Origin of the sequence: Roseiconus nitratireducens, from assembly GCF_008629675.1 — a bacterium.
Classification (GTDB): Bacteria; Planctomycetota; Planctomycetia; order Pirellulales; family Pirellulaceae; genus Stieleria; species Stieleria nitratireducens.
This window is the reverse complement of the sequence record NZ_VWOX01000026.1, coordinates 1-57,671: the sequence shown is the minus strand read 5'-3', so window position 1 is coordinate 57,671 and position 57,671 is coordinate 1. Positions and strand designations below refer to the sequence as shown.

34 protein-coding genes (1 of these 34 running past the window's edge) are annotated in these 57,671 nt (G+C 61.6%); 9 read left to right on the top strand and 25 right to left on the bottom strand.

The annotated features are described in order from the left end of the window. On the top strand, window positions 1–1,318 hold the 3' portion of the coding sequence (locus FYK55_RS26630) for a cation:proton antiporter (protein WP_150079679.1). The gene continues 410 nt to the left of window position 1, outside the view; only the last 1,318 of its 1,728 coding nucleotides appear in the window; the start codon falls outside the window, past its left edge; its stop codon occupies window positions 1,316–1,318. A gap of 2 nt (window positions 1,319–1,320) precedes the next feature. On the opposite strand, the gene FYK55_RS26625 is transcribed toward FYK55_RS26630, so the two are convergent. The 6 genes from FYK55_RS26625 to FYK55_RS26600 form a co-directional block, all read right to left on the bottom strand. Continuing rightward, window positions 1,321–3,330 carry a hypothetical protein gene (locus FYK55_RS26625; RefSeq protein ID WP_150079678.1) on the bottom strand — a complete coding sequence of 670 codons (2,010 nt, stop codon included), beginning with the start codon at window positions 3,328–3,330 and terminating at the stop codon, window positions 1,321–1,323. A 349-nt stretch (window positions 3,331–3,679) separates the two neighbouring features. Then, a complete protein-coding gene (gene tal / locus FYK55_RS26620) occupies window positions 3,680–4,672 on the bottom strand; it encodes a transaldolase (protein ID WP_150079677.1) in 993 nt (330 codons plus the stop codon). Between the two features lie 135 nt (window positions 4,673–4,807). Beyond that, on the bottom strand, window positions 4,808–5,926 hold the full coding sequence (dnaN, locus tag FYK55_RS26615; RefSeq protein ID WP_150079676.1) for a DNA polymerase III subunit beta: 1,119 nt from the start codon (window positions 5,924–5,926) through the stop codon (window positions 4,808–4,810). A 628-nt stretch (window positions 5,927–6,554) separates the two neighbouring features. Beyond that, entirely contained in the window at window positions 6,555–7,646 is a 1,092-nt protein-coding gene (locus FYK55_RS26610; protein WP_150079675.1) for a DnaA/Hda family protein, read from the bottom strand. Window positions 7,647–7,761: 115 nt separating this feature from the next. After that, a complete protein-coding gene (locus FYK55_RS26605) occupies window positions 7,762–8,940 on the bottom strand; it encodes a cysteine desulfurase family protein (protein WP_235909008.1) in 1,179 nt (392 codons plus the stop codon). Between the two features lie 5 nt (window positions 8,941–8,945). After that, a complete protein-coding gene (locus tag FYK55_RS26600) occupies window positions 8,946–9,644 on the bottom strand; it encodes a hypothetical protein (protein ID WP_150079674.1) in 699 nt (232 codons plus the stop codon). A gap of 66 nt (window positions 9,645–9,710) precedes the next feature. On the opposite strand from FYK55_RS26600, the gene scpB reads away from it, so the two are divergent. Together scpB and FYK55_RS29290 are read left to right on the top strand one after the other, a co-directional pair. Then, the gene (gene scpB, locus FYK55_RS26595) at window positions 9,711–10,523 is read left to right on the top strand and encodes an SMC-Scp complex subunit ScpB (RefSeq protein WP_235909007.1); all 813 of its coding nucleotides are present in this window, start codon (window positions 9,711–9,713) and stop codon (window positions 10,521–10,523) included. Window positions 10,524–10,553: 30 nt separating this feature from the next. After that, window positions 10,554–10,958, top strand: a complete 405-nt coding sequence (locus FYK55_RS29290; protein ID WP_161604771.1) for a hypothetical protein — start codon at window positions 10,554–10,556, stop codon at window positions 10,956–10,958. 61 nt (window positions 10,959–11,019) lie between these two features. Here FYK55_RS29290 and hemA read toward each other — a convergent pair whose 3' ends face one another. The 3 genes from hemA to FYK55_RS26575 form a co-directional block, all read right to left on the bottom strand. Beyond that, window positions 11,020–12,285 carry a glutamyl-tRNA reductase gene (hemA, locus tag FYK55_RS26585; protein WP_315854092.1) on the bottom strand — a complete coding sequence of 422 codons (1,266 nt, stop codon included), beginning with the start codon at window positions 12,283–12,285 and terminating at the stop codon, window positions 11,020–11,022. A gap of 11 nt (window positions 12,286–12,296) precedes the next feature. Then, window positions 12,297–13,130 carry a cytochrome c biogenesis protein CcsA gene (locus FYK55_RS26580; RefSeq protein WP_150079672.1) on the bottom strand — a complete coding sequence of 278 codons (834 nt, stop codon included), beginning with the start codon at window positions 13,128–13,130 and terminating at the stop codon, window positions 12,297–12,299. 152 nt (window positions 13,131–13,282) lie between these two features. After that, window positions 13,283–15,880: a ComEC/Rec2 family competence protein gene (locus tag FYK55_RS26575; protein ID WP_150079671.1), complete on the bottom strand. Its 2,598-nt coding sequence runs from the start codon at window positions 15,878–15,880 to the stop codon at window positions 13,283–13,285. Between the two features lie 254 nt (window positions 15,881–16,134). On the opposite strand from FYK55_RS26575, the gene FYK55_RS26570 reads away from it, so the two are divergent. The 4 genes from FYK55_RS26570 to FYK55_RS26555 all read left to right on the top strand — a co-directional run bounded on the left by FYK55_RS26570 (window position 16,135) and on the right by FYK55_RS26555 (window position 23,163). Next, window positions 16,135–18,282 (top strand): prolyl oligopeptidase family serine peptidase, encoded by a 2,148-nt coding sequence (locus tag FYK55_RS26570; protein WP_150079670.1) that lies wholly within the window; start codon window positions 16,135–16,137, stop codon window positions 18,280–18,282. Between the two features lie 676 nt (window positions 18,283–18,958). After that, entirely contained in the window at window positions 18,959–20,401 is a 1,443-nt protein-coding gene (locus FYK55_RS26565) for a nitroreductase family protein (RefSeq protein ID WP_150079669.1), read from the top strand. After that, the gene (locus FYK55_RS26560; RefSeq protein ID WP_150079668.1) at window positions 20,398–21,654 is read left to right on the top strand and encodes a polysaccharide pyruvyl transferase family protein; all 1,257 of its coding nucleotides are present in this window, start codon (window positions 20,398–20,400) and stop codon (window positions 21,652–21,654) included. Before FYK55_RS26565 ends, FYK55_RS26560 begins: the two co-directional genes overlap by 4 nt. Window positions 21,655–21,873: 219 nt before the next feature. Beyond that, on the top strand, window positions 21,874–23,163 hold the full coding sequence (locus tag FYK55_RS26555) for a glycosyltransferase (RefSeq protein WP_150079667.1): 1,290 nt from the start codon (window positions 21,874–21,876) through the stop codon (window positions 23,161–23,163). A 109-nt stretch (window positions 23,164–23,272) separates the two neighbouring features. Here the strand turns inward: FYK55_RS26555 and FYK55_RS26550 are convergent, their stop codons facing one another. Continuing rightward, complete coding sequence (locus tag FYK55_RS26550; protein WP_235909006.1) at window positions 23,273–25,576, bottom strand: FAD-dependent oxidoreductase; 2,304 nt, start codon at window positions 25,574–25,576, stop codon at window positions 23,273–23,275. A 361-nt stretch (window positions 25,577–25,937) separates the two neighbouring features. Between FYK55_RS26550 and accD the strand changes: the two genes are divergently transcribed. Next, window positions 25,938–26,840 carry an acetyl-CoA carboxylase, carboxyltransferase subunit beta gene (gene accD, locus FYK55_RS26545; protein WP_150079665.1) on the top strand — a complete coding sequence of 301 codons (903 nt, stop codon included), beginning with the start codon at window positions 25,938–25,940 and terminating at the stop codon, window positions 26,838–26,840. 9 nt (window positions 26,841–26,849) lie between these two features. Further along, the gene (locus FYK55_RS26540; RefSeq protein WP_150079664.1) at window positions 26,850–27,812 is read left to right on the top strand and encodes a serine/threonine protein kinase; all 963 of its coding nucleotides are present in this window, start codon (window positions 26,850–26,852) and stop codon (window positions 27,810–27,812) included. Window positions 27,813–27,848: 36 nt separating this feature from the next. On the opposite strand, the gene FYK55_RS26535 is transcribed toward FYK55_RS26540, so the two are convergent. The 15 genes from FYK55_RS26535 to FYK55_RS26465 all read right to left on the bottom strand — a co-directional run bounded on the left by FYK55_RS26535 (window position 27,849) and on the right by FYK55_RS26465 (window position 57,382). Then, a complete protein-coding gene (locus tag FYK55_RS26535; RefSeq protein WP_150079663.1) occupies window positions 27,849–28,445 on the bottom strand; it encodes a sigma-70 family RNA polymerase sigma factor in 597 nt (198 codons plus the stop codon). After that, window positions 28,442–33,748, bottom strand: coding sequence for a serine/threonine-protein kinase (locus FYK55_RS26530; RefSeq protein WP_150079662.1), 5,307 nt, complete (start codon window positions 33,746–33,748; stop codon window positions 28,442–28,444). Before FYK55_RS26530 ends, FYK55_RS26535 begins: the two co-directional genes overlap by 4 nt. A gap of 240 nt (window positions 33,749–33,988) precedes the next feature. Continuing rightward, window positions 33,989–35,353: a hypothetical protein gene (locus FYK55_RS26525; RefSeq protein WP_150079661.1), complete on the bottom strand. Its 1,365-nt coding sequence runs from the start codon at window positions 35,351–35,353 to the stop codon at window positions 33,989–33,991. Then, a complete protein-coding gene (locus tag FYK55_RS26520; protein WP_150079660.1) occupies window positions 35,350–38,004 on the bottom strand; it encodes an acyltransferase in 2,655 nt (884 codons plus the stop codon). The genes FYK55_RS26525 and FYK55_RS26520 overlap by 4 nt, the downstream gene beginning before the upstream one ends. Before the next feature lie 35 nt (window positions 38,005–38,039). Next, window positions 38,040–38,939 (bottom strand): ABC transporter ATP-binding protein, encoded by a 900-nt coding sequence (locus tag FYK55_RS26515; protein ID WP_150079659.1) that lies wholly within the window; start codon window positions 38,937–38,939, stop codon window positions 38,040–38,042. Window positions 38,940–39,003: 64 nt separating this feature from the next. Then, window positions 39,004–39,441, bottom strand: a complete 438-nt coding sequence (locus FYK55_RS26510; protein WP_150079658.1) for a GntR family transcriptional regulator — start codon at window positions 39,439–39,441, stop codon at window positions 39,004–39,006. Window positions 39,442–39,744: 303 nt separating this feature from the next. Further along, the gene (locus FYK55_RS26505) at window positions 39,745–43,836 is read right to left on the bottom strand and encodes a DUF4011 domain-containing protein (RefSeq protein WP_161604770.1); all 4,092 of its coding nucleotides are present in this window, start codon (window positions 43,834–43,836) and stop codon (window positions 39,745–39,747) included. 284 nt (window positions 43,837–44,120) lie between these two features. Further along, window positions 44,121–45,533, bottom strand: coding sequence for an aminotransferase class III-fold pyridoxal phosphate-dependent enzyme (locus FYK55_RS26500; protein ID WP_201743819.1), 1,413 nt, complete (start codon window positions 45,531–45,533; stop codon window positions 44,121–44,123). A 146-nt stretch (window positions 45,534–45,679) separates the two neighbouring features. Beyond that, window positions 45,680–47,587: an AAA domain-containing protein gene (locus tag FYK55_RS26495; protein ID WP_235909005.1), complete on the bottom strand. Its 1,908-nt coding sequence runs from the start codon at window positions 47,585–47,587 to the stop codon at window positions 45,680–45,682. A gap of 55 nt (window positions 47,588–47,642) precedes the next feature. Then, window positions 47,643–48,419 (bottom strand): 3-keto-disaccharide hydrolase, encoded by a 777-nt coding sequence (locus FYK55_RS26490; RefSeq protein WP_150079656.1) that lies wholly within the window; start codon window positions 48,417–48,419, stop codon window positions 47,643–47,645. Between the two features lie 386 nt (window positions 48,420–48,805). Next, window positions 48,806–50,137: an ABC transporter permease gene (locus FYK55_RS26485; protein WP_150079655.1), complete on the bottom strand. Its 1,332-nt coding sequence runs from the start codon at window positions 50,135–50,137 to the stop codon at window positions 48,806–48,808. A gap of 1 nt (window position 50,138) precedes the next feature. Further along, entirely contained in the window at window positions 50,139–50,963 is an 825-nt protein-coding gene (locus tag FYK55_RS26480; RefSeq protein ID WP_150079654.1) for an ABC transporter ATP-binding protein, read from the bottom strand. A gap of 7 nt (window positions 50,964–50,970) precedes the next feature. After that, complete coding sequence (locus FYK55_RS26475; protein WP_235909004.1) at window positions 50,971–52,764, bottom strand: efflux RND transporter periplasmic adaptor subunit; 1,794 nt, start codon at window positions 52,762–52,764, stop codon at window positions 50,971–50,973. 194 nt (window positions 52,765–52,958) lie between these two features. Beyond that, the gene (locus tag FYK55_RS26470) at window positions 52,959–53,678 is read right to left on the bottom strand and encodes a lipoate--protein ligase family protein (protein WP_150079652.1); all 720 of its coding nucleotides are present in this window, start codon (window positions 53,676–53,678) and stop codon (window positions 52,959–52,961) included. Then, window positions 53,675–57,382, bottom strand: coding sequence for an FtsX-like permease family protein (locus FYK55_RS26465; protein ID WP_235909003.1), 3,708 nt, complete (start codon window positions 57,380–57,382; stop codon window positions 53,675–53,677). Before FYK55_RS26465 ends, FYK55_RS26470 begins: the two co-directional genes overlap by 4 nt. Between the last annotated feature and the right edge of the window lie 289 nt (window positions 57,383–57,671).

Genomic DNA, 57,671 nt, shown 5'->3' with positions numbered 1-57,671 from the left:
GCTTTCCAGCACCGCCTGCGTGCTGCGAATCCTTTCCGACCGCGCGGAGATCGATAGCCCCTACGGCCGAATCTCCCTGGGCATCCTGCTGGTCCAGGACATTGCCGTGGTCCCCCTGATGTTGTTGGTGACGATCCTGAGCGATGGGGGCAGCCCCTGGATGATTGTCCGTCAGATGGCGGTCGCATTGGTCTCCGCGGCGTTGCTGATCATCGCGTTTTACGGCCTGTTCAATCATGTCGCCCCGCGGCTGCTGAGTCTGAAGTCGTGGCAACGAAACCGTGACCTGCCGATTTTGCTGGCAGTCGTCATGGCCATGGGATCCGCCTGGGTCGCCCATTGGCTGGGGTTGAGTCCCGCGCTGGGGGCGTTCGTCGCCGGCGTGCTGCTTGCCGTCTCGCCGTTCGCGGTACAAATCCGGGCCGACATCGAACCGGTCAAAACCATTTTGGTCACGCTGTTCTTTGCCGCGGTCGGCATGTTCGGTGACGTGGCGTGGTTGCTGCAGAACCTGGGACTGGTTTGCGGCGTGGTGTTGGCGATTGTCATCGGTAAAGGATCGGTCACCGCGCTCGCCACGCGACTCAGTGGGGGGCAGCCGCAGTTCGCGATCGCATCGGCCTTCTGTCTTGCCCAGGTAGGTGAATTCTCGTTTGTGCTGGCCACCATCGCTCGCGGTCTGGGCGACGAAGCGGGGCTGCTCTCCGACACCGCGTTTCGGGCGATCATCTCTGCCACGATCATCAGCCTGCTGATCACACCCTATCTGATCTCAATGGCACCTCATGCGGGCGCTCGTCTGGCACAGCTGGGCCGCAAGTCCGCGACGCCCAACCCGTTGGCGATCGCGACGGATGTCGACGATACCGACACCCACGCGTCGATCGGTCGCGAAGCGATCTTTGTCGTCGGCTTTGGACCGGCCGGTCAACGTGCCAGCGAGGACCTGATCGAATCGATGAAAGACCGTCTGGTCGTCGTCGATATCAATTCCGACAACGTCGCGATCGCTCGACGCTATGGCCTGGAAGCTCACATCGGCGATGCCACCCAAACCGAAATCCTGGAACATGCCCGAATCAGCCGTGCGGCGATCGTGATCATCACCGTGCCCAGTCCCCTGACCGGCCGCAAGCTGGTGCACCTGATCCGCTACCACGCTCCGGATGCGATGATCTTTGCGCGAGCGCGTTACCACATTCATCGTTGGCAACTCGTTCAAGCGGGTGCGCACGTCGTGGTCGACGAAGAAGATCGCGTCGGACATCAACTTGCCGAAGATGTCCAAGCCGCACTCCGGCAGCAAGGCGGCGAATGAGCCTAACCGGCCCTTCGCTCAACGTTCGAATGATCCAACGCGAATTGCACCACCGGATAACTTGTCGTTGTCGGTCCGACACTTTTGGCTTCTTCCGCGATCAATACTCCGGTCCAGCGATCGATCAACGATCCACCCCGATTCCGCGTCGCCTGACGCACGCTCAGCCGGTTTTCCGCTTTCTCTGGTTGATTGGTCACCGGAATCACCGCTGCCATCAGACGATGCCAGGGACCGACCATCCGCCGAGCCGCTGCCAGCAACGTGATGAAACGATCGGCTTGCCGCAACATCCAGTGTTCCGTTCGGGAATCCGCTCCCCCGTACACCGGCAGGTGTCGACCGACTCGGGCAGCCATGTCCCGGATCAAGAATGACGATGCCGCTCGGTTCGAGCTCCACATTTGCACGGCAAAGGCCGACGAGCCCAACGTGGGAATCAGTCCGACCAACAAGGCCTCGCCGTGCGGAACCCGTTGCCTTCGATGAATCCACAGACTGCTTAGGGTGATAAGGGTCCGCAACGCCGGAAGGATCGCGAAGGGGATCAACGCGTATCCGATCCAGCTGCCTGTCGCCGCCATCGTGACACCGCCAATCTTTAACGGCGCCAGAAATGGCGAAATCCCTTTGGCGGCCAAATGCATTGCCATCCCACGGGCGTAGATGCCGACTTCCGCTTCGTGAAAACCTTCCGCAAGCCGAGTTGCTTCGTTAACGGTCATCCATTCCCTGGATACCCAACGATCAATCCACCGCCCAACCAGTCTGCGACCCACCCAATCCTGGTAAGTGCGACTGCCGATCAGGCAACTCACCTGCCAAATCCGACGACGTCGCTGGTCACGATCGACAACAAATCGATGCAGCGCTGCTGGACTGATCCAAGACATCAGCGTGTGCATCAAGAACCAGGGTTGCGACACCGAATTGGACGACCCGATCCGCCCGGTATTGATCCAACTTTTCTTCCGCGACTGACGGTACAGGTGGTCGACACGTCGACGGTATTCCCCGCATCCGGCCCAACGGACCAGCCGACGTCGTGACTTTGTGTTTCCCGCCAATCGTTGCAACCAGCGGCCGCTCGAAAACGGGATCAATCCCATGCACCAGATCAACGCGAACCATGCGAGGTGGCTTCGGACCTTTCGTTCGGCCTGTCGATCGAGAACCTGCTGACGCTTCCACCGCGAGATCAGTTCGCGACGATAGAGTGTTCGGCGGCGGGCCCGCATCCACGACCACGGTTGCCGGAACCACGCGACTTCCGTCGCCTTCCAGCGACGGGTATGGAAGATCAGGGATTGCACATCGGACCGTAGCGCGAACGCCTGCTTGTCACAGCCGTTCGCCAGCCAATGGGCAGTCAAACGTTCGCTTTGTGCCCGCAATCGCGGAACATCCAAATCATCAAACGGAAATGCCGAACCGCGCAGCCAAGCATCCTTGAGGTATCGCGGCAGCAGCACGGCCGGGATCCCCGATTCCAAATCGATGATCTGGTAGCTGGCGTTGTGCACCAACTCGGGTGAGTCATTTGACTCGTCTCGCAAAACACGAAGACCACGACGGGGAATCAACAGGTTCGCCGTCGAGACGAGAGCCGCGGGCGCCACTTGCCAACCCGATCCGGTCAGACCGAACCGGACGAGTTCTTGCTCCACGTCGCTCATCTGGCGGATCAGCGCCGGCAGTTCACCCTCGGCCTGGTCGTCATCCCGCTGAGCGTCAAACCACCCCGCACCGCTGACGGCGTCCGGTTTTGGCCCCCGACCATCTACCCAGCGGGCGGCCAACACCCAAGCGCCATCGCCCCGGTCGTAGCGTACATACAACGGCGCGGCGACTCCGACCGCTGAATCGATCGACCGCAACAATGCCGCGGCGACCCGCCGTCGATAGAAACACGCGACTGCCGCGTGACGGTTATTTTGGTACGCAAACGGTGCCGCGAATGCGATTCGATAGATTGCCCGGGTCAAACGACCGGGCGAGAAAACCTTTTCCACGCAGCGACAGCGTCGTCCATCGGACCAAACGGCATCAACCAATTGTGCCGTCGCCGCCCGTCCCCGGCCCAGTACACGAACGACACTGATCCGCTCCGGGACGTCGTCGTGGCCTGTCGATCGGGACCCGCTGGGTACGCCGTCAGTGGTTGGAAGAGGTTGCAAGGATCTGGAGCCCGTGTCGATCGGCATGCATCAAGAACAAGAACATGAAGAAATGGTTCAGGTTCTAACTAGATGCATCGACTGCTGGCCGTCAATTGCAATGCAAAGCTTTGCACACGATCGTTTGATGAGACCACCGCCACCCGCTTCTGGCTCAAGCGGGCGATCCTTGCTATCAAAGCTTTCAAGCGACCAGCGCGTCGATCTTCTCGCGGACCAAGTCTTCCAGCTTCCGCATGTCCGCGGCGAATCGCCGGATGCCCTCGGCGGTCTTCTCGGTAGCCATCGCATCCTCATTCAGAGCGAACCGGAAAGATTTCTCGTCCAGATGAATGCGTTCCAGGTCGACGTCTTTGGCGGCTTGTTCGTCCAGCCTTTTCTCGATCGGTTCGGTCGCCGACTGGAGTTCACCCAGCAGCGAAGGACTGATCGTCAGCAAATCGCAACCGGCCAGTTCGATGATCTGACCGACGTTCCGGAAGCTGGCCCCCATGACTTCGGTCGGATAGCCGAACTTCTTGTAGTACTGATAGATCTCCTGGACCGATCGGACACCCGGATCTTCGGCACCGCTGTATTCCTTGCCCGTTGATTTCTTGTACCAGTCGTAGATCCTACCAACGAACGGCGAGATCAATTGCACCTTGGCATCGGCACAAGCGATCGCCTGGGGCAGCGAAAACAGCAGGGTCAAATTGCAATGAATCCCCTCTTTCTGAAGCTGTTCGGCCGCCTGGATGCCCTCCCAGGTGGAAGCGATTTTGATTAGCACGCGGTCACGGTCGACGCCGCCGGATTCATACAGATCGATCAGACGCTTGGCCAACTCGATCGTCCCGGAGACGTCAAAGGACAGCCGGGCGTCGACTTCGGTAGAGACCCGGCCGGGCACGATATCCAGAATCTCTTTGCCGAACGCGATCAGGATGTGATTGATCACGCTGTCGACGCGTTCTTGGCCGGACAGGCTCCCGCTGGCGTGATCTTCGACCGCTTTCTCGATCAGGTAGCTGTACTGTTCTTGCCCCGAGGCTGCCAGAATCAGCGAGGGGTTGGTCGTCGCGTCCTGCGGCTGATACTCGCGCATCGATTCAAAGTCGCCGGTATCGCAGACCACCGTGGTGAATTGCTTGAGTTGTTCGAGCTGATTCGATTTGGATCCGGATGCGTTATTCACGGTTTTGGGTCTCTGGCGAGGAAAGCTCAGCGAAAGGTTGGTTCAACGACTCTTGTTCACCGGCGACGGCATCGGTCGTGCCATCAGGCGTCCACCGCTTGATGGTACTCTTCGGGTGTGCAAATCCGAAGCCAATCAGCGATCGCGCGCCATCGGCATGATCACGTAGGCGTAACCGTCTTGGGTGGTCATCAACGCCGGAGACGATGACGATTCGATTTCCATTTCGAACGGCATCTCCCGATCCAACACCTTGCAAAAGTCCGCAAAGTATCGGTGATCCATCGTCAGCGTGATCGTCTCTCCATCATACGCGATGGGCAGCTCGATTTGGGATTGTCCGATGTCTTTGGTGCTGGCTTCCAACTTCATCGTGCCATCGCCGAAGGTGAAATCGATGCCACGGCTGTCCTGATCGGTGACGATCGCCGCTTGTCGGAGGGCGGCAAAAACCGGTCCGACGGTCAGTTCCAGCCGCACCGCGTCCTCTCGCTGTGGCAACACCTGGCGCCAATTCGGATACCGGCCTTCGACCAGTCGGGAATAGATGACCGCCGATTTGGTCCTCAGCAACAGATCACTGGAGCGTGCCGCGACGTCGACGGTTTCGTCATTCTCATCGACCGCTCGCTCCATCAGCTGGATCGCTCGCGTCGGCACGATCGTATTCGTTCCGCTCGTCTCGTGGCCGCCGACAGATTCGGCTTCGCCTTCCATCTTGGCCAGACGCCGTCCGTCGGTACCGACGGCGGTGACAGTCCCATCGGTCATCTCCAACAAGACACCGCCAAGCGCGAAGCGGCTGTTCTCGGTGTCCGTCGCGAACACCGTGCGGCGGACCATGGAACGGAACAGCCGTGTCGAGATGACGTGGTACTTGTCCTCGTCAAAGGAAACGACTGGCGGAAATTCGTCCGGGTTGCTGCCGGGCAAGCGAAATCGACTGCGGCTTCCGCTGAGCTGAATCCCCGACTCATCGGTCTCCAGCGTCAAAGTCTCGTCGGTGCTCTCACGCAGGATCGCCATCGTGCGACTCACCGGCAGCAGTGCCGTGCCCTCGGTCTCGACTTCGACCCCTTCTTCCACTTCCAGACGGATCCCCACCTCCATGTCGGTGGCGGTCAACGTCAGCTTGCCACCGGAGGCGGTGACCTTCACATTCTGCAAGATCTCTTTCGGCGATCGGGCCGGTGCGATGCTGGCCGCGAGGGAGAAGGCGGCCGTCAACGGTTCTCGAGAGCACGTGATTTTCATGGAAGCTACGCAATCGACTTAGATGGAGCATGGTGGACGAGCATGTTGTAACGGAATCAGACGGTTTCGGTAGCGGACCTGAAGGACCGAGGCTGTCAGCCTGCGGATGCCTTCATTCTGATTAGTAATTTCTATTGATCGTCATCGTAATAACCTTCGCCCGGTGACGGTCAGTCGCGTTCATTTTCAAATCAAAACTCGTTTCCAGCAGGGCAGTTGCGACAACAGCGTGGCCGTGGAAAACAGGTCAGGCAGCGGTTCGTGCCCAGTCGACCAACGGGGTGGCGGCCGACAGTCGCCGACGAACCGTCGCGGCGGCACACGACGGTGGCCACTCGACGCACACGACCCGCTGACGACAGCCGGACGGGTTTTCCACGGGATGAAAACCCGGAAAAAACCAGGTGGATGACCAGTCTCGGCGGGCAGATCGCTGCTTCATGCCCTCGGGGAGGTCAGAAACGGACGCGAATGCCAAGCACGGGTGACTCCGTGGGAGCCCCCTCGTGTCGTCGCAAAGCTGCTCTGTGACGTTCCCGTAGTGACCTTCCCGCAGAGCGGATGAGAGAAAGAACCGGCAAGTGGAGGCACCGATGTGCCCGCGGGAACCCCATGCACCCTCGGGATCTCAGACCGCCAGTTTTTCCGTCGCTTCTTGCATCATCCGGCTCAGATCACCGTCGTGTTCCAGCAAGCTTTGCGTCTTGCGGATCGCGTGCAAGACGGTGGAATGATCGCGGCCGCCAAAGTACTCCCCGATCGTATCCAGGCTGTGCGAAGTCAATTGCCGGGCCAGCATCATCGCCAGTGATCGGGCGCGAACGACCGACTGCTTCCGGGAACCGCTCCGCAGATCTTTGGTGCGATGGCCCCAAATCTTGGCCACGGTCCGGGTGATTTTGCCCAGGTCGACGTCATCATTGCGGCCCGCGGTATCGATGGCCGATTGCACGGCGGCGACGTTCGGCGTGGTCTCATTCATTCGGCCGAACAAGTCGACTTGTTTGATCGCGGCGTCCAGGGCGAGCGCGGGAAGCTCGGTGCGCAGTCCCGCATCAAGCAGTCCGATCAGGTCCTCGGAGAGTTCCACGCCCCGGAGCAAGGCGTATTCACGCAGCAGGGTTCGACGACTTTCTGGACCGGGGAATTGGATCGGAATCGTCAAACCGATGACGGACCGACTGGCCAATTGGGGGCGGATGCCGCGTGTTTCCGACGGCAGGCGTTGAGAGGTCAGAATCGTCGGTCGTCCGGCATCGACACGCCGTTCCAGCCGCATCGAAAGCTCGTCCTGGGCGGCACGCTTGCCGGCCATGGCGTGCAATCCATCCAAAACCAACACCGGAACTTCGTCGATCATCTCGCGGAGCGGCGGCAGGTCGTCCGCTGCAACGGCTTCGGCGTAATCCCGCGCATAGTCCGAACCGACCAGGTATTTGACCGCTCCGCTTTGTCCGCCCAATGACATGCTGGCGGCGCAGCGGGCGGCAAGATGCAACGCCAAAGCGGTTTTGCCGCAGCCGCTGGGACCGATCATTAGCACCGGTTGAGCCAGCGAGAAGGCCGCATCGCTCTGGCAGACAAACGCTGCCAGCCGGTTCTCGGGGCCGGCAATGAAGAGCGGCAGCGATGCCGAGGCGCGTTGCCGAGCCAGCTTCGCATCACGCATCCGCTGCCGCAGAAGCGGGCGCTCCAGCGGAAACGTGGTGAGATTCGGCAAGCTAGGCGAAACGTTCAAACGGGCACCTGCGCGTCGAGCGATCAGTCAAACTCCACCATTCTACCCGCTGGTTTTATTTTTCAAGCCAGTTTTCCACTTAGTTTTCCACAAAGAATCAGGTTCTTAACCTATTGTAAATCTTGCAGATACGGTCTGCTGCGGTGTCGATTTCGTCCTTAGTGGAAAAGCGGCTGACGCCGAACCGGATCGCCGATTCCACGGCCCATTCGGGGCATCCCATTGCTAAAAGCACGTGGCTGGGGGGGCTGCTGCCGCTGCTGCAGGCCGATCCACTGCTGCAAGCCACCCCCGCCATGTCCAACGCCATCAACATGGATTGGCGGTTCGTTCCGGGAAAAGAAACGCAACAAGTCGACGGCAGGCGCGGCTGATCGACGCCATGGATCACCAACCCGGCGATCTCCTCGGACAACCGGTTCTGCAGGCGATCACGGAGCTCGGCCATGTGTCGGCTGGCTTGCGGCAGATGCTGCACGGCCAATTCCAATGCTCGGGCCATGCCGACGACCAGGGCGACCGGTTCGGTCCCCGGTCGGGTGAGCAGCTGCTGCTCCCCGCCGTGAAGTTGAGGGCGGAGTGTCACGCCCGCCGCCAACCACAGACCGCCGACTCCCGCCGGCCCATGGAACTTGTGGGGGGCGAAGGAGAGTGAATCGGGTGTCCGGTCGTCACGCTCGGGACTTTCGAGCGAGAGCGGAAGTTTGCCGATCGATTGGGTTGCGTCGACGTGCAACAATGCACCTGCGTCGTGGCAGACGGCCAGGATTTCAGAGATCGGTTGGACGACGCCGGTTTCGTTGTTGGCGGACATCACCGCCACCACCGCCCCGTTGCCACAGGATTCCAACAGCGATTGCAGCTTTTCCACGTGCACGCGTCCGCCGGGAGAGACCGGCAACCGGTGCACCGTCCGCCCGGACCGTTGTTGTTCGGTCGCTACGGCCAGCACGCTGGGGTGTTCGATTTCGCTGACGATCAGCGGACAGCCGCGCTCGCCCAAACCGGCCAAGGCAAGATTATTCGATTCGGTCCCGCCGCTGGTCAGGATCAATCGGGGCCCACCGGGGACGGACAGGTCGCTCCCCAAGCAGCGTCCCATGCGTTGAATCGCGTCATCGATGCGTTCGCTGGCCGATCGTCCCAAGGCATGTTGGCTGGACGGATTGGCCGGCCCGCGGCGCATCTCCTCTGCGACCACCTCGATGACTTCCGGGTCCATCGCCGTGGTGGCGTTGTTGTCCAAATAGATCACGCGGGATTCTCGATTCGGCACGCGGGTCACGACTGCAGCGCGGCGAGCGCATCGGAGTCCGGGTAGTCCTGGACGGCTTCGCGTAGCAGGGCATCGGCCAAATCGGTGCGATCGGCCTCACGCATGTCCCGGATCAGCCCCACGTACTGGTCAATCAGCCATTGGTCGATGGCTTTGGGCAACGTGGCGTCATCGGCATGGGTGCGTCCCAATTGCATCAGCTCGGGGATCAACAGATACAGTTCCCGTTCAGCCAAACGCTGCACGACCGGCCACAGGACGGCGGCCCGTTTGGGGTGATCGGAGTTCCAAGAACTCCAAAACGGTCCGGAACTGTCGCGGACGGTTAGCTCATCGGTCAACAGTTGTCCCAACGCCGGCGTGGTGGTGGGGCCGCGGGACAGGCTGACCAGGTGCCAGGTTTCCGGCGGTTTTCCGCGGGGGACCTGGATCCAGGCGGAGGTGCGGATTTGACGCGAAGTGGCGTCGGTGACCATTTTTCGCCGCACCGGGGTGATTTGCAGATGCAGAAACGGAATCTCGTAAAAGGAAAATTCACGGGTCTGGAAATGGCTGGGCGCGAACTCGGTCCCCGAGACGTTGCCCTTGATCAGCACCAATGCGGCCACCAGCAACGTGCACAGGATCGAACAGACGATCACGACGGCACGGCGCGATTTGCGGCCTCCGCGCGATGATCCGGTGGTGGAAACGGAGGTGGACACGGGGTCTCCGAAGGGGGATGTTTGGGAAACAGATTCGTTTCATCGTTCACCGATCTAGTTTACGCCATGCGTTCGCGATCGTCCTCACTGCAACATCAACTCCAAGCCTTGGGGCGAAATCAGCCGCGGGGCGGTTGGCCGGACCGGGGTGTGGTGTCGGCGTTTGGGCGGCCCTACGGCGTGTTGGCGGGGGACGGCAACGGCGATCGGCAAGTTTCCGACCGGACCGATGCGGAGCAAGCCGATGCGGCGGATGAAGACCCGGTGATGCGGCGGATGCGGCTGGAGGCGGTGTTGTTGGTCGCGAAAACGCCGCTGAGCACCCGAAAGCTGGCCCAATTGGCTCACTTGGCGGACGGTACGGAGGCTCGTACACTTGTCCGCCGATTGAACCAGCTTTACGACGAACACGGGCGGGCGGTGCGGATCGAAAAGGTGGCCGGCGGATTTCGAATGTTCACCCGGGCGGCGTATGCCCCCTGGTTGGCGCGTCTGGGACATTTACCTGCAGCGGTTCGGCTATCATCGCCGATGATGGAGACGCTGGCGGTGGTCGCCTATCGGGGACCGGTCTCGCGTGCCGACATCGAAGCGGTCCGCGGTGTGGCCTGCGGCGAGTTGCTGCGGCAATTGATGGAACGTGATTTGATTCGAATTTCGGGGCGTAGCGAAGAACTCGGCCGGCCCTATCTTTACGACACCACCCGACACTTCCTAAAACTTTTTGGCCTGCCCACCACCGATGCCCTGCCGCCGATACAGTGGGAAGCGCTGCAAGAAGATCGTCAGCCTGCCGATGATGCGCCCCAGCCTCCGGCCACGTCGATCGAGCCGTCGGTCATTCCTCCCGAATCTGTTGACCCAGAACACTCGACCTGAAAAGTTTTGACATCTACGAAGGAGTCAGTCGTGAGCCGTGTTGCTTTCGCATCGGTCGTCCCCGCCGCCGGATCGTTCCCCACCGATCCGTACGCAGCGGATTTGTTCGACGTCCCGCCGTTTCCCACCGCCTTGCTTGAGCCGCTGGCGGTCATCGAAGACGAAGAAGACGACCTGTACGAGGGCGACTTCGAGGACGATGACGAAGACTGGGATGACGTCGATGACGAACTCGATGAAGATGAGGACGACGACGACGAAGAACTCGACGACGATGAAGACGACGACTGGGAAGAGGTCGACGACGAGGAGGACGAGGACTTCGAAGAAGAGGACACCGAGGACTTCGAAGAAGAAGACGACGACGAGGAAGACTGGGACGACGACGAAGACGACTGGGAAGATGACGACGAAGAAGAAGACGACTGGGATTGATCGTCGTCCCCACTTCGATTGCTGTCGCCAGACGTCACACCGGCGTCGCTGCTGCTGCGGTTCAGTCGCTCAGATGAAACAGCTCGCGTAGCGCTTCGACCAGGCCCTTGCGGTGACCTTCGGCCGCATCGGTCTTCAGCGATGACAGCGGCGGGTGCAGCAGTTTGTTGACCAGTCGGTCAAGCGACTTCTCGATTTCCTTGTTGATCGCCGGGTCTCCGCCCATCGATTGCAGCTTCGGTAGCAGCCGCTCCAGTTCGTCTTGCTTGATCTGTTGAGCGTGTTCGCGGAGTCGTTTGATCACCGGCCCCGTGGCCCGGTGGTTCAATTCCGCCAAGAACCGTTGCGTTTCGTCCGTGATGATCCGTTGCGCTTTGGGCCACTCCTTTTCGCGTTCGTGTCGGTTCCGCTGACACGCCGCCTGCAGATCATCGATCTGGTACAGGTACAAGTTGCTGAACTCGTCCAGCGCCGGATCGAAGTCACGTGGGACGGCCAAATCCAAGACCAGCAGCACACGGTCACGACGCTTTGAACGTAACTGGGCAAACTGGTCGCGGGTCAGAATCGGATCGGTGGCCGCCGTCGTTCCGATCAACAGGTCGGCTTGGACCACTTCGTCCAACAGCGTTTCCCAGCGGCCGAACTGCACGCCGAACGCGTCGGCCAGGCCGCGACCCCGTTCCTCACTGCGGTTGAGCACGACGATGTTGTTGGCGCCCGCCTGCTGCAGGTAACGCAACGTTTCTTCACCCATCTCCCCGGCCCCGCACAGCACGACGCGTTTGTCGACCAGCGAATCGAACACTTCCGGAACGACTTCGCCGACCGCGACGCTGGGGACGCTGACCCGGCGGCGGTGGATCGCGGTTTCCGTTTGCACCCGCTTGGCGGCCCGGTTGGCGGCTTGGAATACGGCGTGCGTCAGCGGACCGGCCGATCCGGATTGGCACGCCAGATCGTACGCCTGCTTGACCTGCGACAGGATCTGAGACTCGCCGATGACCATGCTGTCCAGGCTGGCCGCGACCGTGAACAGGTGCTCGACGGCATCGCTTCCGCTGCGGTAAATCATCTGTTCAACGACGTCGTCGGCGCTCAGGTGGTGCTGATCGGCCAGAAACTCGATCACGGCGTCGCGGTCCAGCGTTCCGTCGTCATCGGCGCTGGTGTACAGCTCCGTGCGATTGCAGGTACTCAGCAGCACCAGCTCGCCGTTGGGAAACTTTTCGCGAAACGCCGACAGCGCCGCGCTGACCTGCTCGCTGGTGAACGAAATCTGTTCGCGGAATTCGACAGCTGCGTCGTGGTGGCTGCAGCCAATCATCTGCAGCTTCATCAGCTCACCCCGTGCGCGCTATAGATCACACCGACGAGGGCCAAGACCAGAAAGCCCAGGCTGGCCAGCGTCAGATAGAAAGCCTTCCGTCCGCGGCTGGCCGGTGAATACAGAAACTCGGTCGCCGTGGCAGCGACCAGCCACAGGAACAGCACCAGGCTGAGCAGCACGCCGCCCTCGGTCCAGTTCACCCGGCCGTGCTCGTTCAAGTTCAAGATGACGCCCGCCACGACGCCGATCGCGACCGACGTGGTGCTGGTCACCAGGGCTCGCCGGTTGGCACGATCCAAGGTTTCCAACGTCGGCAGTCGAAACGTCTTGGATCCGGCCCGCTTGTGTTTCAACCGCCACGACTGCACCAGGTACATCACGCCGGCCAGGAAACCCACCAGCACCGCCCCGGTGCCGATCATCATCGCCAGACCGTGGATCGAGCGCCACACGTTGACCGCTTCGCTGCGTGAAAACGGCGCCCAGCCGCCAGCGAAGATCCCCAGTCCGATCGTCAACAGGATCAGCGGCAGGAAAAAGAAACTGATGATCGTGTCCGGCCGACGGAGATAGGCGATCAAAAAGCAAATTGCCAAGCCCAACGCCAACAGCAGCGACCATTCCGCCCAGCTGGATAGCAGCCCACGATCGTCTTCCAGACCCGAATCGAGCGCCCGCAGGAACAGGTAGCTGATGTGGGTAAACAATCCGATCACCATCATCACCACCACCGCGGGCGTTCGGAATCGGAACGAACCGATCAGCCGCGACAACTCCAGCAGCAGGGCCACCACGTAACTGGAGAAAAAACAGGTCACGGAGATCTGGCGAAGGATGTCCATGAAAGGGGAATCAGATCCGTAGGGGGGAAAGGCGAGGGGATCGGTGGCGGTTGGCCGGTGTCAGCCGGCGCGATCGCTTTGGTGGGTTCCTCAATCGTACACGTCGGGGCGAAAAAGTCACCGCGTAATCAAGGTTTGCCGGAGCCGGTCGGCTACCAGGGATGGTCGTGCCAAGTGCGGATAGCGATTTTACCGGTCGGACCGATGCGAACCCGCACCGCGCCCGAGGTTGCCGTCACGCGGACCCCGCTGCCGGTGAACGACAACATTTGTTCCACTTCCGGTCGACCGGCGCGGTCGCCGCCGCTGACCACGGTCTCCGCCGGGCGGACCCAGGCCAGTACCAAATCGGCACCGCTGGAGAGGCTGCCGTGGTGCGGCGCCATCAAAACTCCACCCGCGCCAGGTCGCGGTGTGGCTGTCAGCCGCTGCGTGCCCGGAGGTTCCAGATCGCCGGGCAGCCACAGCGTCGTCCCAGCGTGCTGGAAACGCAGCACCAAACTGTTCGCGTTGTCGCTGCCACCGACTCCCTCCGGTGGTGGATGCAAAACCGAAAGGCCGCGACGACGCAGCGCCGTGTCCAACTGGCCCGCGGCCACTTCCTGGACCGGGGTGCCGTGCCGACCGATCGCCGCGCGGAGGTTCCCGAGGGCCGGTTCATCGGTCTGCAGCAGACCCGGCGGGGTGATCACACGGCCAACGGAGAAACGATCCAGGATCGCGGGCAAGGCGTTGTAGTGATCCGCATCGGCGTGCGACAGAAACACCGCATCCAATCGCGTGACACCGAGCTGCCAGAGTGCGGTGTCGATGTCGCGACTGCTGCCGTCGTGGTTTCCCAACCGCCCGCAATCGTACAGAAATACGGCATCGTCCAGGCGGACAATCACGCTGGTTCCGTGACCGACGTCGATGAAGGTGGCCTCCAGGGTGTTCGTCGGCAGCGGGGCCGGACGGGTCGCGATCAGCACCGCCGCGACCGTCCATCCCAGCACCCAACCGCCGCGCCACCACAGCGCCCGTCGCGTCCGCAGCACGAGCGACAGGGCCAAAACCACGTAGAACAAAATCACCGCCGACGTCGGCGGTGACGGCAACCAGAAATGGCCTGCTGGCCAGCCCCGCGTCCAGTCGATCACCCACCACATGCACCCCAGCGCCCCGTGACAGAGCGCGCCGGGAACCGCAGCCAGGGACGAACTGATCGGATCGATGATCACCACCAACACGCCCGCCGGCAACGCCACCATCAGACCGCCCCAGACCAACACGTTCGTCGCGACGCTGACCAGGGAAATCAAATGGAACTGCGACCACACCAACGGCAAGCTGACGGCCGTCACGCACCCGCTCAGCCAAGCCAATTGCGCGAAGAACCGCAACACCGAGCGGGCGTAGACGACCGCCGGATTGGAAGCCGAATCAAGCAGTGATTGGAACCCCTGCTCTCGCTTGCGGTCCAGCTCCGCGGCGATGGGATCCGCAGCGATGGAGCGTCCGGCAAGCATCAGCGTGATCACCGCCAGGAACGACAGGTGGACTCCCACGGCGAAGACGTTGGCCGGGTTCAACGCAATCAGAATCAGCGCCGCGATGCCCAGTGTGTTCAGCGGTTGAGAGGGACGTCGCAGCACCGTCGATACCAGCCAAAGGGAAATCAACACGGCCGCCCGAAACACCGGCGGCCGCCCCCCGGTCACCGCAACGTAAAGCGCGCTGATTGACAGGATGATGCACAGCCTTGGCAACCCTGTCGTCCCCGTTCCGGAAACGATCCAGTTGGCGACCAGCACGATGATCGCCAAGTGCATCCCACTGACCGACAGCAGGTGCGCGGTCCCGGTGGCCAGCAGTGCTTCGCGGGTGTCCCCACGGACGAATTCACGTTGGCCGATCACCAACGCCAACGCTAACGGGCCGGTCCGTTCATCCGTGTGACGCAGCAAAGCCTCGCGCCCGCGCGAGGCGATTGCTGCAACGATTCGCCCCGGAAGGTCGTTGGACCGAGCCAACAGGCGGATCGCCGCCCGGTCATCGGTTTCGATGCGGCCATGCAGACCTCGGCGTCGGTACATCGGCCGCAAGTCAGGTTCGCCGGGATTGCTCGGTCGTGGGAAGGGCTCCAGCCAACCGTAAACCTCCAATCGGTCACCGGGGTGAAAATGACTGCGGTCGCCTTCGGCGTACACCAACACGTTGCCGGTAACCGGGCGAAAGCTGTCGCCATCACGACAGAGATCGACCCGCAGGTTCAACTGGCTTTGCCAAGGAGAAACCGATCCCACCGGACCGAAACGGGCAATCGGGTTGGCCCGCACACTGACGGTCCGACGCAACCGGCCGCGCAACACCATCGGACGGGCAGAACCGTCTTCCAACCACCGCTCCAAGGAGGCGGAATCATGCGCTTGTCGACACCAGGCGTGCCACAGCCCAAAGCCGCAACAAATCAAAACGGCCGTTCCGGCCCAAAAGAATCCGTGTCGCAAACGTGGGCTGCGAACGGTTCGAGCTAGTACCGCAGGAACCGCCAGGGCGGTCAAAGCGATCAAGCCCCAGTGACAGAGGTGCCAACCGAAAGGATCATCGTGCAAGGAGTCCAGCACCACGCCCGCCGCCGCACACGCGGTGAACAAAACGAACGGGTAGCGATGAAGCGGACGCTTCCAATCAAAATCCGGCCGCCCCAGCGCCGCAACTCGCACCGGAACCGATCGGTCCCGCCACTGCCCCTGTCCTTCGTGTCCCATTTTGCCCCTCGCGACCGCTGCCCTTTCGGTCCCGTCTTATCTCCGGCCCAGGATACCCGATCGCGACGCCGCCGAGGGTGACGCCGCCGAGGGTGAGATGGACCGCCGTGTTGCAATCGTTCGAGCCTTTTCCGCCCCCTGGTCGTCGTTGTCCCGATCCGCCGACCTGTTCGGCCGCCAAAAATGCCACAATGGTTCCGAGAAAAACAGTGGCGACGGTGCCGCTGCCGAGTCCACCCAACGACGATTCGAACATGAGACGACCGACGATTCGATCCGCCGCCGCGGCCCTGTGCCTGCTGGCTTGCCCCCTTTCCGTTCCCGCTCAGACCGTTTCCGCTCAGAACCGTGCCGATCCGTTGAAATACCCCGAAACGAGAACCACCGACGTCACCGATGATTACCACGGAAATGTCGTCGCCGACCCCTATCGCTGGTTGGAAGACACCGAAAGCAAGGAAACCGCCGAATGGGTTGCGGCCCAAAACCGTGTGACCGAAGCCTACCTGGAATCGTTGCCCCAGCGGGAACCGATGCGGAAGCGTTTGGAACAGCTTTGGAACTACGAGCGTTACGGGCTGCCTCGGCCGCGCGGCGAACACTACTTCTACACGCACAACGACGGCTTGCAGAACCAGAGCGTGATGTACATTGCCGATTCGTTGGAAGCCAAACGTCGCGTCTTCATCGATCCGAATCAGTTCAGTGAAGACGGCACCGTTGCTTTGGCCGGGACCGCCATCACCGACGACGGCAAGTACGTTGCTTATGCGCTCGCCGATGGTGGTAGCGACTGGCGAACGTGGAAGGTCCGGGACGTCGCCAGCGGGAAGGACACCGACGACGTTGTCCGCTGGGTGAAATTCAGTTCCGTTGCGTGGCTGCCCGACAACAGCGGGTTTTTTTATTCACGCTACAGTGAGCCGGTCGAAGGCGCGGAATTGACCGGAACCAATGAAAACCAGCGGATGTACTTTCACTCGCTGGGATCGGACCAGAGCGAAGACGACCTGATCATCGAACGTCCCGATCATCCCAAGTGGGGATTTTCGCCGATCGTGACCGATGATGGTCGCTACCTGGTGGTTCAAAACTGGAAGGGCTCCGAACCGAAGTCGCAGGTGTTCTTTAAAGACCTGCGGCGTCCGGATGCGGAAGTCCAACCGCTGATCACGGGATTTGATGCGGAATACGACTTCGTCGCGTCGGTCGGTGACACGATGTATTTCCTGACCGACCATGAAGCCCCGCGGCGGCGGATCATCGCGGTCGACACGAATGCACCCCAGCGTGATCAGTGGCGGGAAGTGGTCGCCGAATCGGAGGACGTGATTCAATCGGCCAGCCTGTTCGATGAAACGTTCTACGTCGACTCGCTTCGGGATGCCCGCAGCCGCGTCACTCGCCACACCATCGCCGGTGAGCTGATCGATGAATTGGCGTTGCCGGGTGTCGGCAGCGTGTCCGGATTCGGTGGGCGACAAGACGCGACCGAAACGTTCTTCAGCTTCACAAATTACGTGACACCGGGGGCGATCTACCGTGTCGACCTGAGCGACGGATCAACGTCGCTGTGGCGACAGAGCGAAATCGCCATCGACGTCGACGCTTTTGTCACCGAACAGATTTTCTGCACCAGCAAGGACGGCACGCGGGTGCCCATCATCGTCACCCGACGCAAGGACAGCAAATTGGATGGAACCAATCAAACACTGTTGTATGCCTATGGCGGTTTCAACATCTCGCTGACGCCGTCGTTCTCCCCGGCCAACGCGGCCTGGGTCGATGCCGGCGGGGTGTACGCGGTTGCCAACTTGCGCGGCGGCGGTGAATACGGACGGCAGTGGCACGAGGACGGCATGCGGCTGAAGAAGCAGAACGTCTTCGACGACTTCATTGCGGCGGCCGAGCATCTGGTGCAGGCCGGGTACACCACCAAGTCGCGGTTGGGGATCCGCGGGGGCAGCAACGGGGGACTGTTGGTCGGAGCGGTGATGACGCAGCGTCCCGACCTGTTCGGTGCCTGTTTGCCGGCGGTCGGCGTGATGGACATGCTTCGCTATCAAAAGTTCACAATCGGTTGGGCCTGGGTGACCGAATTTGGAAGCAGCGATGAAGCGGACCAGATTGAGAACTTGTTGTCGTATTCACCGCTGCACAACTTGAAGCCGGGGACGTGCTATCCCGCCACGTTGATCACGACCGCGGACCGGGACGATCGCGTCGTGCCCGGCCACAGTTTCAAGTTTGCCGCGGCGTTGCAAGCCGCCCAGGGCTGCGAGAATCCGACGCTGATTCGGATCGAAACCCGAGCCGGCCACGGCGCCGGGACGCCAGTCAGCAAGCGGATCGAAGAATACGCCGACCTCTGGGCCTTCTTGCAAGCAAATCTGCAAGATTGAACCCAAGCGAACGAACCCAAGAACCCAAGCGAATGGGGACAGAGCACTTCCGCGCGGGATGGGGACAGAGCACTTGAGTTCGAAACTTCGTCCGTTGTCTGTCGCCCCTTCGGGACAAGCGAACGGGGACAGAGCACTTCCGCGCGGGATGGGGACAGAGCACTTGAGTTCGAGACTTCGTCCGTTGTCTGTCGCCCCTTCGGGGCTGGTGCTTGAGTGATGCTTGCAACCGGGGTCCAAGGACCCCGGCAGGGAGCTGTCGGGCCTCCGGCCCTTCCGAGCGAGTGGGGACAGAGCACTTCCGCGCGGGATGGGGACAGAGCACTTGGGTTCGAAACTTCGTCCGTTGTCTGTCGCCCCTTCGGGGCTGGTGTTGGAGTGATGCTTGCCAACCGGGGTCCAAGGACCCCGGCAGGGAGCTGTCGGACCTCCGGCCCTTTCGAGCGAACGGGGACCGAGCGAGTGGGGACAGAGCACTTGAGCGCACTGGGCCTTCTTGCAATCAAAGCTGAAAGAGAAGGATTCAAACGGGGACAGAGCACCTGAGCGCGAGCTCAGATTGTTCGGCTTTTGGTCGTTGGGTGTTCTTGAACCGTCCAGACTGCTCTGTCCCGCCGGGGGGCGGTTTTGGTACGGATAGCGGGCGAATGATCCCTCCCCGCAATCGATTCCGCCGATGACACCACCGAGTTCCGGCAGCCTGTCGCCCACCGGCGATTCCACCCAACCGACTCCGCGATCCCCCGCGGTGCTGCCAGCCGTGACCCGCGGGGCCACCGCAGAAGAGAATAGCGGTACCGCAGTGCGCGCAGTCCAAGGCCGCGAAGGCGGTCCGGAACTGCGAACCGACACGTCGCATCGGCAACGGGAGCACGCGCTAGAAGGCCAAGTTCCCCCCGGTCAAAGCCACAGGCCCGATGCGATCGCGGCCGAACGGGCGGCATCCACCGCGTCTGAACTGCCTCGCCACCCGTCTCCTGCTCCGCCCCGGAACTCGACATCTGGTCAAGGCACGAACGCTCAGCCGCGGCCGCCGCGTCGCAGCCTGGTTCGACGAATCAAAGAGCGGTGGCGGCGCCGCTGGCTGGACCTGGCGTGCCGTTGGCGTCCGCTGTCTGGTTTGCACTGTCTGATTTCCGGCGAACTATCCCGCGAGGCTCAGGCGATGCTGCGGGGCCGGCAGCGGCATTTGATGCAGTTGGAAGAGGCCGGTGGCGAAGCCGTCTTGTTTCAGTTGCGTCGCAACACGCACCGGCTGGAAAAGGGATTGATCATGCGACCCCGTCGACCCCAATTCGCTTTGGACTACATCGCCGAGACGGTCGCTTCGTTCGAGCAGTCGGTCGCTGATGCGACGGGTGGCAAGGAAGTTTCGCCGGGGCAGCAGGACGATTGTCAGACCCTGCGATGGGCCCGAGACGTGTTGGGCGATTATTTCCGCGTGGTCCGCCGGGATGCGATGCTGGACGGCCTGTTCGATCGCTACGACGCGGCTCGACAGCGATTTGACGACTCCCTCCATACGTCCTCGGAAGCCCACGCGTTGACGCCCTACCGTCGCGACCTGCAACCGTTGGGCGTCTCGATCGATGACTTTGAACGTTTAGCGTGGCGGCGACGAAGCGTGCGTTGGTACCAGCAGCGCCCGGTACCGCGCGAGGTCATTGATCGTGCGATCCGAATTGCTGGACTTTCGCCCAGCGCCTGCAATCGGCAACCGTTTCAATTCCGTGTCTACGACGATCCGGCGTTGGTTCAACGCATCGGCGCGATTCCGGGTGGCACCGCCGGCTTTGCCGAAAACTTTCCGGGCCTGGTGGTCCTGGTCGGGCAAATGCAAGCCTTCCCGCTCGGACGCGATCGGCACGTGATCTACATCGATGCGTCTCTGGCGGCGATGTCATTTCAGTACGCGTTGGAGTTGCAAGGTGTCGGCAGCTGTTGCATCAACTGGCCCGATGTTGAAAGTCGAGAACGTCAGATGGCCGAAGCCATCGGTTTGGCCGGACACGAGCGCGTTGTGATGTTGATTTCGTTTGGCTATCCGGACCCCGACGGAATGGTCCCCTGCTCTTCCAAAAAACCCCTCCACTCGATCCGTAGTTACAACCAGCGATGATGATCGAACTCTTCGGCGGCAACTTTCAGAACTTCGGCGCCCAGTTGATGTTGCAGACGACCGTTCACCGCTTGCGGACGGAGGATACGTCGTTGCGATTGGCAATGGAAACGGGGAAAGCCGACACCTTCGCGCGTCGCGCCCCGCTCGGGTTGGAAGCGGTTTATCCGCCGGAGCACAAGTGCGGCTCGGTGCGAGGCCGCGTCGTTTGCGGCGCGTTCCGGCTTCCCAAAGTTGCCCGCCTGATCGACCGCTTGGGAATCCATCCCCCACGACGGATGTCCGGATTGGTGGATCTTTCCGGATACCGGTTGGGCGATAAATGGGGACCACGTCCAGCCGAGCAATTGCTGAAGAAAGTCCGTCGCTACCAGGAAGAAGGCAAACCGGTTGTTTTTCTGCCGCAAATGTTTGGCCCCTTTGAACAACCACGCGTCGCGGCCGCGAGCGCGGATCTGCTGCAACGGGCCGATCTGGTTTTTGCCCGCGACGAAGACTCTTTGGCAGCGGTTCGCGACCTCGGTGTCAGTGATCAAACCAGCTTGCTCGCACCGGACCTGACGATTTCCTGTGCGGTCCAACCGATCGCATTGCGGCAGCGTCCCTACGTGTGTCTGGTTCCCAACGAACGTTTGCTGGACCGGGGCCAAGCCGCTTGGAAAGAAGTGTACCTGGACCGACTGGTCCGAGCTGCCGAGCGAGTGTTGCGGTCCGGCCGCGAATTGGTTGTGTTGCTCCACTCGCGTGACAGCGGTGATCGACGCTTGGGTCTGGAGATCCTCAAGCGGTGTGAAGCCTTCGCCCCCGCGGTTTCGCTGTGCGACCACGACGACCCGGTGTATTTGAAAGGCGTCATCGCCGGATCCGAGTTTCTGGTCGGATCGCGATTCCACGCCATTGTCGCGGCACTGTCATCCGGCGTGCCCGCGGTGGCACTCGGCTGGGCCCACAAGTATCCGATGTTGTTGCGGGATTTTGGGACGCCGGATTTGATCCACGGACCCAACGACACGCCGCAGCATCTGGACGGCTTGGTGGATCGGCTGATCGATCCGAATGAAAGCGCCCAGGTGTCATCGGTGTTGAACGCGAAACGCGAGATCCTGGTTGGCCGGAGCGAAGCAACCTGGCGCAAAACGCTGGAATGTTTGGGCGTGACGCCGGCGGAATCTGCCGAGCCGGTGTTGTCGGAGTTGGAGTCACGGCAAGCATGTCCACCGACCGACGAACGCTGGCGACGGAAGTCTGCCTGAGGATTGCGCCCGGAAGTTGCCACGGGTGCGACCGATCACAAGTGGGTCTCTGCGGCCCGTCGGAGCGAGTGCCGTGCCGCGGCGACTGCAAGCGGATGTCCGAAAACGCGTTCTTTTGCAGGAGAACGGTTTGAATCACGCCGATTGGTAAAGAGAGCACGGCATCGAGCGAAGGGTCATTGGCGGCGCTTCAGCCAGCGAGAGTATTGAATCGAAGTCATGAATTTCAACGACAGCCTGCGAGTTTGCCATGTGGTCGGCGGACCTCTGCACGAAGGAGCCGCCAAGGGCGCGGTTCTTCTGCATGAGGCCCTGCTGCGCCAAGGCGTCCGGTCGCGGTTGTTGAATGACTTCGTCGAAACAGACACGACACGTCCACCCGGTCCGTTCAAACGATTGGCCCGGAGGATCGCCCGGCGTCGACGCGTCAAGCAGGAACGTCGCCAGGTCAAACGCTATCCCGAGCGCCAGAACACCTTGTTCAGCGTGGGATCACCGGGGATCGAATTGAGTCGTCACCCGGTCGTCCGGTCTAGCGACGTCGTCCATCTGCACTGGATCAACCGCGGATTCGTTCAGCTGCGGGATTTGAAACATCTTCCCCAACCGGTCGTCTGGACGCTGCGCGACATGTGGCCGCTGACCGGTGGATGCCACTACAGCATCGGTTGCTCGCGGTTTCAGCAACAGTGCGGCCGCTGTCCCCAACTGGGGTCGGACGAAGACCAGGATTTGTCGCGTCAGGTGCACCAATTGAAAGGCGAATGTTACCCGGAGAACCTTTCGATCGTCGGCATCAGCCAGTGGATCGCCGACCAGGCGCGATCCAGCAGCCTGTTGAAAGATCGCCCGATCCGCACGATTTCCAACTGCATCGATCTCAAGAACTACTACCCGGTCTCGCGGAGCGAAGCGAGGAAACGCCTGGGGTTGTCGCCCGACCGCCGGTACGTGCTGGTGGGTGCGGTTTCGCCGCAGTCCTTTTACAAGGGCTTTCAGCAGATGCAACAATCACTGCCGATGTGCAACGAGCCGTTTGAGTTGCTGATCTTCGGCGGCATGAAACGCAGCACGGTGTTGGCACCGGAACGGGCGACCCGAAGTTTCGGATACATCTCCGAGGCTTCGGTCCTCCGAGATCTCTATTCGGCGGCGGACGTCTTTTTGGCTCCGTCGATCATGGAAGCGTTCGGCAAAACGATTGCCGAATCGTTGGCCTGCGGAACCCCGGTCGTGGCGTTTGACCACAGCGGGCCGAAGGAGTTGATCGAACACGAGCGCACGGGCTACCTGGCGACGCCCTTCAAGCCCGAATCGTTGGCCGCCGGCGTCGACAACCTGTTGCGACGCCAAGCGGATCAGTCTATTCGGCCGGCGGACCTGTCCGAGCGGGCGCAGCGCTATGCGCCCGAACGCGCGGCCGAAGAATACGCCGCGCTGTATCGGGAACTGTTGGGTTCCAACGCCAACGGCGGCACCCAGGGCGGTTGGAGAGGCCGCGCCGCTTGACGCGGGATCCGGAAAAGTGGACGGGGGTCAATAGGGCAAAGCACCCGAAGCAAAGGGCCGTTCCGGCTATTCACCCCCGTCCCCTTTTCCGGCGTGGGTTGGAATGCGGCTAGCGGTCGATCTTGACCATCTGCACGGCATCGGCGTGGATCAGACCGTTGGCACCCGCGCTGCGCTGAACCACCGTCAGTTCGTCGCCGGAGTTCAGCTCCACGGTGGCGACATCGACGAATTCACCCTCTTCGCTACCGCGATAATTGACCGCGTGTGTTGTCGCCCGGTCGTTCCATCGCACTTCGACATTCGCCTTGGTCGCGCGGTTGTCAAACGGCGCCGCGCGGAGCCGTATCTGGTAGGTGCCCGGTTCTTTTGCCGTCAACACGAAGGTCGCCGTCGCTCCGGAATTGGGGCTGGCGTAACGATAGCCCCAACCGATGTAGTTGATGTCCCGAGTTCCCGAACCCCAGGAACCCTGCAGGTCGGCTTCGCGATCATCGACCACGACGCCGTCGAGCGACCGCGGATCGACACCCGAGGGAATCCCGTACGCCGGCGCCTTTGGCAGAGCGTCTTCACCGATCACGATGGGCGCCGAGGGCGTGCTGCGACGCGCCTTGCCGGGTAGCTCCAGCAATTCGAGCAATTCGTCCAGGTGGTCCTGGTAGACTTCGCGCGGCGTGCAGTCGCGAAGTGCGCAAATCGATGCGGCCTTGCCGACGACTTCGCCCATCATCCCGCAGGTCTTCATCACGCGAACGGTCCCCAAGGCCTCGTGCGTGACGCTGACGTTGCGACCGGCCATGAACAGGTTGTCAATGTTCCGGCTGTAAAAGCAACGGTAGGGAACGGGATAGCCATACATGCGGTCGACGCGTTGGTCGTGAACGGCTTTGCTGATGAACGGGTTCTGCGGGTACTTCTGGGCGTATTGTTCTTTTGGGTAGTGGAGGTCGATCGACCAGGTGCTGGGGACGCACCCGTCCGGGAAATCACGTTTGTTGACGATGTCTTCTTGAGTCAGGATCACATCGCCCAACAACCGGTTGCTTTCACGAGGCCCGCCGACGTAGGCGACCCAAGTCAGGATGGCGGTCCGGTGATCGTCCGCGCCTTCGCGATTCTTCATGGCGTTGAATGCGCCGAACACGGCGCGGAGGTTCCAGTCGCGGATGCTTTCGGCACTGCCAACGGCGTCCTTGTCGAAGCCGCTTTCCCAGAACCATTGGCCATGATGATCGCGTGGGTACGGGAAGTCTTCCATGTTCAGATCCAACGCCCAAGGTGTTTCGGGAAACTCCTGTGGCGAATCGGTTTCGTCCCAGCGCCACATGTTGCTCATTCCCATCCGTCCGTCGGGCGCCATGTCGCTGTCGGCGCCGACCCACTGGCCCAGCCACCCGTGACCGGTGCAATCGACGAACCGATCGCCGATCATGCGGGTCACCTGGCCGGTCTTGGTATTGAGCGCGTCGACCGACAGGATTCGTTTGCCCTCGGTCTTCGCATCAAAGGCGTGATGATTCAGCCACAAATCGATTTGAGGTTCGGCGCGGACGATCCGCTCTTTCTTTTCATCTTCGAATTCCTCGTAGCGGCCTGGCGACTTGGTGGCGCTGTCGGCGAACTCTTCGACAATCTCACCGATCCGCGGATACTTTCCGCGACGGATGTTGCCCATCGCCCAGACACGAACCTCGCTGGAGCCGTTGCCGCCGAGGACGCCACGGTCCTGGATCAAGGCCACGCGGCAGCCCATCCGGGCGGCGCTGATCGCGGATCCCATGCCGGCGTAGCCGCCTCCGACGACGACCAAGTCATAGGGACCCCGCTCGGCCGGTTCCTCCGGCAGGCCCAACTGCTGGCGACGCCATTGGGAAAGGATTTCGTCGGCCGGTGGCGGCGGCTGATCCAGTTCGGTGGTCAGGTAGATGCAATCGCAGCGACCGTCGAATCCGGTCAGATCGTGCAGCCGAAACTCGGTCGGTCCCGCGTCCAGCTGAACCGTCCCGCCGTCCTGCCACGCCCAGTCAGCGGATTCCGTTCCGAAGGTCGGCTCAAGCGGTTGACCATCGATCCAGATCTGGAACTTCCCCGGGGCGCCCGGAGCCTCCCAGCGTGCCACCCAATCGAAGGTCCTGGCCCACACCCGGTAGGTCCCCGGCGTGGTCACCTGAATGGTTTTCACGGCATCGTCGACGGGTCGGCCCAGACCATGTGCCAGCAGGTAGGGTGATCCCATTTGTTGGATGAATTGCGTGTCCAACTTCCAGCCGCCGAGCGCGTCGAAACTTTCCGTTTCCAGAAACAGTTCCGCGGCGTGGGCCGACCGGGCTGCGGCCAACCAGGGAGACAGCAGGAGCAGCAGGAAGGTGGCAAGTTGCCGGCCGATCGGATGAGCGTGCATGTCTGGCATGATGTTCGCGAAGTCGAGGACGTGGGGAGTCGGGAGGTGCCGTGGGAATGCTGGCAGAGCACCGCATGCGGGACGGGGTCGTTGCATTGTAGACCGCATCGAGGAAAGTGTTGCGGCGGCATCGGTTCGGCCCCCCGGCGGCGGCGGATTTGGGGCTGAGAAAATCATGGTGATCAGCTAGACTGGCCCGTCGGAGAACCGTCCCCGGTCGGCTCGGATGTTCCTCACCCGGTGCGGGCTGGACCGACGCGGGCTGAGCTGATTTGGGCCGAATGCGTGTCAGCGGAGCCGCCCGCCGTGGGGCTTGGCTTCCGTTCGCGATCGGCCCCGCGGTGTTGATTTCCTGTCGTTGCTTATCTTGATGCCCACTTCAAACCATTCCGATACCCGACGCATGGCCACCATCGATTCCGATTCAAAATCCACCATGCCAGAGCCCACGGAGTCCGCCCAGGAGCCGCCCAAGAAACGTGGCGTGCCGGAGGGGCTGTGGTTGAAGTGTCCCGGCTGTGGGACCAGCGTCTACAAGAAGGAAGTTCAGCAGCGTCTGAACGTGTGTCCGAAGTGCGAGCACCATTTTTACGTTTCCGCGATGGAGCGGATCGCGCAGGTGATCGACGACGGGACGTTCGAACCGATGAATGAACATTTGCGGCCGACCGATCCCTTGGAGTTTTCCGATCGCAAACGGTATGCCGAGCGGCTGGTCGGCGAACAAAAGCGAACCGGCTTGTCGGACGCCGCGGTGACGGGAACCGGGATGATTCGCGCCCGTCGCGTGGCCCTGGCCGTGACCGACAGCGCGTTCATCATGGGCAGCATGGGATCGGTGGTCGGCGAGCGTCTGGCCCGCTTGATTGAGCACGCGACCGCCCACAACTTGCCGTTGATCATTATCAGCGCCAGCGGGGGCGGGGCCCGCATGCACGAGGGCATCCTGTCGTTGATGCAGATGGCCAAGGTCAGCGCCGCGCTGGCTCGCTACGATCAGGCCGGAGGTCTGTTCATTAGCGTGTTGACCAATCCCACGATGGGCGGTGTCGCTGCCAGTTTTGCCTCGTTGGGCGACCTGGTGTTCGCCGAACCGAAAGCGTTGATCGGGTTCGCCGGACCACGAACGATCAAAGCCACCATCGGGATCGAACTTCCCGAAGGTTTCCAGACCAGTGAGTTTTTGCTCGAGCACGGGTACATCGATCGGATCGTTCAGCGAAAGCATCTGAAGTCCGAAATCGCCCGCGCCATCGACTATTGCGGGAAGTAACAAACGACCATGGGGATCCTGGATTCCGTCAAATCGATGTTTTCCGGCGGCAGCGGCAAGAAGTCGTCGGGACGGATCGACGTGGAGGCCCGTTTTTCGCGACAGCGCACCGCTGCCACGGGAACCATGGCGCATTTTTTCGTTGCCAAAGACTTGGCGCGGAACGACCGGCTGGTCGGCGTGAAGATCCTGGATCCCGAGAAGGTCAAGGTGTTCGAGGATCGCTTTCGCCATCTGAAGAAGCCCTCCGAGGGCGAGATCGCGCTGCAGATGCATCATCCCAACGTTGTGGAGACCTACGAGGTCGGGATGTCCACCAAGGGCCAGCCGGTGTTGATCATGGAATACATCGCCGGCCCCAGTATGCAGAACATCATCGTCAAGAAGCAGGAGGAACACGTCGCCGGAAAACGGTTGAAGCTGATCCGATCGATGTCCGAAGCGCTCAAGTATGTGCACAGCAAGGAGTTCATCCACCGAGACATCTGCCCGCGGAACTTCATCTGTCTGCCAAAAACCGAAGACGTCAAACTGATCGATTTCGGGTTGAGCGTCCCTGCGACGCCGCCTTTCATGGCTCCCGGCAATCGCACGGGAACGCCGCTGTACATGTCACCGGAAATCATTCGACGACGGGCGACCGACAAGCGGGTCGACCTGTTTTCGCTGGGCGTGACGTTCTACTGTTTGATCGCCTTTCAACACCCCTGGCAGGGCGACATCGTCAGCGGACGGGCCGCGCTCAATCATGATACCCGCCCGCCGATGGAATTGACCGAAGCGTGTCCCAACGTCGATCGATCGCTGGCGCGTTCGATCATGCAATTGATGCATCCCAAAGTCGAAATGCGAACGCCGACGATCGAGAACTTCATTCAATCGATCCGAAAGGTGGAAAGCGCCTATCAGGACGGGGCCGCGAGCCCGATCACACCGGACCTGCGTCGGGGCGAGCAGGACGACGACGATTGATCGGGATCGGGGTGGATGCATCCCGTCGTCGACCGGTCACGGTTGCTGATAGACCGACCGCAGCTTTTCCAGGGCGCGAACCCACAGCATCCGCGCGGCCGCCGGGCTGCGGCCGATCCGATCCGCGATCGCCTCGTGGGACAACCCCTCGATATGACGCAGGGTCAACACCTGACGATAGTCCTCGGGAAGCTCGTCCAGCGCGGCCGCCAGGGCCAGCAATCGTTCAGCACGGTCAACCTGCGTCTCGGCGGCCGAAGCGTCATCGACGGCCAACTGCTCCATTCGCACACTGTCGCGGTCAACCGCTGCCTGCAGTTGGACTTCGATCCCCCGTCCCCGCTTGGCCGTGCGCAGCTGATCCCGGTCTTGTCGCAGGATCGCTCGGGTCAGAATCACTCGCAACCAGGCCAACCGCTCGGCATGTGTTCGGCCGCGAAATTGATCGTGGCCACGCCACGCGTCGATCAACGCCTGCTGAACCAGATCGGATGGATCGACCCGGCCGCGGAGCCCCGCAGGCATCTGGCGTTCGGCCAACAACTTCAACCAGGGACGCAACGGTCCGATCGACCAGGTGCTGCGGAGCGACCGTTCGGCCGCTGCGGACTCGTCCTCGGGGGTCGCGTTCATGGCGCGACCGCTCGCGGTGAGAAAAACTGGCGGAGCCGTCGGGTCGCAGCCACCGGAAGACGGAGCATCCAGTACAGCTGTGCGACCAGCATCAAGCTGGTCAACAAAACGCCCGCCAAATCGGTCCAGGAGACCACATAGCGGAATCCCGGTTCTCGCGATTGAACGAACGCAAAGCCGACCATGGCGGCAAAGACCACCGGTGTTCCGACCGACAGCATCAGCCGAACGTTGCCTCCGTCCGCGTCTCGGCGATGACGTTTGGCGATCGCCAGCGTGGCCAGCGTCAACCACACGCCGACCCCGGGCAGCAACTGTGCCAACAAGCTGGGCTGGTGAATCCACCGGCTTTGCCACAGCACGATTGCCGTGCCGGCAACCACGGGGGCCAGCAGGATCCAAGCGAGACTCCAACGTCGGCGTCGCCAGCTGCGCCACAGGTAAGCCGACGGCAAAACCACCAAGCCGCCCAAGGCCAACGCTGATTTGGCCATCTCCAACATCCAAGTCGACGGGGACGGCGCCGGTGCGACGCCCTGCAATAACCGTTTGACGCGCCGCGGGTCCGGTTGGGCCGGACCGATCACAAGGGGGGCATCAACGACCGCTTCCGAATCCGAGGTGGAGGGCGGCATGGACACCAGGGCGATGCCGTCGCGAGTTGGCTGCGCGATCTCACCGGTTTCTGGATTGCAGATGCGGGGAAACAAGAACGCCTCCCGGCCGGCGATCTGGCGATCAAAAAGGATTTCTCTGGTTGACCAGTCGATGGCAACAAAGCGTCCTGAATCCAGTTCCATCCAGTTGACCGGATGTCCCGAATCATTTCGCCATTGGAAATCGCGGATGGAATTGTCGCCGTCGATTGCGACGCAGAAAAGTGGATCGGTTTCGTCGAACCGGTAGCAGGTGACCGTCAACGTTTGGAACGCGTCTGCACTAGAGTCATCAGGCCTTTGCGCGGTCGCCTCGAATCTCTCCGGGACGAGATCACCATCCAGATCATGAAACCACACGCCCTGGATCGTCTCCTCGCTTGAATACGACGCGGACACTTCAAAATCGCGTTGGCCGACGTCCAACACCTGGCACTGCGGGCGCCCCCTTCCCGTCGTCGACACGACGATGCGGGGCTCGGTCGGGTGGGCCGCCAACGCCAGGGCTCGGAATCCATAGCGACGATCGATGCTCAGCCAGTCTGACGTGTCCAGAATTTCGTGGCTTGCCAAGCGATGACCGCGCGGATCAACGAGGTGCAATTGCCTTGAATCCTTTTCATCTTCGGCCCGACCCCAATACGCGACATGAGGTTGACCATCAATCCTCACCAAATCAAACGGAACGTAGTAGTCCGAACGCTGCGCTTCTTGATGCAGATCAAGCTTCCATAGTTTTTGCCCGTCGCGACCGTTCCACGCCGTGAGTGAAAAAGAAGAATTTGCCGATGCGTCCGGTCCGATCACATCCGCAACACCGTCGCCGTTGAGATCCGCAAGACGGAGATCATCGAAGTCACTGGGATAGTTGAAGTGCGGCGCGCGCGCCAAAAACGTCGCGGACCATCGACGGCGTCCGGTCGTGATGCTGAACACCGAGAGAGTGAACGCGTCAGGGCGTTCGACGCCGAAGGGGCTGGAAAGACGGCCATCGCCAACGAGTAGCAGCCCGTTCTGATCGGGCAGGAAGTCGGCGGCAACAATGACGCCGCCAGCGATGTCGGACAGTTCCACGAGGACTTCGCCCGTTTCCGCGTCCAACAGTTCCGGCGGCTGTTCATGGCCACTCTGATCTTGCACCACGAAACAATGTTGGCCGCCCGCGACGGTGACCGGGACCGAGCGCATGTTTTGACCCGCCCGGCGTTGCCGTACCCAAACGGTGTGCAAGGTTTCCGAGTCGATGACACTCAGCCGAACCGGGTCCATTCCGATGGCCGCGATCAGATTGCGGCCGCTTTCCGTTCGCCAAGTGGAAATGACTTCGGATTCACCGAGCCGTTCGGGACGTCCATCCGGTGTTTCCATCAAACGCACGTGGTCGTCACCGATGCCGTAGGGGCCGCCGCGACGACGGTACACACGTGTGCCGCCGAGGTCATCGCCGGGGGTCGGGACCCCATCCAATCCGAGCGCGATGGCGATCGGATCGACAGAGCCCGGTCGGAACCGCACCACGGCGGATTCCAGTTCCACGTCCGTCGAATTGTCGCCGGTGACCAAATCGATTTCGACGGTTCCGTTGCCCGTCGCCACTGTGCGCAACGCATCGATTTCAGCGATCGAAACGCGATCGCCAATGACCGGCAGACGATGCCTCGCCCAAGCCAATCGTTGACCGGTACGGCCGGAGATCCAATCAACGTAGACGAAGGCGTCCCCGGTTTTTAAAGTCGCCCCCAACGTGGCCGTGTCGGATCCCGGACCTGCGATCGATGCGGTGGCCAGATCGCGAGTGCCGTCCGCGTCGATATCGGCTGTCACACCGACTCGGCTGATACACGGATCGGCGCTGCAGTAAAGTTGAGGTACTCGCGAGGCCGCCCACGACGGCCGGCCGTCGGTCGACCCGAGCAGTTGCACACCGATTTCCTGACCGTAACGCGGTCCGTGCGTGGGGACCACGATCTCGTCGATCCCGTCGTCGTTCAGGTCGGTCACCAGCGGCCAATCGTTCTGGTTTCGTCCGATGGATTCCCCCCAGTCAATTTCGGCAAGCTGCCGTTGCCACCGTTTGTCGCCCTTGATTCCGTAGGCGACAACTTGGATCCCCGAGCTGCCGACACCGGGAGTCACCTGTTGGTCAGCAGAATGGAATACCAGCAGGACCTCGTCGCCGGCGCGGGCAATCGCCGGACTGCGTGCCGGCATGAACGGAAGCTGAATAGCCGGTGTTACTTCTTGGCCCGTTCGCAGATCGTAGCGCCGACACTGATCACCACTCAGACAGACGGCCCAGTCGGTCTCGCGGCTGTGGATGAATCGCGGGGGCGAGGGAAGAGCGACGCGAAAGGGATAACCGGTCGTGCTCTGACGGACATGGAATTCGTAGATCCGGGATCTGGAGGCGCGTCGCGTGGAATCGACTCCGAAAGTCAATCCGCGATGGGAACGCAATTGGTGGCGTCCCACTTCGAACAGCCCATCGACGGGCCAAAGCGTCCCGTCGGTCGCCTTGATTTGGTGTTTAAAAGAGCGAATGACACGGCCTGTCTGTCCGCTTAAAAGCGCGAGACAGACTTCCGTCGGGGCGTTGCCACGAACATGCGCCAGCGTGGCGAGGACGTCGCTGATCTGGTCGTCGTCGAAGTCGCCGACGTCACGCAAACCGAACACGCCCGGGAACGAAAACCGACGTCGCCCACTCGGATCCGCAATCACACTTTCCTCCGACAGCCCGCCAAAGGAATACGCTCGGGACCACAGCACGTCGCCTTGATGATTGACCGCCATCAAGGCTTGTCGGTCTGTGGCCGCGACCAGCGTGTCGCCCTTGCCGTCGCCATTCAAATCGATCTTGGTTCGCAAGGCATAGACACCGCCGGCAAACAGCGAGTCGTCGTCCAGGGTTCGATGGCCATGGCGATGATCCGAAGCTTGCTGGGTGAAAGCGAAGTCGATCGGCTGACGGGATTCGTCCCCATCAGCCGTGTTGTCCGCATCGATGTCCGTCACGAGGGTGGGGACGAAGCGTCCATCCAATTCCCAATCGGCTCGGCCGTCCAACGTGATGCGGCGCATTTGGCCATCGCGTTGCCACAGGATCGCCGGCTGCCGATCACCTTGCAGCGTGACCACCAAAGCCCCGTCCAGGGAGACTTCCTTCTGATCCGATGGTTGCTGGCTCAACCGGTAATCGGACGGCATGCCGCGGGTGATCGGGACCGTCACGTCGCGGCTCCACGTGCCGCGGGTGGCAATCGTTGCGTGGTAGTCTCCCGCGGGAAGCTTTGAAAATCCCTGCATGGGCACGGCCAGTTCCACCGCGTCGTCAGCCAGGTCGGATTCGCCCAGCGGATGAAGGTAGGCAACCGACGGTGCCCCGCCGGAGCGCAAACGAAACTGTCCCAGCCGGCTCTCGTTCCAACGATTCAGGGCCGCCAAAAGGAGTGCCACGCCGGCTGCCGTGGCAACCGTGGCGGTGGCGGCGGTCCGCAACCGCCCCTGATGCTTTCGTGACCAACGAGCCGCCTTTTCAAGCACCGACAAGGGACGCGCCTGAATCGGATGGTCGTCGCGGATCGCTCGCAGATCGTCGGCCAACGCGGACGCAGTTTGGTAGCGACGGCCCGGTTCTTTGGCCATCGCCTTTTGTAACACGACCTCCAAGTCGCGGGTCAAATCGGGTCGCAGGTTCGTCAGCCGCTCCGGTTCGTCGTGTCGGATCTTGCCAATCATCTCCAGCGGATCGTCGCCTTCGAACGGTGGCCGGCCCGTGGCCAGTTCGTACAGTGTCGCCCCGAGCGAGTAAATGTCGCTGCGGTGATCGACTTCGGTGTTTCGCAGATCGGCCTGTTCCGGACTCATGTACCGCGGCGTTCCCAGCATCGTGCCGGTCATTGTCGCGCCGACGTCCACCAGTCGTCGTGCCAAGCCGAAGTCGGTCAGCCACACCCGCTGCTCGGGGTCGACGATCAGGTTGGCCGGTTTGACATCGCGATGAACCACGTCGCGCTGGTGGGCATGGTGCAACGCTTCGGCCGCCTGGATACCGACCAGCAACACTTCCTCCAGCGGCACCGGCTGATCATCCTCCCGGGCGCAAGCGATGCGGCCCGCCAGGCTTTGTCCGTCGATCTTTTGCATCGCGTACCAGCTGTGGTCCCCTTCCCTGCCGGTGGCGTACACCGGGACGATGTTGGTGTGATGCAATGCGCCGGCCGTCTCGGCTTCCCGTTGGAATCGCTCGAGTGCCTTCGGGTCGACGATGCCGAAACGCATCACCTTCAATGCGACGACGCGGTCGAGCGATTTCTCACGGGCCGAGTACACGACGCCCATGCCCCCGCGGCCCAGTTCGCTCAGAATCTCGTAGTCGCCGATTGCATCTGGCATTCCGCAGTTGGCCGGGGTGCGGTCCGGAGGCTGCACGTCGAACGCCTGCTCCTCGGTGCGGCCGAACAGATCGGCACTGTCCAGCCACGCCGCCAGACGGTCGGCGTGCTGGGGATGCAGAGCCAACCATTGTTCGCGACTGACCGCCGTCCCCTGCTGACGCTCGGTCAGGTACCGATCCAGTAACTCAGCGAGCTCCACCTCCAGGGTGGGGTCGAGCGTCTCGTCGCGTTGTGGCTGGGAAGCAGACATTTTCGGCGTCAGTCAAAGTCAAAATGGATGAGTCTATTTTGACAGAGACGAACGGCCCGGGCGCGCAACGCAAAAAATGCGTCGGTCTTCTGAAAAGTGGCTATAGCAGCGGGTCGGTGATCGATCGTCGGCTTTCACTCCGTGAAAGCTGCGTTGATTCCTGCTGCTTTTGCGGAGCAAAAGGCGACGTTGCAGAAAAACCGGGCTGAAAGTCAGAGCTTCGGGCGTTTCAGGCAGCGTCTAGCGAATGCGAACCCGATGGAATCGCCAGTTCCGATACACCGGGACCGGCAACTTCAACCCCACCTCGCCTTCGACGGTGTTGCTCAGCCACGCATCCTGCCCGTCGACTTCGTACCCGAAGGACGATCCGAATACGTTTTGGGTTTCGGACACCGGCAATCCGACCTTCGAAAGCTGGGAAAGGCTGTCCGGGAAGGAGCCGTTCTCGAGCTCGTATTGAGCGATTGCGACCCCGGTCCGCGCCAGTCTTTGTCGATTCAGATGCAACCAGTCGGCGTAGACGATCGAATCGGTGAATGAAAAGGAGCGGGCTCGCTGATCGGCGTCCGTGGTGAACGGAATCTGCAGCAACGTGTCCAACTCACCCAGGCCCACAACAACTTGCGGGTCAATTCCGTCGGCACCGCGAAGGACCCGGCTTGGACGGGTGACATCGATCCGCTCCATTTGCTCCTGGTGAGATCGCAGGAACGCGAGCCGATTGGAAGGCGCGGTGGCAAAGTCATCCAGCACGCCGTCGGAATAGCTCTCAAACCGTTCACCGTTCCTCAGCCAGCGGGCGTGATCGAGCAGGTTCGCTTCGGCGGCCTGTTTCGCGCGGCCATTCAGGTCCATGGGAGAGGACAGCAATGTCTGCAGTTGCTGCAGCTGCTCTTCATTCCAGATTCCCGAGGAAAGCGACCACAGCACAGAGTCGAACAGCATGCGATAGCATTGCAAGCGTGTGTTCTCGAAATAGACAAATCCCGGAGGAATCGGCTTCTCGAATGCCTGGTGTAGCCGACGCAGCGCTGCCAAAGCCCGGTCCGGTTCGGATTGCCGGACGGCATCCTGAAATTCCAATCGTAACACGTTGGCGAGCGACCGAAATTCGGCAATGTCGCTCCAAGACTCTCCCCTGTTGTCCAGCGCCAGCGGAAGCCAGAACGGCTTTGCGTCAAAATCCAGGTCATCGAAGGCGCGGAGGACCGGCTGAGCATCGGAGGCGAACCGCTGAACGAACGGTGCCAGCGGCCAGTCGGCATCCGCAAGCGGTCCAGACAGATCAATCCGCTCTTCGATTCGTTCTTCATCCGCCAGCAACAGCTCGCGATAGGTGTCGCACAGCGAAGTGCTGGCGTGAACGACTTCGCGGAAAGCGGCGGTCTGTGCGGCGGAGGTTTGCGATTCGTAGCGATGGGCGATCGGCGAGGGTGCCGCCATCGTTTTGCTTCCAAACTCGTCCGCCATCAAAGGCTCGATCTGACCCTGACCAATTTGCCAACGCACGGCCGATCCGACCAGCAACAGGATCAACAAGGTGATCGGTGTCAGAACCACGCCATACAGGGTCAAATCGCGAGAGGTAGCCGGTGCGTTCATCGGATCGGTTCCGTGGGAGTGATTTGATTGTTGGCTGCGATCGAATCACGCAGCGACAGCGTGTCGGCAGATCCGGACGGATCCGCATTGGACGCTTCGGGCTCGGACGCCTGGCTGCCCGGCGTCGCGGTTGGCTCGGAGGGTGCACTTTCGGATGTGATGCCCGGAGCCGGCGAAGTCGTGTCATCACCCGCTTGCAGAAACTCCGCCACATCGACGTATTCCCAGGCTCGACCCCAAAGCTGGCCGGGACCGGCGAAGTAGTTTTCACCCATCGTGGCCGCCGCCGGCAGTTGGCGGAATCGGTCACTGTACTGGCTGGATTCGAACACGCCTTTGGGACTTGCCAGCGAGTGCAATCGGCGTCGCCAAGAACCATCATCGGACCGATTCTTGCTCGCTTGAATACCGTCCAGCGCTGCCAACACGAAGGATTCGTACAGCGGTTCGTCCAACCACGCGACCAGACCACGGGGCATGGTTTCCAGGGCGGCGACATGGTCTCGCGATGATCGTGACTGCGGGTCCTGGCGCTGAACCCAGGAAGCCAGGACGGCCCGTCGCCGGGCGGCGGCGCGAGAGGCCGGTGTGCCGATCGAGGCAACCGCCGACCGAACCGCGGGTGCGTCGCGATGCGGCCTCATCTCCGGTGTGCGCAACGTCTCGATCAAAGTCACCTCCAAACGATCGGCGATTTCTTGTTGCGCGACCTGTCGACTGCGACGCAGACCCTTCAACAGAACCGAAGCGGTATCCAGCCAGGGAGCAAACCGCTCGAAAGATTCCGCGTCATTGTCTTGCCGCCAACGCATCCGATGCAGGACAAACGCCGATTGGAACCGGTCGAGGGCGTAGAAGTCACCCTGAAGTGGAAACGACCCTTGCCGCAATGTTTCCAGGCCGTTGATCCACTGTCGCGGGTCCTGGGAGTTGGCGTTCAGGCTGTTGCGAATCTTCTCGATCAGGTCTTTCTGGCTGTCCGGAACGAGCGTGCGTTCGGCATTGCTTCTCCAATCCAAGAACATCAACTGGACCGGAGAGGCGGTTTGGCGACGGGCTGAATGCGCCTCGGCAAGCAGCGTGTTGCGCTGCTCGGCAGTCATCCCGGGAACGCCCCGGACAAAGGCGATGGCAAAGACGATCGGAACGATCACCATGGCTGCCACGACGCCTGCCGCGACAACAAATGCCAGCGGGCGATCCGTGGCGTCCATGTACCGTCGCATCACCACTCGCGTCGCCAGCAGCGGTAGCAGACTGACGATCACCAGTGCCGCCGTCGGCAAGGCAAGTTGAGTGTAGGCGGTCAGCAGCCAAACGGTGACGATGACGGAAATGATCGGCCCCAGAATCACCGCCAGCAGCAGTGTTCGGACGAGCTGGCTGACCCACTGCGAAACGCTGTAGAACAGAAACACCACGGCGGCAACGGTGATCAGGCTGGGAACGGGCGTGCGGTCGCGGTCCCATCCGCCTACGGTGGTCAACGCCCAGCCGGCGTACAGCAGCAAGCCCGTGGCCAGGATTGCGACGGGAATTGCGTGCCGAGCGTAGTACACCGTCTGAGGCGTGATGCCTCGATCGGCCAGGAAGCGAATCTGCTCGATGGCACCGTCCTGCTTGAACACCGCCGTTCCCAACCAACACACCGCCAGCGGCGCCAGCAAGGTGACAAAAGGCAAGAACTGGTCGATGCCGCGAAGTCGCGAATCGATGCTGCACAGACGGATGAATGCCAGCAGACTGACGAGCAACATTGCCACCAACAGCACCAGCATCCCGCGTCGTGACTCAATCGATTGCCACACCAGCGCCGCAACCCGGGTGCCGAATCGGGGCGCCGTTTCGTCGACGGATGCGTCGGCCGAGGAGCGTCGGGGAAGTTCCAACAGCGGCACAGCCGCGGGAGCCCGCTCCGGGCCGAGGGCCCGCATCGCGGCGCGATAGCTTAACGGTGCCATCACCGCGATTCCCAACAGCGTGAAGACACCGATCAACACATCGTAGGTGCCCGACATCATCGGTCGGTCGTTGTAGGCGGCGATCAACCCGACCGCAATCATCGGTGCAAACGCCAGCGGGATCAGTAGAATCAACGCGTAGAACGTGTGCCGAATTCGCCAGGAGACGTAGAAGCCGGACAGCAACACATAGATCGAATGCACCATCCAGATCGGATAGCTGATCGGATTGTCCGAGTGCGAGGGACGCTGGCCGATCGTCCAATTGGCGTCGTGGGGATTGCCCAGGCCGAACAGGGCGATCCCGACAGCCACCACGCACCACATCAGTGCCAGTCCGGCGAAAGCCACCGAAAGCTTGGTGCTCAACAATCGCTTGGCCGAGATCGGCAACAAGGCCAGCCATTCCATCGTCCGCAGCGAACGTTCCTGGCCGACCATCAACGGACCGGCGCCGGTCGCGAATAGTCCCGGAAAGACCAGCAACACGACTTCGTCGGGCAGCCAGAATCCTCCCGGATTGACGATCGCCGTGCTGATCACGTTCATGATCAGGATCAAGCCGGCGACGATGATCAGCAACATGATCAGGGGCGCAAGCTGTTTGCTTTCCTTCCACCAGAACCAGGCGGTCGACGAAGACCGATCCGGGACGGTGCGTGTCGTTTCGATGATGGTGTCGCTACTCATGAACTTGCCACAGTGGTGTTTCCGCCCAGCCCCTTTCAGACCGCTTGAAGCTCGCCCGTGCAGGCGACAAAGATTTCTTCCAATGATGCCACCCGCGTGCGCACGTCCGTCACGCCCGGGCTCGATCGCCACGCTTGAATCATCTCGGGATCCAATCCGCGGACAAACCATTGCCGCGAACGTCCCGACGTTTCTTCCGTCAACACCTCCGCCGGCTCCGGCGGTGGAGCAATGGCCCGTAACGGATCATCGGTATCGATGATGACCTCATGAATCGACTCGCGCAGTTCCGACAGTTGGCCGTGCAAGCGGATGCGACCCCGGTGCAGAATCGCGATCGTGTCGGCCACCCGTTCGACTTCGCTGATCTGATGGCTGGATAAAAACACGGTGCGGCCCGTGGCCGCCCGATCGATCATCGATTCCAAGAAGCTGCGTCGAACTTTGGGGTCCAGTCCGCTGGTCGGTTCATCCAGGATCAACACGGCGGGATCGTGCGCCAGCGCCAAGGACAACGCGACCTTGGCCCGCTGTCCCTTGGAGAGGTGTCGGATCTTTTGTTCCGGACGGACGTCGTACCGCCGGATCGCCGCTTCGTATTGCGGCAGAAACGTCTGGTCGTAGAACGACGCCGTGAAACCGCCGATCTGCGCCACCGTCATCCAGTCGTACAGGGCGGGCGCGTCGCTGACGTAGCCGATTTGGCGACGGACGGCTTGCGGGTCACGCAACGGGTCAATGCCGCAAACCGTGCAGCTTCCACTGGTCGGTTCCTGGAAGCCGGTCAAGATGCGAATCAAGGTGGTCTTTCCGGCGCCGTTCTCACCCAACAGAGCGAAGACCGTTCCGGGCTGGATCGAGAGATCGACTCCCATCAGCGCGTCACAGCGGCGGAAATGCATGGTCAATGCATCGGTGGTAATGACAGGGTCCATTTCGGCGGCTTTGGGGACGAGGGATGCAGAGGAGTACAAGCAACGCGACGGGCGAAAACGGCGGCTAGTCGGATCCCGCCTGGTGTTCGGCGTCCGTCGCGGCGGCCAGGACGGCGGGCGGTTGCTGACAGAGCGCGCGGAGGTGTTCGTCGACGAAGGTCTTGATTTGGGCTTTGGAGAGCCCGGCATTCCAGGCTTCGCCGAGTACGCCGCCGATACGTTCACGGAGCACCGCTTCGCGCTCCTGGCGGCACAGCGCGACGGCCTCTTCCCGCACCACCATGCCCCGCCCGCGCAGCGACTCGACCACGCCATCGGTCTGCAGCTGACCGAAGGCGCGGGCGACCGTATTGGGGTTCAACGCGACCTGGCCGCTGAGTGCCCGGACGCTCGGCAGCAACTGGCCGGGCCGAAGGGTGCCCGCGGCGATCGCAAACTTGACCTGGCGGACGAGCTGCAAATAGATCGCGACATCGCTTTGTACGTCGACCGAAAAGAACATGGCGAAAGCCTCTAGACCCTGTTTGAAAAGTCGTGAAACCCCGTCGCTGCCGTCGCGTTTGCGGCGTCAAGCCACGCTTTTTCAAGCGTCGCTGCACGTTTTCCGACAAAGCCCGAAGGAGGGGCTGGTCGGAGGTCCAACCTTTCAAGTGAATGAGTGTGCTAGATAGATAGTACGGTAGGCGCTCCGGGCCGTCAAGCTTTTTGTCCGCAAAAAAGTTTCGCCCGCGGCTGCGCCCCGCCAACGCGATCCGGCGCCCGAGCGTCCCGGTCGATCCGCAGGTGCCACCGTTGGAAACGCGTGTCAGGCAGAGGCTTGATCGATCGCGGCGAGCACACCGCGGAGACTTCCGGCCGGATCACGGAACCAGTCCAGACTCCAGATCCGGTGCAGCTTCCAGCCGCGTTCGCGCAGCACTTGGATTCGAATGCGATCTCGATCTCGGGCGCTCGGGGCTGAGTGGTAGCTGCGCCCGTCACACTCGATTCCCAACAGATAGCGGTGGGAGTTCTGCGGGTCGACGATCGCCAGATCGACGTCAAATCCCGCTTCGCCGATCGGGCCGCGAACCACAAAACCGCGTTCCCGCAGCGCGAAAGCGACCTGTCGTTCGAACTCCGAACGGAATTCAACCACTTGGCTCGATTTGCTTTCCAGTGTTCCCCGCTGCGCAAACGTTAAGAACTGTTTCAATGCCTGGACGCCTCTCGCGTCGCTCCGCGCCAGGTCGATGTCGTCGCCCTGGATCGATGAAAAGACTTCGCAGCGTTTGCGAGCCCGTGTGATCAAGACGTTCAATCGGCGATGACCACCGTCATAGTTCAGCGGACCAAAGTTCATGGTCAGCTCGCCGGATGCATCGCGTCCGTAACCGACGGAAATGAAGATCACGTCGCGTTCATCACCCTGGATGTTTTCCAAGTTCTTGACGAAAAACGGTTCCAGCCCGGTTTCGGCAAAGAAAGATTCCAGCTCGGGATGCTGTCGGCGGCGCAGTTCCAATTGCTGGAGGATCGCGTCTCGTTGCGAAACCGAAAAGGCGCCGACTCCCAACGTCGCATCGGGATGGTTGCCGGCGTGTGCCATCACGGCGTCGGCAACCGCGGCCGCTTCGATCGCGTTGACGCTGGTTCCCCCGCGATCGTAGATCGCATCGGGAACCCATCGGAATTGCAAACCTGATTCACGACGCTGATCCGACGGTGTCGGCACGACGAACAATCGCCCGTCGTAGAAGGCCCGATTGGAAACAGCGATCAGCGATGGATGGTGACTGCGGTAATGCCAGCGCAGCATTCGGGCGGGCATGTTCTTGGACTCACACAATCCCAACACACTCTCCAAGTCCGACACGTGCTGTTGCTGGGGGAATGCCAAATCATCATCCACACCGCTCTTCTGAAAAAACGTCGTCGGCGGCAATTGCATTTCATCACCGACGACGACCATCTGTCGGCAGCGCGCGATCGCACCGATTGCGTCGCACGGCCGAACCTGACTGGCTTCGTCGATCAGCAGCAGATCGAAAGTTGCCGCGCCGGGTGCCAGATAGCGGGCCACCGACATGGGGCTCATCATGAAAACCGGTTTGATCGATTGAATCTCGTTCCCCGCCGCCTCAATCAGATTGCGAAGTGGAAGGTGCCGAGCCTTTTTATTCATTTCGTGACGCAGCACATCCATCCCGTCGGAATGAGTCGTCTGGGGCAATTGCGTTTGATGCTTTGCCGCCACTTGCCTTCGGGCCAGTTCGATTCGCTCCATGTCCAACCGACAGAACCGATCCAGAACTTTTTCGTGGGCCGCTCCGTCAAAGCTGGCCAGGTCAGGGAACTCGGCGAAGGCTTCCCGGAGCAGGGTCTCGTGATAGGCGCGATCGAACGTGTCGACGACGGCGTCGGCGGCAAGTTGGCCGGATCGAACCTGCTCGGCTAACTCCTCCAATCCTTCTCCGCAAATCCGCTGGTGTTCGTGATGGTATCGGATCCACGCGGAAATCTTTTCGGGCTCATCTCGCCACTGTTCGAATCTCGCCAGCCACTGCGACAGCAAAACGTCGGCGATTTGATCGACACCGAATGCCACCTTCAAGTCCAATTGCAGTTGCTCACGGAGCGAATGCAATCCATCGTGGACGGGATCGAACAGGGACCGAAGGGTCCGGTTTGGGTCCTCCAGCACCGAGACTTGCTCCAGTCTTGAAAAGGCACCGAAGAATTCGCGGCCGGCTCCAGCGCGGCGGCACGAATCGATCCACCGCGAGATTGCATCCAATGCGTCCCAGTCCGAGTCGACGTCCTGAAAGAACGTCCCGAAGGCTTGCTTCGCCAAGCCACTCCGCCGCATCGTTTCCAGGGCCTCCTGGCCTTCGATCAGCCGGTCCAACAGGTCCAAACAATCGTCCAATGCTTTCGGGGCGGTGTCGGTCATCAGCCCGTCCAGCGTCGACACGGCACGCCGATAGTCGCTGCGGAACCACCGCAGCCAAGATCGTCCGTAAGTCTTCAGGTCTCGCCGAGTTTGACGGACGTCGGTCTGCCATGCTTCGCCGGTGACGAGATCGCGCAGGTCATGCCAACGCTCTGATCCGATCCGGCCGGCGTCAAGGATCCGTTCGATTGTCGGCCGTGGATCGTCTTCCCAGACGTCGTGGGACACAGCGCGGCGGTCCATCGGGGGCGCGTCGATCATCCGTTGGGCGATTTCCTGCAGCGCATGCGCCTGATTCAACGTCAGCGGTCGCGACAGTGCCAACTGCCTTTGCAGCTCGTCGGCCGCGGCATTCAACTTCCGCAAAGGTAGCTCGACGGCGTCGACCTTTTGCAGCAACGCAACGATGTCCGACGGCAGCGCGGCATCCAGGCGGCAACCACGCCAGGGGTGCCATTGCGGAGGCCCGGTCTCGCCCAAGCGGGCGACCAGGACACCCAGTAGTTGCTTTTTACGCTGCATCTGGAACGAATTCCAATGGACAGCGGAGTCTAGATGAAACGCGTTGGCAGCCACGTCCTGGGCGTTCAGTCGGACCAGTTGGCCGACCACGTCGAAGGGCGTTTGTCCGGTCGACGCCATCGGTGCGTGCATCGCGTCGGAGTGCCGGTTCAATCGATCCCGGTCGATTGCCAACGCAGCCGCTTGCCGCTCCGCCGACGCGACCGTGACGGGGCGCGTGTTGAGCGTCCGATCCAAGTCTTCCAGCACTTCGCGTTTGTTCGCTTTGTGGCTGTGAAGTTCCAGGCACAGGTGCCCCAATCGGATTTCGTCCAATCGTCGTTTGACGACTTCCAACGCCGCCATCTTTTCGGCCACGAACAGGATCCGCTTCCCTGCTTGGACAGCCGAGGCGATCGTGTTGGCGATCGTTTGGCTTTTGCCGGTGCCCGGCGGCCCCTGGACGACCAGGTTGGTTCCGCACTTGGCTTCTTCGATGACCAGCATCTGGGAGCTGTCGGCATCCAGGACGTGAAACATCTCGGCGGGTGAAACGATCCGATCAACCGAATCATTCTCGTCAAACAGTGTCACGCCGGAGGGGAATCCGTCGCCCAACAGGGCCTGGATCAAAGGGTGTCGATCGATCGGTTGATCGGCCGGCCAGAGGTCCGGATCCAGATCCCGGTACATCAAGAACTTGGAGAACGAGTAGCACCACAGCACCATGTCGTTGGGAATCACCTCCCAACCTCGGCGGCCGGCGACGGCTCGGCGAACGGATTCAAAGTACGATTCGGTTGGCGACGCATCCGGCGCGAGCGCGGGGCTGCCCTCCGACCAGTCCGGAACATCCGGAAGGGTCAATTGAAAGTCGATGCGGAGCTTCTCCTGCAGCGACAGGTTCGTTGAAACCTCTTCGTCCAGACATTCCAGCCGGAATCGGCAACCCGCGTTTTGCCGCCGCAGTTGAACGGGAATCAAGATCAGGGGTGCGTACCGCGGATCACTGCCGTCATCGGATTCGCACCACTTCAGGAAACCGGCCGCAAGGTACAACACGTTGGTGCCGTGTTCCTGCTGGTGGGTGCGCGCATCGTAAAACAAACGCAGCAGTTGCGATTGCAGCCGACCGCTGTCCAAATCGGTCTGAAGTCGCCGGTCTTGGTGCCGCGCCGCTGGCTCTCCCTCCTGGGGTTGCTCCAGGATCGGTGTCGACCCGGATGGTGGTTCGTTCCCTGGCAGCGGCGCTGCCCGCGAAGGGGCGCGGCGAGGATCGAAGGTCATCGACTTGCGTTGGACAACCAGCAAGCGAAAGACTTCCGAAGTCCGTTCGTTAACAATTTCCAATCGGCTTGATGGCGCGGAGCTTCGCGAAGTGCTGATCAACCGATTGCGGGCGGTCAGGTCCAATTGATCCAGCCGAGCGTTGGCCAGTTGATCCAGGATGCGAGCGTGTGTCATAGAAGCGTCCGCACGGAAAGATTCGACCACCAGGAAGCCGCCGCGAGACATCGCCGCTCAAGCCGCGCGGCTGGCGTATGTCGCCCGAAGCGAGCTGGACAGCGCCACTTTGGGTGAGCCGCGTGGCGCTAGCCGCGGGTTTTCTCGCCTCAACCGGCGGCTAGCGCCTTGCCGCTCATTGCACCGCAAATCGCGGCGGAAAGCCACGCTCTGGCGAGCGTAGCTACTCCCCAAAAGTTCGTCTTCGGCGATTCCACCTGCACCGCCGCCAGATGCGTCCCCGCTCAAATGCTGTCCAATGCGTGTTCCAGCAGGGCGACGGCATGGTCGATGTGCTCGGTGGTGGTGATCACCGGAGGTGGAAGGAAACGAATCCGGGTCGGCTCGCTGCCGCAAACGAATCCCAGCAGGCCCAAATCGAACATCCGCATCATCAGCGTCTTGGCGACGTCAAAACTGCCATCGCCCGGGGTGAAAGCAACCATCATGCCCTCCCCGTACGGTCCGCCGATGCGGTCCGGGTGCTTCTTGCTCAGTTCGGCCAACCTTCGGGCAAAGTAAGCGGAAAGCTTCATGTTTCGCCCTTCGGCGCCGAAGCAATCGGCTTGCTCCAATCGGTTCAACATTTCGATGCCGGTGGCGATCGAGGAGGTCGAACCGGTAAAGGTTTGGCTGAGGATCGGGCCGGTCGGCTTGACCTGGTCGCTGTACAGCGTGGCGCAAACCTGCGTGACCTTGCCAACCGTGACGATGGTCGCAAAACGATCCAACTGGTAATGCTGAAACGCGAAAGGACGGCTGGTGCGCGAAAACGACTGCACTTCGTCAAAGATGATCGGGATGCCCGCGTCGGCCAACGGTTCGCACAGCGCGGTAAAGAATTCGCCGCTGCCCGGATAGTAACCGCCCTCGCCGGCGATCGGTTCCGCCCAGAAGGCGGCGTACCGCCCGGGATGGCGTTTGAGCAACCGGTGCAGTTCATCAACCGCCCAACGCTGGCTGCGTCGCGGGTTGTGCGGATCGCGAAACGGCAGGTAGTCCACCGGCAGCGTCAGCGGCAATCCCATCCGGTAGTTGGGTCGGTCGGTCAGAGCGGCCATGGCAAAGGTTCGGCCGGCGAAAGCGTTGTCAAACGCGATCACGCGATCGGCATGGTGTCCCGCTTTCTGGGCGTGATGCATGGCGATCTTGAGCGCATTCTCGTTGGCCATCGCGCCGCTGGTGGAAAGCAAGCAGTGCGGCAGCGTTGCGCCGCCGGATTGCGCCATCGCAATCAGCTTTTCCATCATCACCACGCTGGGCGGATGTTGCTGCAGGTTGCCCTGCATGACCGTATCTTCCAGGGCGGCATCGACGGCGGCTTCGACCATCCCGGGGTCGCTGTGACCGGCCCCGTGAACACCGATTCCGCAAATGAAATCCAGCTTGACGCTGCCGTCGGCCAATTCCACGTACGGTCCTCGCCCCAGACCCGAGGAGAGGTAGGGCCAGATCGGTGGGCCGCCCCGGACCGCCGTTAAACGATCGATCCAATCGGCGAAGCTGTCCCGCAGAGATTCCTGGCTTGGTCGCATTTCCAAACGTTGGCTGTGTTCAAGCAACGCATCGCGAATCAACTCCTTCGCCTGAGCGATGCGGGGATCGTGACGAAGTGAATCGGCGATCAGATCGGCGGAATGCTTGACGGAAGGGCTCACGAATCGGGCTCAAGGAAGGAGGATGGCGTCGGCAAGAAAGATCCGTTCACGGTGCTTGACGGATTCGAAGGGCTTGACGGCCGCAAAGGCCATCTTCAATGTAGCGGATCGGACCAAAAAGGTTCAGTCGGCGATCGGCTTGTCCGTCAGACGACCCCGTATTCAAACACGCTGTGGTAGGCGTTCCGGGTTTCGAATTCATCCAACATTCGGCCGTAAAACTCGTTGCCACCCAGGGTGGCGCTGTCACCGATCACGATCAGCTTGCGGCGCGCCCGAGTCAACGCGACGTTGGTCCGGCGGGTATCGCCGAGAAACCCGATTTCACCTCGGTCGTTGCTGCGGGTCAGTGTGATCAGGACGACCTCCTTTTCGCGACCCTGGAATCCGTCGACGGTGTCGATCTCCACGTCGCGCAGCTCGCGGCGGTTGCGCAGCCAGCGGACTTGGGCGGCGTAAGGTGCGATCACCGCGATCTGGTCTCGGCTGACGCCCGCGTCGATCAGCTCCTCTGCCAGCTGGACGATGACCTTGGCCTCACCACGATTGAATTTGCTATCCCCGTCCGGCTCCAATTCCTCCTGCATCCCGGAGCCGGCTGTATCGACAAACAGCAAAGGAGTTTCGGTCAACGGAGTGGCCTGCACCTCCGGCAGGTCACATAAGCGATGCGTGGCGACCGATGCATCGGCGATCAAGGTTCCCTCGTAAAACTCGCGTGAGGAAAACTCCATGATCGCGTGATGCATGCGGTACTGAACCGTTAATCGGCGATAGACGGATTCGCCTTCGCGCAGGACCAGCCGGTGCATCATGGAATCGCGAAAGCCTTCGGCGGCGGCCTGATCGGACAGGACCGTTGGAGGCAGCTGGCAGTGGTCACCGGCCATCACCAACCGTTCGGCCCGAAGCACGGCCTGCCAAACGCCGGCCTCGGTGCATTGACAGGCTTCATCAATGACTACCAGGTCAAACATCTGGTCACCCAGCAGATCGTCGTCGATGGTCGTCGTCGTGCAGATCACGGACGCCGAATCGACGATCCCCCGGATCACACGCCGCTCCAACGCCCGAATTTGCGATCGCAGATCCCCGGCGGTGGCGTACAGCAACCCGCGTCGTTTGCGGGCGTCGCGTCCGCGAACCGAGCGCGAGGCCGAACGCATCAGCTCCCCCAATTCGCGGCGCATGTCACGGATCACATCCGAGGAGGGATCAGCGTCGACCAATTCGTCCAGCGTGTGGCCGCGCAACGATTCGAACACGCGTGCCGGATGACCGACGCGCAGGACGTCGGGCAGCATGTCGACCAGACGCTCCAACAGGTTGTCCACCGCCGTATTGCTGGGCGCGCAGGCCAGCACGCGTTCACCCCGCTGCACGGCCTGGTACACGACTTCCGCCAACGTCGTCGTCTTGCCGGTGCCCGGCGGCCCGTGCAGGATGGCCACGTCGGGCGCGGACAAAGCAAACTCCACCGCCCGCTGTTGGGGCAGATTCAGCGACGTCAAAAACTTGACGCCGGACGATTTGCCGGTCCGGATCGGACGTTTGTCCAGCAGCAGGTCCCGCATTTGCCGTGGCCGACCCGTGGCCATCCGCGCTCGAGCCATGGCCGCCAACTGACGGCGACGGGTGGTTTCGTCGGGTGATAGGTCCAATCGAAACACGCGGGCATCGGGCCACTTCTCGGTCGCAACCTGGATGACGTTTTGGTTCCGCCGACTGACGACACCGGGGATGCCCTGGTCACCGGCGTCGTCCGCATCGCTCAGGACAACCGGTGAGCCGACTTTCAGACGATTCATCGGCAGCGGGCCGCGATCGATCTTCCCCAGGTCAAACAGGAATCGCCCAGCCAGCCCTGTTTGATGGTCTTGCAATTGCAATCCCAAAATCGTTTCGCCGCTGCGCTCGGCATCGCGACGATCGCGGAGTTGTCGGCGTCGCGCCATCCGCTGCCGCTCCGCGACGCCCTCCAAATCCAACCAGCGCGCCAGCACGTCGAAATAGTCGTCGGTGCTGATCTGGTCCAGCGGTTGCGTCCTGTGCACGCGATCGTCCTTCGAAGCGGATCGGCCTTGGATGGAAACGGCGAAGCGTTCGGGCCTACTCGATGGGCGTCTCTTTGTCGCCGTCCTTCAGGAACGGCTTGCGCGTCTGTTCACCACCGATCGGTTTGATCTCCCGCACCCAAATGTTGCGGAAGCGGACCGGGTTGCCGTGATCCTGGATGGATAGCGGACCCTTGGGGCCATGCGGTTGGTACTTCGGTGGGCGATTGAACGGGGTGTCACCCAGCAATTTGAAGTGGTTCAGGATGACGACGCCGTTGTGCAACGCGGTGATGTAGGCTGGCGACTTGAGAGATCCGTCTTCGTCGAACCGCGGTGCCGTCCACAGGATGTCGTAGGAATTCCACTCGCCCGGGGCCCGCATCGCATTGACCATCGGTGGCGTCTGTTTGTAGATCGCACCGGCTTGCCCGTCGTGATAGGTGTCGGCCCGGTAGGAATCCAGAATCTGGATTTCGTAAATGCCCATCAAGAACAGCCCGCTGTTGCCGCGGCCCTGCCCTTCTCCGCTGGGCGGATTCGGGGCCGACCATTCAAGATGAACCTGGCAGTCCCCAAATTCCTCTTTGCTGACGATTTGACCTTTTCCGATGGTGGCCACTCCGTCCTTGACCGTCCAGTTTTCGCCATTCTTCCAAGCGGACAGATCGCTCCCGTCAAACAACACCGTGGCATCCGACGGCGGGCTGGCAGTGGTCGGTCCTGGATCGACCACCGGGGGTGCTTGCCAAGTGATACCGTTGAGGTACTCCGCGGCGGAGACGGGCACGGCAATGATCGCAAAGACGGTCAGCAACAAAGATCGGCGCATGGTAGGAGCGAGCGTCAAAAAAGGGGGAAGGGGGTAAATCGACCGCGGCATTATGGTCGCTACCGCCGAGCACGACAAACGCCCCGCCGTTGAGGCTTTGTCGTGCCTGCGGAAGACGTGCGTTTCTGAAATTCACCCTCCCTCCGGGAGGGTCAAAGGCGAGGCACGAGCCTTTGGGGAGGGTGTGTTCGTGAACCCACTGAAATCAATCGGGCCGGACAACCCTCCCCGCGTCGTCGCAAGCTCCTCCGCGACCCTCCCGGAGGGAGGGTGATTCAAAGCTGCACGACCTCCTCGGCGGGAGGGTGGAGTGAATCGTGTAGCTACTTGGCGTTGCTGTCAGCGCTTTGCGCCAAGAATCCTGCAACGACACGTGATGACGGCGGTTACTCGTGTCGCAACGCGTCGATCGGATTCATTCTCGCAGCCCGGATGGCCGGATAGAGTCCGCTGATCAAACCGACGCCGACGGCAATCAGAACCGCCAGCGGAATGGTTTCATAGACGATCGTCGGCTTGGCTTCGCGGATTGCATCGGGCAGGGCCGCAAATTTGTCCGGGAAACCCTCTCGAACGACGTAGATCAGACCCTGGTACATGTAGGGTCCCAGGAAACCGAGCAGGATTCCCAGGGCCGCACCGCAGACACTCAGCACAAGCGTCTCCACCAGGAACTGTTGCACGATGTCGGCGCGTTTTGCACCCAGAGCCCGGCGAATCCCGATTTCTCGCGTCCGCTCGGTCACGCTGGCCAACATGATGTTCATGATGCCGATGCCGCCGACGATCAGCGAGATGCACGCGATCAGAATCCCGATCCCCAAAAACATCAGCCGCAAGTTGCGTGCTTGTTCCAGCAGTTCCAGCGGAACCACCACGGCGACGTCACCGGTATCGGCGTGATTGCGTTTGAGAAGCGATTCAATCATCGCGGCGCTGGCCCGCACTTCACTGACGCTTCCGACTTGCAGGGTGATCTGGTTCAGCTCCATGATCTCGACTTGGAACTGACCACTACGGCGGGTCACGATGGTGTCACCGACACGCGTTTGGAGCGTCTCAATCGGGATGTAGACGTCGGAGGAAAAATCCTGGGAATCCAGTGATCCGCCGATGGCCGCCGAAGGGGTGCGCGGTTTCAGAACACCGACGATGTTGTAGTAGTCGGTGCTTTCGGGGATGTAGATGCGTTTGCCGATGGGATCCTCGTAGGGAAACAGCTTCTTAGCGACGCCTGCGGAAATCACGCACACGGTGTCGCTGCGGATTCCATCGGCATCGGTCAGGAACCGTCCACCGCGTTGACGGATCTCCAACGAGTTCACTTCGGCGTATCCCGGCGTGCAGCCGACCAGGCGTCCATCGACGACGCGATCCCGAAACGTGAATTGACGACGGATCTCACGGATGGGGATCGCGGTTTTGATCGTCGGCACGCTGGACAGGATCATGTTCAGGTCACTGCGGAGCAGCCCGTACTGACTGGCACGGGCGCCGGCCAATTTCTCTTCCGGCGGCTTTTGGCTGCGAACAATGATCGTGTTAGCGCCCAACGATTCGATCTGTTTTTGAACCTGATCACTGGCGCCCTGGCTGATCGCGGTCAGCAGGATGACCGCCCACACGCCGATCAGGATCCCCAGCATGGTCAGCCCGCTACGGAGCGGGTGAAGCGCCAAACTTTTGACGCCTAGTCGCAAGGTGCGAAGCCAGAGCATGCTATCGGTCTCCTTCGCGCAAGATTTGTTGGACGTTGCGTCGCTGCGCCTCTCGGGCCGCTTCACGAACGGCCGGATCGACCGGTTCGTCCTTGTGTAACTTTCCGTCCTTCAAGCGGACAACCCGCTTGGCACGCTCGGCCACGTCATCCTCGTGGGTCACCAGAATGATGGTACGTCCTTCGGCATTGAGGTCATCAAAGATGGTCAGGATCTCCTCGGTGGTGACCGAATCCAGGTTTCCGGTCGGTTCGTCCGCAAGGATGAAGTACGGGTCATTCATCAACGACCGGGCGATCGCCACACGCTGTTGTTGACCTCCGGAAAGCTGCGTGGGGCGGTGGTCCAGACGATCGCCGAGGCCGACCCGCTGGGCCAGTTCGATCGACCGAGCGGTTTCCTCTGCGCCGATCACGCCCTGGTAGTACAGCGGCACCTGAATGTTCTCGACCACACTGAGCTGCTGGATCAGATTGTAGGACTGAAAGACAAAACCGATCCGCCGTGAACGAATGTCCGCCAGCTGGTCGTCGGACATCCTGGCGATGTCGTCGTCACCAAGCAGCAGGGATCCGCGGGTCGGCTTGTCCAGACACCCCAGCATGTTCAGCAAGGTACTTTTGCCGCTTCCGGACGGACCCATGATCGCCACGTAGTCGCCTTCGGGCACGTCAAAGGACACGCCACGCAAGGCTTTGACCGTTTCGCTCTTGAGCACGTAGTGCTTTTCCAGATTTTGAATCGACGTGGCCAGCTTGCGTGGCGATGTCGCCGAACCGGGGCTCCACTTGGATTCCGCCGATCGGTAGGCGTCGGTTGCCGACATTGATTTCTCAACCTCCGTCGGACTGGGGCGCGGAATCGGGTCCCGGACCGCCTTCGCGTCCGCCGGGCCGTCGACTTCCGGGAGGTCCACCGCCGGGTCGGCGTTGTCCGCCGCCGGGGCCGCGGAATTCCCCGCCACCGTATTCACCACCGGAACGTTCGCCGCCGGCACGTTCGCCACCGCCCCGCATGTCCGGCGGGGGTCCGCCGTCGGAGCGACCGTCCCAGCCACCACCGGGTCCGCCTCGAGGTCCGTCCGGTCCGCCGGGGCCTTCGCCGGGACCGCCTTCACGCGGACCACGCTGGGCATCGGCCTGTCGCATTTCGTCGACCTTGGAAATTTCACGCATGCCGCTGTTGTCGACCCCTTCGACCTCCGGAAGGTCCATCAGGTTCAAGTGCTCGCGGAGGTTCAAGACGACGACTTCGCCTTCTTCGACACCCTTCTTGATCGTCACCATGGTGTCGTTGGTGGCACCGATGGTGACTTCACGGGTGCTGAACGATTGCGGCCCTTCCTGCACCAGGGCGTACATGTTGCCGCCGTGTTCGTAAACGCCTTGGATCGGCATCTGCAACGCGTTGTCCAATTGTTCGACAAACACCTGCACTTCGGCGGTCATCCCGGTGCGAATCGTTTCCGGGGGATTCAGGATATCGATGAAGACCGCGTACTCCTTGATCGACGAACTGAAGAAGCTACTCGGTTCGGCGTAGCGGTTGACCTTCTTGACGCGGCCGTTGAGCGTCAATCCGGGAATGGAGGGAACGGAAATCTTGACCGGCATGCCGCTTTCGATCAGCGTGATGCGGGACTCGTTGATATTGCACTTGACCTGCATCTGCGTGGGGTCGGGCAGACGCACCAGCGGTTGACGCTCGCGAACGGTCGCCCCGGCTTCCACGACGAATTCCGCGTTGCCGCCCCGGCTGCTGTACTTGTTGGCGTGAACGACGACGCCGGCGGCCGGCGCGTACATCACGCAGTTCTCAATTTGCTCTTTGGTCTCGTCCAGCGTGATCCGTTCTTCCAGCAGTTCGCTTTCGAAGGCTGCCAGCTGTGCCTTGGCCGCTTCGATGTCACTTTCAAATTGGACCAACATCTTTTTGCGGGTCAGGTTCTGCAGCACCTTCAGCCGACCCTCGGCGTCTTCCAATTTGTTCTTGGCGTTGGCGACCGCGAACCGGTCGGCTTCCAACTGCAACGAGTTGACCAATCCCTTGGCGACCAGTCGTTCGGTGCTTTCCAACGCCAGCTGCGCCTTTCGCAATTCCTGTTCGGCCACCGCCATTTCACTCAGGATCGCCCGCTCTTCGGTTTTGTAAACGCCTTCCAGGTACTCCTGCTTGGCGATCTCGGCCTGCTCGACCGCGGCCTTGGCCGTCGTCACGTTTGCCTCGGCGGTGATGACTTCGATCTTGTCTTCGTTCAGCTCCTGTTCCAACTGCGACGAATCCAACTCCACCAGCTTGTCACCTTTTTCGACGCGGGTCCCCTCGTCGACGACCCACAGGATGGACACGCCGCTGGTACCGCGTGATTGGACCTTGCACTCGACCTCGATGTTGCTGCTGCTGTCGATCTCACCCTGTTCGAGCACGATGTGATCGAAGGAGCCCCGCGAGATCGGCTGCACGATCAGGTTGCTGGTGTCGACCCCCTCACGCTTGTCCAGGAAGTAGGCGTAGCCGATGGCGCCGAGAACGCCGACGACCAGGAGACAGGCGACCAAGGCGCCAAACACGCCTCCACGACGCAACCGCGCCGGTCGACTTGGGTGGTGGGGAGGATGGATCATCATGTGTCGCAATGAAGGCAAAGAGGGCTGGGACCGCGTCAGCGGGTCACGATCAACGCCGAAGACGGCCTGATAATTCAACCGCGATGGAGGGGGGAAGTTTCGCGGACGGCGGGGCGGATGATGGGGAATTCATCATTCCACACACGAGTAGTTTACTCGACCGACAATACGGGCGGCACCAAAACATTGTTTGATTAGTGCCGAAAACGCCACTCGTTCCGGCTGTATCGCTGCTCGACCAGCGATTCGGCCCGGCAAATCACCGGACCGGCAAGGTCGCCGGCCGGAACTCCGAATTGGTCCGCCAAATCCGCCGCCAATCGTTGCGGATCCAGTGGAATGTTGGTCAGAAAACTCCGGTGGTCGCGGCCGCGACGATAGTCGGGCTGACGCGGCGCGAAGTTCAAACAGCGGTCAATCAGGGCCAAGTCCGCTGCGTGCAGAATCGTCCCGTGATAGAGCACATGTCCCCGGGCCATCCGCAACGCATTGCCCGAGAATTTTTGTTCGTTCCACGTCAAATCGCAGATCCCCTGCTGCCGCGTGTCCGGCTGTTGCCGCCGCACCGCGGACAACAGGCGGTCCATGACGAATCGATGCGCGCCGTCAATCTTGGCTGCCTGGGGATGCTCGTTCATCGAGATGATCACGCTGTACATCAGACAACCGGGGCCGCCGACAATCGATGCTCCACCACTGCAGCGGCGTTGGATCGAGATGCCTTCGGAATCGCAAAAATCGCGATCGGCCTCCAAGGCGACTTTCGACGATCGCCCCAGCACCAGCGTCGGCAGGTCGAAGGTCCAGGTGCGAAAGCCCGGAGGGATTTCGCCGGCGTCTGTCGCCAGCAACATGGCCTCGTCCAGCGCCAATTGCATTTCCGGCGCAGTGTGGTCCAGGGATGGTTGACTCACGTGCCCCTCAGCGATTCCAGCAGCGGCATGCGAATGACCTTGCCGGCGGCCACCAGCCCGGCCAGCAACCCGAACGCGACGATCCCCAACAGCAACAACACCGGTTCAACAATCGGCGGCGTGATCCCGCTGGCAACCGCGTAGGGCAACACCGCAATCACCGCGCACGTCACCCCGCAGCCGATTCCCAGCAACAGCAGCGACGCCGTCTCGCCCATCACCAGCGAAGCCAAGCGTCTGGGTGTGAATCCGACCGCCCGCATCACCGCCAATTCGCTGCGGCGTTCCAGCACGTTTCGCAGCTGCGCAATCGCCAGACCGACCGTCCCCAGCAGCAATCCCAAGCCGCCCAGGCTTTGAAACGTCCTCAGGTACGTGTTCTGCACCGCCATCATGCCACTGAGCACGTCACGCGCGTCGGCCGCGTCAAACCCGACGTCCCCCAGACGCGTCTCGAGCGCGCTGGCGATCCGTGGCGATCGGTCCTCGCCGGTATCGACCAACACGTACCGATAGCCGCTGATGTCTGGAAACTGTCGCTCGAAGTTGACTTCGCCGATGATCAGCCGACCCTGCAGCAGCGAGTTCTCGAGCAAACCCACGACCTGAAAATGCAGCGGCACGTTGTCATAGACGAACGACTTCTGTTCTCCGATCCCCTGGAACATCTGCAGGCTCCAAGCGGCGGTGTTTTGATCGACGATCATCGGAATCGGATCCTCGGCCGTCCCGGCGGCCGGTCGGTTCAGCAGTTCCCACGGTGAAGGCGGCGCCCCGGAATCCCGCCGCGTTTCGGGCTGTTGTTGCGCTTCCCGAGGTTGCGGTGTTTCCGGTGACCCGGCTGCGAAAAACTGAAACTGGTCGAGCTTGTCGGCGGAGCCCGGCGGGACGCCCAGGATCGTCGGCTCGGTCGCACGGTACAGGTTGTTGCAACTGGCATCCTGTCCGGCGCGAACCCGGAACGGGACGAACGTGGCCCCGGCAACCAGGCCGGCATCGGGTCCCAACAGCCCCGACCGGACCGCCGGGTCGGACAGGTCCTCGTAAAGCGGTTGAGCACACTCGGCGACCCATTCAAATCCTCCGGTGCCCGCATCGGTCGGCTGCAACCGAAAGGCCGTGATGGCGACAATCAGAAACGATGCCGCCGCCATCAGCCCGATCGTCAACGTGCTTCGCAATGGTGACCGGGCAGCATTGCTGCGTGCCAGACGCGCCAGGGAGTAGGTCGAAACGTTTTTCCCGCGACCCCGGCTTCGACTCAAGGCGCCCCGGCTTCGGCTCAGGGCGTTGTAAACCAGCAGCAGCGTCGCGACCAGAATCATCATGCCTCCGCCGACAAATGCCACCGCAGCAATCTGACCGGCCGACATGGCGCCGGCGATGCCGGATCCCACCGCCGCGATCACCAGCACGATGGCGATGCGGACGATCCAGCGCCCGCGGCGGGTTCCCGGTTCCGACTGGCTCGGCGCGGTTTGGTCGGACTCGTCACGCCCGCCCAGCAACGTCACCGTCTGGTTGCGCAGCATCGAACGCAACGTCCACCACAGTGTTCCCATGCCGATCAACAATCCAACGAGTGCCCCGCCGACCAGGCTCAGCCATCCGGCGTGGAAAGTCAGGAACGGAACGGTCACGGCGCCCACCCAGTAGGTCCGCAGCGCCGCCAGCACCAACACCGCGTACACGATGCCGCCGCCGACGCCCAACAGCACGCCTGCCAACGCGATCCACAGCCCCTCGCCCAAAAACATGCGTGCGACTTTGGAACGGTCCAGTCCCAGCGCCATCAGCGTTCCGATTTCGCGACTTCGCGCCAGCAGGCCCAAACGAAACAGCATCGCGATCAACATCACGGCCGAAAAAATGACGAAGAAGCTGAGCGCCAAAAACAATCCGTCAAACGGCGTCGTGCCGCGAGAGGCGGCCAGCTGCATCGCCCGGATCGGCCGCACGTGCCATCCCAACCGGTCCAGGTGCGGCCGTGTCGCCTGCCGCAGCTTCTCGCGCAACTGATCGATGTCGCCGGCAACCGAGGGGTCGATTCGCAGCCCGGTCACCTGGCCGAATCGGCTGCCGAACAGGCGTTGTCCGTCGGCCAGCGGTAAGAAAGCTTTTGGCGTCAGGCGATGATTGTTCCAGTACGCATCGTCGTCACTGGAAATCTCTCGCGTCAGCTCGAACGGCAAGTCCCAGTCACCGATCGAGTCCTGATCGGTCACGCCCGGAACGCTTGGTGTCAAATTCGGGTCGTTGTACCGCGTCGGTGGCGAATCGAATTCCGCGGGCCTGCTGCGGAAGTAGCGACGCGACGGTTCGGTCAGGGGGACGATGCCCGTGACCACCGCGTCAAAGAACCGTTCGATCTCTTTGCCGTTCTCGACCTCCGGCTCGTAGTAGGCGACGCGCAGCGGCGTGCCCTCGCTCGCTTCCAGCTTTTCGGCGGCCCAGGAGTTCAGCACCAGCGGAATCGTTCCGGCCGGTACCGGCTTTGTTTTGACCGCCCCGCTCGCACCGCCCTCGGCAGCGTCGGGTGATTCCTTGTCGGGTGATTCCTCGTCCGTCGCGTTCAGTTCGTAATCCAACGGCAACTCCGGTGAGGAGTCGATCGCCGTGATGGTGCTGTAGGGAACCGAATGCGTCACCTCACCTTGCTCATTGATCCGTTCGATCGCGTTGGCCAGGTAGGTCATCGATGGTGTCACCGCCTGGGCGGGCAGTGCGTCGCGAATCGCTTGCACCGCGGCGGGATCGATCAGCAGCCGGTCGCTGGTCACCTGGTAGTAGTCAAAGATCGTTTCCCCGTCGAAGGATTGCGTGATGCGCTGCAACGACAAGCCCAGGTCGGATAGGTCCACGTCGATCGCTTCCGGATCGATCGTTGTGGAAGCCAACGCGACGTTGGCCTGGCCCGACCGGTCCAAAACGTCGGCGACCAACTGACGTGACAGAAAGACGTTCTTCGGTGTGGCCTGCGACGGGGCCAAGGAGAACCGGGCCAAGCCGCGATCCGGCAGGATGTCGACCACTTCCAGACGTGGGATGCCTTCGGTCTGGACATCGCGGCGACCGAGCGGGCTGTCGGCGGGCACGGCCTGTTCCACCGGCAACCGGACGGTGACCTGATCGCCGACGACCACGCCCAGTTCGTTGGCCAGGGATTGCGTCAGGACGATCGATTGATCTCCCGGCAAGGTCTGCGGGGCAACTCCGGAAACATCCAGGTCCCAAAAGGATTGGTCGCAACCGATCGTCTGGACCGCTCCGGCGCGTCGCAACCCTTGCTCACCAGCGGTTTCCAGGACGGCACGGTCAAACAACACGATCGTCGCCAACTGGTCCGGCGAGACGCCCAACGTTTCGGGTGCCCGTTCGGCGGAGAAGAATCCGCCGGGGGCGACCACCGATTCGATCTTGCCCAACCGTTCGACCGTCAGCTCACGAAGGCTGCCGCGCATCGAATCGCCGACCAGTAGGGCACCCACGATCACCGCGGTGGCAATCCCGACTCCCACGGCAACGGCCGCGGAGGTCCTCAGGTGGTATCGCACACCGGCTTGAATCATCTTGCCAGGTGACAATCCGTCGCGTGGTCCGCCCGACGAACGCGGTCCGCCCGACGAACGCGATGCGGCGGCGGGGGATGCAAGGTCCGACATGGTGCGTTGGAATTTCGGGAATGCGTGAAGGTTGCGGTTCATCCCCCATTGTCGACCGACGGCTGAATCCTGCAACGGGCAGCGTGAATCGGCAGGCAAGGTGAATCCGCGGATCAACGTCCGGCTAGGCTCGTCTGAAAACGCGTAGCTACGCTCGCCAGAGCGTGGCTTTCCGCCGCCAGCGCGATGGCAGCTACTGGGTTTTGCGACTTTTCAGACAGAGACTATCTGAACAGCGCCACTTTCAAGGAAGATCTCGTAAATCGCCGGCTTAGTAGCTACCGTCGCCAGACGGTGGCTGTGCCGCACTTTCCCCGCTCTGGCGAGCGGG

Bases quoted from the DNA above. Each gene is read 5' to 3' on its own strand.
- accD (WP_150079665.1), top strand. From the start codon at position 25,938: ATGCCCACTTCAAACCATTCCGATACCCGACGCATGGCCACCATCGAT.
- FYK55_RS26560 (WP_150079668.1), top strand. From the start codon at position 20,398: ATGATGATCGAACTCTTCGGCGGCAACTTTCAGAACTTCGGCGCCCAG.
- hemA (WP_315854092.1), bottom strand. From the start codon at position 12,285: ATGATTGGCTGCAGCCACCACGACGCAGCTGTCGAATTCCGCGAACAG.
- FYK55_RS26465 (WP_235909003.1), bottom strand. From the start codon at position 57,382: ATGAACCGCAACCTTCACGCATTCCCGAAATTCCAACGCACCATGTCG.
- scpB (WP_235909007.1), top strand. From the start codon at position 9,711: ATGCGTTCGCGATCGTCCTCACTGCAACATCAACTCCAAGCCTTGGGG.
- FYK55_RS26540 (WP_150079664.1), top strand. From the start codon at position 26,850: ATGGGGATCCTGGATTCCGTCAAATCGATGTTTTCCGGCGGCAGCGGC.
- FYK55_RS26475 (WP_235909004.1), bottom strand. From the start codon at position 52,764: ATGATGATCCATCCTCCCCACCACCCAAGTCGACCGGCGCGGTTGCGT.
- FYK55_RS26490 (WP_150079656.1), bottom strand. From the start codon at position 48,419: ATGCGCCGATCTTTGTTGCTGACCGTCTTTGCGATCATTGCCGTGCCC.
- FYK55_RS26570 (WP_150079670.1), top strand. From the start codon at position 16,135: ATGAGACGACCGACGATTCGATCCGCCGCCGCGGCCCTGTGCCTGCTG.
- FYK55_RS26550 (WP_235909006.1), bottom strand. From the start codon at position 25,576: ATGCCAGACATGCACGCTCATCCGATCGGCCGGCAACTTGCCACCTTC.
- FYK55_RS26580 (WP_150079672.1), bottom strand. From the start codon at position 13,130: ATGGACATCCTTCGCCAGATCTCCGTGACCTGTTTTTTCTCCAGTTAC.
- FYK55_RS26555 (WP_150079667.1), top strand. From the start codon at position 21,874: ATGAATTTCAACGACAGCCTGCGAGTTTGCCATGTGGTCGGCGGACCT.
- dnaN (WP_150079676.1), bottom strand. From the start codon at position 5,926: ATGAAAATCACGTGCTCTCGAGAACCGTTGACGGCCGCCTTCTCCCTC.
- FYK55_RS26530 (WP_150079662.1), bottom strand. From the start codon at position 33,748: ATGTCTGCTTCCCAGCCACAACGCGACGAGACGCTCGACCCCACCCTG.
- FYK55_RS26575 (WP_150079671.1), bottom strand. From the start codon at position 15,880: ATGGGACACGAAGGACAGGGGCAGTGGCGGGACCGATCGGTTCCGGTG.
- FYK55_RS26565 (WP_150079669.1), top strand. From the start codon at position 18,959: ATGACACCACCGAGTTCCGGCAGCCTGTCGCCCACCGGCGATTCCACC.
- FYK55_RS26480 (WP_150079654.1), bottom strand. From the start codon at position 50,963: ATGTCGGCAACCGACGCCTACCGATCGGCGGAATCCAAGTGGAGCCCC.
- FYK55_RS26535 (WP_150079663.1), bottom strand. From the start codon at position 28,445: ATGAACGCGACCCCCGAGGACGAGTCCGCAGCGGCCGAACGGTCGCTC.
- FYK55_RS26510 (WP_150079658.1), bottom strand. From the start codon at position 39,441: ATGTTCTTTTCGGTCGACGTACAAAGCGATGTCGCGATCTATTTGCAG.
- FYK55_RS26485 (WP_150079655.1), bottom strand. From the start codon at position 50,137: ATGCTCTGGCTTCGCACCTTGCGACTAGGCGTCAAAAGTTTGGCGCTT.
- FYK55_RS26505 (WP_161604770.1), bottom strand. From the start codon at position 43,836: ATGACACACGCTCGCATCCTGGATCAACTGGCCAACGCTCGGCTGGAT.
- FYK55_RS26515 (WP_150079659.1), bottom strand. From the start codon at position 38,939: ATGGACCCTGTCATTACCACCGATGCATTGACCATGCATTTCCGCCGC.
- FYK55_RS26525 (WP_150079661.1), bottom strand. From the start codon at position 35,353: ATGAACGCACCGGCTACCTCTCGCGATTTGACCCTGTATGGCGTGGTT.
- FYK55_RS26520 (WP_150079660.1), bottom strand. From the start codon at position 38,004: ATGAGTAGCGACACCATCATCGAAACGACACGCACCGTCCCGGATCGG.